Raw genomic sequence first — 57,671 nt, 5'->3', positions numbered from 1 at the left:
TCGGCAACCCGGCCGAAGTGCTGCAACTCGCCGAACGTCCCACGCCGAATCCGGGCGCGGGCCAGGTGCGGATCAAATCGACCTTGTCGCCGATCCACAATCACGACCTCTGGACCATTCGCGGTCAGTACGGCTACAAGCCGACCCTGCCGGCCGTGGGCGGCTCCGAAGTCGCCGGCGTGATCGACGCGGTGGGCGAAGGCGTCGCGCATGTGAAGGTGGGTCAGCGCGTGGTGGTGGCCGGCATTCACGAGGCGTGGGCCGATTACGTGCTGGCGCCGGCGGCCGCGGTGATTCCGCTGCCGGATGCGGTCAGCGACGAAGTGGGCTGCCAGTTGATCGCGATGCCGTTGAGCGCCGTGATGTTGCTCGAGTATCTGCATCTGGAAGCGGGCCAGTGGTTTATCCAGAACACGGCGAACGGCGCAGTCGGTAAGACGCTGGCGATGCTCGCTCATTCGCGCGGTATCCATGTCGTGAATCTGGTCCGGCGTGAAGCGGGCGTTGCGGAGTTGGCCGAGATCGGCATCGGCAATGCGGTGTCGACGGACGGCGACGGCTGGAAGAAGCGCGTACGCGAGTTGATCGGCGAGGCGCCGCTGGTCGCGGGCGTCGACTCGGTGGGCGGCGACGCGAGCGGCGACATCTTCGGTCTGCTCGGCGAAAACGGTACGCTGGTGTCGTTCGGTGCGATGTCGAACGAGCCGATGCGGCTCAGTTCCGGCGACGCGATCTTCAAGCAGGCAACGGTGAAAGGCTTCTGGGCCACCAAGATTTCCGAGCTCACCTCGGCTGCGGATAAAGCGCGCATGGTCGGCGAACTGATCGGGCTGGCGGCATCCGGCGAGTTGAAGCTGCCGGTGGACGCGGTATTCGATGTGGAGAACGCGGCGTTGGCAGCCGAGGCGAGCGGCAAGAGCGCACGCAAGGGCAAGGTGTTGTTGCGGTTTGCCTGAGCTTCAGCCTGGACCTAAGCCCGGGCTTGTGCTTTAGCCCTGGCAGTACGGCAGTTGCGAATCCTCGACGCGATTCGCAACTGCGCGCATGCTTCACTCTTCTTCCACTTTTCCACTCGACCCGCCCACACCATGATCGAAGTCCATCACCTCAACGAATCCCGTTCACGACGCATCACCTGGTTGCTGGAAGAACTCGGCCTCGACTACAAGCTCGTTCAATATCAGCGCAATCCCGACACCCGTCTCGCTCCCCCGGAACTGACGGCGATTCATCCGTTGGGAAAAGCTCCGGTGATTCGCGACGGCGACACGGTGATTTTCGAGTCCGGCGCGATCGTCGACTATCTGATTCGCCGCTATGGCAACGGCCGTTTGAGCCCGGCTTACGGCACGCACGAGTACGACCGCTACTCACAGTTTCTGCACTATGCGGAAGGCTCGGCGATGCTGCCGTTGATGCTGAAGGTCTACACCGCGCGCCTGGGCGAGGGCGCCGCGCCGCTGCAACCGCGGATCAGCAGCGAATTGCAGAACCATCTGGGCTTTTTGAATCAGGAACTCGCCGGCCGCGACTATCTGCTCGGTAGCGAATTGTCGGGTGCGGATATCCAGCTTTCTTTCGTCGCGCAGACCGCGCTGCGATTCTGCGGACGCGACGCGTTCCCGAATCTCACGGCGTTCGTCGACCGCTTCGAAGCTCGGCCCGCGTACCAGCGTGCGATGGAAAAGGGCGGGGCGTAACAGGCTTGAGGGTTAGCTATTCCGTTGCAGCGTCAGAACCGCGTCGAGTTCGCCTTCCGGCCTGTTCCAGCCAGTACGCGAACGTCGCGTTCACGATTGAAGGCTGCAGCAGAAAGTCATGCGCCGCCTGAGCGAGATCGGCGCGCACCGGTTTGATCGTGCCGGCCGCCATGGCCAGCAGCGCCAGTTCGGCGGCGTTTTCCATCGACACCGCCATGTACACGCTTTCCTCGACCGATGCGCACGCGCAGATGTAGCCGTGATTGACGAGCAGCGCGGAGCGGCGCGCCCCTAGCGCCGCGGTGATGATGCGGCCTTCTTCGTCGTCGATCGGCACGCCGGGCCAGTCTTCGAGGAAGCCGCAATCGTCGTGGAACATGCAGGCGTCCATATGTGCGACGGGCAGCGGTACGCCGAGCATCGACAGCGCGCTGATGTGGCGCGGATGCGTGTGGACGATCGCGTGCACGTCGGGGCGATGCCGATACACCCACGCGTGAAACCGGACCGCCGGATTCGGCCGGCCGGCGCCTTCCAGCACGTTGAGTTCATCGTCGACGAGCACCAGGGACGCCGTCGTCGCGTCCGCGAAGTTCGTGCCGAGCGCGGGTGTCCAGTAGCCGCGACGTGACGCGTCGCGCCAGGTGATCTGCCCGGCGAGACTCGCCATATGACCTTTCGCCGACAGGATGCGGCACGCGTCGGCGAGTGTGCCGAGCGGGTCGTCGGCATTGACCGCGCCGATGCCCGTGACGGTTGCGCGCTGTTTCATGAGTTCATTCTCCTTGCGAGTTAAGCGACGTCGGTGGCGGCGTTTGCGTTTGCACCGACGGCACGTTCTTCATCAGACGTGTGCACAGCGCGGCCAGCGCCGCGAGCGCGCCGACATAAAGCGCGATCGGCTGCAGACTGTGGAAGCGCGTCACGAGCGCGGTCGCCACGATCGGCGCCAGCCCGCCGCCGATGGCCGCGGCGAACTGAATGCCGATGGAAATGCCCGAAAAGCGCACCGCGACGGGAAACTGCGCGGCAAACAGCGCCGACTGCGGACCGAACAGCAGCGGATAGTTCAGGCCGAGCGCGATCGCCACGGCCACCTGCAACGCGACGAGACTGCCGCTATCGATCCACCGTAGCAGCGGCACGACGCACAACGCCATGACCACCGCGCCGCCGAGGTAAAACCGCCGCACGCCGACACGATCCGCCAGGTAGCCGATCAGCGGCAAGGTCACGATCTGAATCGCCGCGCCGAGCATGACCGCCTGCAACACGGCGTTGCGGCTGAACCCCAGCCGGGTCGATGCATAGGACACCAGAAACACCGTGAGCACGTAGTAAAGGGTGACTTCGGGCAGCTTCGCGCCGATCGCCAGCAGCAACGCTTTCTTGTGGCGCGCCAGCAGTTGCCAGAGCGGCACGTCGGCGGACTTCTGGACGCGTGCGGCTTTTTCGAACGCCGGCGTTTCGCCCACGCTGCGCCGGACGAACGCGCCGAGCAGCACCAGCACGACGCTGGCGAGAAACGGCACACGCCAGCCCCAGCTTTGAAAGGCCGGCTCGGGCAGCCGGGTCAACAAACTGAAGGCGAGTGTCGACAGCAGCAGGCCGATGGGTGGTCCGATTTGCGGCAGGCTGCCGAACAGCCCCGCGCGGCTCGCGGGCGCATGTTCGACCGCCATCAGCACGGCGCCGCCCATTTCGCCGCCGAGCGCCACGCCTTGCAGGATCCGCAACGCGACCAGCAGAACGGCGGACCACGCGCCGATCTGCGCATAGTTCGGGATCAGGCCGATCGCGATGGTGGAAAAGCCCATCAGGAATAGCGACAGCGTCAGCATCGACTTGCGGCCGAGCCGGTCGCCGAAGTGGCCGAACAGCACGGCGCCGAGCGGCCGCGCGAAAAGTCCCGTGGCGAACGCGCCGAACGACGCCAGCGTCGCGCTGGTGGGGTCGAGATTGGGAAAGAACTGCCGGTTGAACACCAGCGCCGCCGCGGTGCCGTACGCGATGAAGTCGAAGCCTTCGATAATCGAACCGGCGGTGGCCGACAGGACGGCCTTGTAACGGGGCGGCAGCGCGCGGCGCGGCGTCGCGGCGGCGAGGCCGTCGAGCGCGGAAAGAGGATCGTTCACGTTGGGTTCCATGCAAGAGGGGGACTGACTCCGGTGATCGGCGCGAGGCTGCCGGACTGAAGCCAGTATTGGTCCCTTGCAGGACGTGAGCTATGCGCCCAGAAATAACTCTGGATTAACCGGGAGTTATCGCGCTTTGGGTGCCGGCGCGCAAAGCGATCTCGAGCGCGCTGTCGAAGCTGCGCGATGCGCCGCGTGCGCGACGCGACAGCGCGACGATCCGGCGTGGCGGAACAGCGTTCAACGGCAAGCGGCGCAGGCCGCGATCTTCGACCATATCGCGCGGCAGGCTGTCGGGCAGCACGGTCACGCCGTCGCCGATCGACACGAGGCGCAGACACAATTCGAGCGAATCGCATTCGATATACGGCTGCACGCTATACCCCAGCGCCCGCTCGACCATGCGGCGCAGCGCGAACGGCCGCGGCGGCAGGATCAGCGGCAAGCCGCCGGGATTAGCCAGCGCGTCGGCGTCGGCCGTGTGGTCACCGCGGATATAAAGCGCCAGCCGCTCTTCGAATAGCGGTTCGGCGACCAGTTCGGGACCGTCCACGGCGGTCTCGTAGACAAAGCCGAGATCCGATTTGCCGCGCTCCACGCTTTCGACCACGTTGGCCGAGCTGTCGCAGTGAATCGTCAGCAGCAGGTCAGGGTAGAGCGCGAGCAATTGACGGCTCAACTCGGGGATGAACCAGGCCACCAGCGTTTGCACGGTCGCAATGCGCAACGTGCCGCGCTGTTCTCCCGGATGACCGGCGTGCGCGAAGGTGGCGTCGAGCGAGTTGAACAGCGGCTCGAGTTTCAGAAACAGCGCCTCGCCGGCCGGCGTCAACTGCATGCCGCGGCCGTGGCGCAGAAAGAGCGTCTCGTTCAGCGCGGCTTCGAGCGCGCGAATCTGTTTGCTCAGCGCGGGCTGCGTGAGGCCGAGAATCTCGGCGGCTTCGCGCAACGAATTCGCCTTCGCGACGGCGACGAACAGGCGCAGTTGATGGTCCCGGGTGGCGAGCGTATTCATGAGAGCGAGAGCATGGCAGCGGCGGCCGGTTTGAAAAGGGGCAGGAAAGACGATAGCGGTATGGTACGCAGCTTGCTGGCAGCAGATGTCTTTTTCGCAAGCGGTTAGCTATGTCCCGAACCCCATCGACCTGTCAAAGGTGGAGCGCCCGCGAGATCCGGGTCTTACACGAAATGCCGCGCGTACTGGTCGTCGACGACAACGCCGGCGCGGCCGAAGCGCTCGCCACCTATCTCTCCTACGAAGGCGTGGAAGCCCGCGCCGCCAACGGTTGCGCGGAAGCGCTGCGCTGTGTGAAGGACTGGGTGCCGGACGTCGTGGTGCTCGACATCATGATGCCGGAGCGCGACGGCTACGAGACCGCGAGCGCGCTGCGCAGCTATCTGCCGACCCATAGTCTGGGCATTGTCGCGTTCACGTCGCTCGATGAGGATCACGTGAAGGAAACCGGTAAGGCGCGCCACAATTTCGACGGTTATTGTCAAAAAGGCACGGCGCCGACCGCGTTGCTCGCGCTGATGCGCAAGCTCTGGCGCGAGTAGGTCCGCCGCACTGTTTCGCCGCGCTATTTCGCCTGAAAAGCCCGCCGATTTCCGGTCTGGCGGTCAGGCCGGCTCGCTGAGTTCACCGAGCGCGGCCTCGTTTTCCGCCATTTCCGCGACAAGCTGTCGCAGCACCGCGTCCATCAAACCGGGGAAACGCGCGTCCAGTTCCGCGCGCCGCAGCGAATTCTGATGCACGGTGCCCGCCACGCGCGTGCGCACGAGCCCCGACTCACGCAGGATCCGGAAATGATGGGACACGGTCGACTTCGGCCGGCCGCCGTCGAGATCCCCGCAGGTGGCCTCGTCGACCGACGCCAGCCGCCGCACGATCTCGAGCCGCACCGGATCGCTCAACGCATGGAATAGCCGCCCGAGCGTGAAGTCCTCGGCGGCAGGATGGTTATAAGTACGCATCCTGCAGATCATAAACGTTTCTGAGATACTTCGTTATTCGATGTTTATCGAACTACCGTACAAGCCTATCCCAGAAGGAGTTGAACCGAATGTCCGCATTGTTCCAGCCGTACAAGCTCAAGGACGTGTCCCTGCGCAACCGTATTGCCATTCCGCCGATGTGCCAGTACACCGCCGAAGACGGTCTGATCAACGACTGGCACCGCGTGCACCTTGCCGGTCTGGCGCGCGGCGGCGCGGGGCTGGTGATCGTCGAGGCGACGGCGGTGTCGCCGGAAGGCCGCATCACGCCGGGCTGCGCCGGCATCTGGAACGACGAGCAGGCGCAGGCGTTCGCGCCGGTGGTCGCGTCGATCAAGGCGTCCGGCGCGGTGCCGGGCATTCAGATCGCGCACGCCGGCCGCAAAGCCAGCGCCAACCGTCCGTGGGAAGGCGACGACCACATTGCCGAAAACGATCCGCGCGGCTGGCAGACCCTTGCGCCGTCGGCGATCGCGTTCGGCGGCGGTTTGCCGAAGGTGCCGAAAGCCATGACGCTCGACGATATCGCGCGGGTTCGCGAAGACTTCGTCGCCGCAGCGAAACGCGCGCTCGACGCGGGCTTCGAATGGCTCGAACTGCATTTCGCGCACGGCTATCTCGGCCAGAGCTTCTTCTCGACGCACTCCAACCAGCGCGACGACGCGTACGGCGGCAGCCTCGACAACCGCAGCCGCTTCATGCTCGAAACGCTCGCGGCGGTGCGCAAGGTGTGGCCGGAACATCTGCCGTTGACGGCGCGTTTCGGCGTGATCGAGTACGACGGACGCGACGAGGAAACGCTCGCGGAATCGATCGAACTGGCTAAAAACTTCAAGCGCGAAGGGCTGGACATGCTGAGCGTGAGCGTCGGTTTTTCGACGCCGACGGCTGCGATTCCGTGGGCGCCGGCTTTCCTCGCGCCGATCGCCGAACGGGTGCGGCGTGAAGCGGATATCCCTGTGTCGTCGGCATGGGGAATCGATACGCCGGAACTGGCGAACCGGTCGGTGGAGAACGGGCAGCTCGATTTGGTGATGATCGGCCGCGCGCATCTGGCCGATCCGCATTGGCCGTATCACGCGGCGAAGAAGCTGGGGATCGAGCGTCCGTCGTGGACGTTGCCGGCGCCGTACGCGCATTGGCTCGAGCGTTACAAGGTGGCGTAAGCGGGCCGTTGGCTCGTATTTAGCGAATGCATGGACTGTAAGCGTGCGCCGCTTGTTCGGGATGGATACATCCGGGCAAGCGGCGCATTTTTTTATTAAGTCCACGCGCCTCGCTCCCCCACGCTAAACCGACTGCAGCGCCCTCAGCATCTCATGCCCGAGCGCCCGCCCGCTCAACCACGCGCCTTCGACGCGTCCGCCGTTGAGCCAGTCGCCGCATAACCCCAGGCCATCCACCTCGCGCCACACATAGCCCGGCGTGGGATCGCCGTCGGGCGCCACGTCCGCGTGAGACCAGCGGTGCGCGGTCCATGCGACGGGTGTGCGTCCGCCGCATTGTTCGAACGCCGCCAGCATGGCCGCCGCGACCTGCTCCGGCGGCGTGTCGAGGTGCGCTTCGCTCCACTCCGCTTGCGCATGCAGCAGCCACGTTTCCGGACCGCCGCGGCCGGGCTTGCTGCTGTCGCGCGCCATCCAGCGCAACGGGCCGTGATTGACGAACGCGGCGTCGAAGGCCAGCGGCAGCGGCGCGTCGAAACGCAGCATCAGCGCCCAGCACGCGTGCATCACCGTACTGTTGGCCAACACGGCGAGTTCGGGCGCCGGCGCATGCAGCAGCGGCGCGACTTGCGGCGCCGGCATCGCCAGCACGACGGCGTCGAAACGGTCGTCGATCGCGCCGTGCTCGGCCGACCACAAGCGCCAGCCGCGCGGCTCGCACAACACTTTCTCGATGGTGCAATCGGTGGTGAGCGGCAGCGTTTCCGCCAGCAGTCGAGCCGGCGCGCTCATGCGCGGCGTGCCGACGAAGCGCTCGATCTGCGTGGTATGCGCGGTCGAGTTCGGCGCATCCAGCACGGCGAGGCGCGCGGGCCACGCTGCCGCCGCGCCGGCCTTTTGCCAGCGCGCGACTTCGGCGCGAAACGCGCGGTCGCGGGCGGTGAAGTACTGCGCGCCGTGGTCGCACTGCCAGTCGCCGTCGCGCCGCGCGCTCATGCGCCCGGCCGGACCGCGGCTGCGGTCGAACAGACGCAGCCGGCAGCCGGCGGCGCGCAGCGTCGTGGCGCATGACAAGCCGGCGATGCCGGCGCCGACAACCGCGATATGGGGGCGGGAATCAGAAATGTTCACGATGCGGCCTGCGTGGTTGAGTGGACGGTCCGGCGTCGGCGGACGGCGACGGGGCGAGCCCGGGCCCAGGAGCGGTGGGCGCGGCGCGGCGATTCGAGGCGGAGCATGGGATCGACGAAAAAAGCATAGCGCATCAAAAAAGGCGTTTCAAATGGAGGATTGAGTCAATAAGCCGTGTCGATGTAGCGCAAATTGGCCTATGCTTGAAACGAAGATGACACGTAAGGAGTTTCATGGTGACTACGTCTGACGAGCAATCTCCGATTCAACAGGGCTACAAGAGCGGTGAAGCGGCGCGTCTGGCCAAAATGCCGGTCACGACGCTGCGGATCTGGGAGCGCCGCTACGGCGTGATCGGTCCGGCCAAGACCGCGTCCGGACAGCGGCTCTACACCGAAGACGACGTTCGGCGCCTCACTTTGATCAAGATGCTGGTGAGTCGTGGCCACGCGATTGGGGCGATTGCGCGGCTCGATCGCGAGCAGTTGCAGTTTCTGGCCTCTCGTAACGCACGCGAAGGCGACGGCCCGCCGGACTTTGGCGTCGCCGACACCGTCGATATCAAGCTTGGGCTGGTGGGGGGCAATCTCGCGCAGCGCCTGCAAGGTTCTGGCGTGGATGTGCGGCGTTATGGCGTGAACGCACTGAGCACGTTTGCCGACCTGGCCGAGGCCTCTGACCAGAGCGCTGGGAAAAGCGAGTCGATCGACGCATTGCTCGTCAACGTTGACTCGCTTCAGGAAGACGTCGCGGCGCAGATCATCGCGCTGGGCGACGCGCACCAGGCGAAAGCGATGGCGGTGGTCTACGGTTTCGGCACCGGGCCGGCGGCCGAGTTATTGCGCGTGGCCGGCGTGCGCCTGTATCGCGAGGCCGACGGTAGAACGGAATTTCGCCAGATGCTGGGCGACCTCTGCGAGCGCGTGCGGATTCAGGAGCGCACCGGCGACGACGCCGTCTGGTCGCGCGTGCGGCGTCGCTACGACGATCGCGAGCTAGAGACGATCGCGGCGCGCTCGTCGACGATTGCCTGTGAATGCCCGCGTCATCTGGCGGAACTGGTCGTGAAGCTGGCGGCGTTCGAACGCTACAGCGACACCTGCTCGTCCCGCTCGGCGCAGGACGCCGCGTTGCACCGTTATCTCGGCGATGTTAGCAACCGGGCGTGCGCGATGATCGAGGCCGCGCTTGAGCGGGTGGCGCGGGAAGAGGGCTGGTTTGCCGCGCCGGCGTTGCAGTCGCCGTCGCAGCCGCAACCGCCGTTGCCGCAAGCCGCCGCAGAGTAACCGGCCCGCACCGTTCCGAAGGAGGGGGAATGCCACAGCATGCTTCGACTGACGTGAGCGTTTGCGCGCCCGCACTGGACGACCGGAGCGTGTATCTCGCGGCGCTCCTTAAACGCATCGCCAAGCGCGACGCGCTAGCGTTCGAGGCACTGTACCGGCTGTCGGCGTCGTCGCTGTTCGGGCTGGCGGTACGCGTGACGCGTACCAGCGAATCCGCGGAAGAAGTGGTGCAGGACGGCTTCATCAAGATCTGGCGCTTCGCCGGTTCGTACGATCCTGATAAGGCGTCGCCGTCTACGTGGATGTCGACCATCGTGAAGAACCAGGCGCTCGATTATCTGCGGCGCAATCCGTATGCGGGCGTGTACGTCGAGGAACTCGACGAACGCAATGCAAGCGGTGAAGGAGATTTATCGCAGCAGGTTGCGCTGGATGCTGAGCGGCTGTCGGTCTATCTCGGTCGCTTGACGCCCGGGCAGCGGCAGGCGATCGCGCTCGCTTATTTTCGTGGGCAGTCGCAATCGGAAATCGCTCATACGCTGGACGCGCCGATCGGCACCGTCAAAAGCTGGATCAGCCGTGGGCTCGAGTCGCTGCGGGGTATGGCCGATCCGCGTCATGCGCGGGCTCGGGGTGGGTTCTATTGATGTGTTGGCGGAGGGAGGGATGGCGATAAAGCAACTTTGAAGGTCCCAGATCGACCCGTTTCGGTCGGTCACGCCTCCCGAAAGCGGCCACTCACGAATTCATTTCGATTATGAGCATCCGCGCTTGCTGGGCCTCCAGACTTATGGCTTTGATCGGCGCATACCTCTCGGAATTGTAGAAGGCAACCTGTTGCGACCATCCAGCCGTGAGTCCTATTCAGGCTTCAGTCTTGAGAACCGGAAATTGCAATGGTTCGCACCACCTGCCAATGTTTGCGTCCTTTCTAGGTGGATGCCCCGCGTCGCATAGTCGTCGAAATCGAGCCCACAGATGCTGGGCAGGATTTCCTTGTCACCATGGTGAGCGGCGAACTTGCAGAAGCCGCAGGCGGTGTAGTTGATACCGAATTCGAAGTTGTCGCCTGGGCTCGGCTCGACAAACTCGTATGCAAAATCGTCCGGGAACGCTTTCCGGTGGTCTTCTGTCATGCTCATGACGGCCTGCTTGCCCAGCAGCGCTCGGTTCTCCGGCGACAAAAATTGGCGACCTGCAGCGAGGCGCTCCGCCTCGGGCACTGCGAGCCCTTGCGACTTCAAGGTTTCTCGCGCAATGTCGCCAATCATCGCCAGCGGCACCCCATGCCGTCGGAGCACCCGGCCGATGGCCAGGAAGCCAATGAGGCGCATGAAGAAGTTGCTCATGCGATTTTCCGAGCCGCCGACATAGGGCAACTGAGTGAGCACTAAATCGAATTCAGCCATCACCTCATGCTTGATACCCTCGATGTCGGAAAGGTGTGCGCGCTCGCGCAAGATCGTCTCGGCCAAATCGAGGCGATGGCGCATGCTGGACTCCATCGCGCTGCGATTCGACTCGTAAAAGCGATGAACACTTTCGGTCATGGGGCACATCTCCAAACACCCTGCCGGAAAAGCTAGCAGGATAGGTTGATTACCCGGCTCAATTTTCAGCCGGTGCGATCCCTACAGTGGCTCAATTTTCGATCGGCGTAAACAGCTCACGGAAATCATAACGAGGAAGAAAATCGTCGATCGGAGGCATTTATATTTTTCCACACGTTTTGACCTGAAATCCAATCCACGAAGAAAATTGCCATTCACACGTCGATTGTCAGCGATCCAGGCGTCCGTGTCGACCGACCGTTCCTGGCCGATTGTCGCCGGATGCGCGCAGCTAGCGTGGACCGTGTTGCGCTCGGCTGATGCATTCGAAGGGGAGACTTGCCGCGCTGCGGATTTACTACAGTAACGATAGAAACCCTCGTCTGACAGCCCTTGCACCTGTCATTCCACTCCCTGAATCGATGGCCCAACGCCGCGCATCCAGCGCGGCGTTTCGCGCGTAATCACAAGAGAGTCGCACAACGGCTCCCACGCGTGCCTTCTCGCAACGCCGCACGGCGGGACCATCACCCTCGACGGACCCATCGCATGCAATCGATGAAACATTCCCTCACCGGCCTCTTCGCGCGCCGCAGCAGCGGCACAACGGCCGGGCTTTACTTCGTGGTCTGCCAAGCCGGCTGGTTCGTCTGCGTGCTGAGCGCCGCGCGTGGCGCTGGCTGGCTCGGCATGCTGTTCGCGGGCTGCGCCGTCGTCTGGCATCTGACGCGCGTACCCGAGCCCCGGCGCGAAGCCCGCTTGCTCGCGGCAACAGTGTGCGTCGGCATGATCTGGGAGAGCGTGCTGGTCTACGCGGGCTTGCTGGTCTATCCGAGTGGCACGGTGATCGATGGTTGCGCGCCGTACTGGATGAGCGCGCTGTGGGCGCTGTTCGCGATCCAGTTCAATGTGGTGTTCGCGTGGTTGCGCGCGCGGCCGGTGTTGGCCGCTGTGCTGGGCGCGCTCGCCGGGCCGCTGTCGTTTCGCGCGGGCGCCGCGTTGGGCGCGGTGCATTTCAATCGGCCGCTCGCAGCATGGATCGCACTCGCGCTCGGCTGGGCCGTCTTGCTGCCCGCGCTGCTGCAGCTTGCGCAACGCTGGGACGGCGTGCACCGCGAAGCGCAAGCGAAAACGCATCCGCTGCACTCTAGCTAACGCGGCAAAAAACACGCCATCGCGGAACGCCCCTTGCTAAAGGTCTATCGATTGACTCGACCTTACACGGAGGCTTTGCGCATGAAACCTTATATCGTCGCTCACATGATGTCCTCGCTCGACGGCCGCAGTCTCACGGACGGCTGGCATCTCGACTTCGCGTCGGATCTCTATGAAGACACCGCGGCCACCTTCGAAGCCGACGGCTGGATCTGCGGCCGCGTGACCATGCAGGAGATTTCGCACGGCGACGATTATCCAAAGGGTCTTGCGAAAGGCACCGTACCGCGCACGGACCATATCGTCGAGCGCAATGCCGCTCAGTACGCGATCTCCATCGACCCGCAAGGACGTGTGGCGTGGAAGAGCAACACGGCATTGAAATCGCACGTGGTCGAAGTGCTGACCAGCCAGGTGAGCGACGACTATCTCGCGTACCTGCAATCGATCGGTGTGTCGTACGTATTCGGTGGCGAGCATGAGCTCGATCTCGGCAAAGTGGTGCAGACGCTCGCGCACGAACTCGGTGTGAAGAAGCTGATCGTGGAGGGCGGTTCGCATGTGAGCGGTGCGTTCGTGAACGCAGGGCTCGTGGACGAAGTCAGCGTGCTGATCCTGCCGTTGGTGGATGGCCGCAGCGAGCATCCGTCGTCATTCGAAGTGGCGATGGACAAGTGGCAAGCGCCCGCGTATCTGACGCTGACGTCGGTCGAAAAAACGCAGCATGACGCGGTATGGTTGCGCTACACGAAGTCGGTGAAGGTATAAAAAACGCGGCGCAGTGAGCGCTGTTTGCGCTCTGCGCCGCGCCGCGCCGCGCTTCGCCACGCGCTTCCAGACCGCTTAGCCCTTCGCCTGTTGCGTCGACAACCAGCCGCCGCTCACACCGATCTGCGCGATCTGTTTCGCGACCGCGTCGCCGAGGCGTTTCGCATCCGCCGACACACCGGTCTTCTTCGTTTCCGACACCGCGTGCAAGCCGCCGCCCACCGCCGCCGATGTCGCGATGCTGCCGGCCGCCGCGCCCACGCCGCCGGTTGCCACCATGCCAGGCGCCTTGCCGCTGTCGCCCGAGGCGCTGAAGCTTTGCACGAGGCGGGCTTCGCCGCCCGCCGGCTTGTACAGAATCTGCACCGAACTGCTCACCTGGCTCTTGCCCGCGCCGAGGCCGATCAGAATGCGGCGACGGCGATTGCCCGAGTCGATCGTATCGAAACTGCCTTGCACGAGCAGCACGTTCTGATCGGCGGGCGCGGGAATGTCCGAGCGAATCGCACGCAAGCCCATCGATTGCAGTTGATGCACGATTTCATCGGCCACCTGTTCACGGACGGCGAGCGCATCGGCCGCCTGTTTTTCCGCCGCCGACGAACCGTCCATCTGCGTCTTCAGCTTCTGCAGCATGCCGCCGTCGAGTTTCACCTGATCGGAATCGGTGTCGAACGTGTAGACATAAATGTTGTCCGGCCGCACGTGCGGTTGCGCGGTGGCCGCGCTTGCGTTGTCGATGTGGCCGCCGGCGCAACCGCTCAGCAGCGCGCTGCCGCAGACCATCGCGATGCAGGCCAGACGGGTGGTCTGGTTCTTGAGGAAATTCAGTGAAAGCAACATGGTTGTCCTGTCGTCGGCACGCGGGTGCCGCTATGTTCGGGCGTCTCGTTCGGCGATCGGGCAACCGTAGGATCGTTGATCACCGGCGAGACGCACTCGCACGTTAAGCACCTTGATCTCATGCGTCGTTTCTTACGCACCGGCAGCGAAACGAAGTATGGGCGAGGTGCTGTTGCAACTCCATTCGACAATTATTTCGCGCCATGTCATGGCGCGAAACGTAGGGAGTTCCGCGTGATTCAGACGTCAGTTCAACGCGAGTCTGACGATGCAGCAAAGAACGAAGACGAGTAGGGCGGCGGCAACGGCCATGTTGAGCGGGTAGCGCATTCTTCACCAGGCTCTAGCGTTTCGGAGCCTCCATCCTAATCACCTGACGGAAGATGAAAAGTGGGCAGTGACGCGGCAATGTGGGGCAGCTAACGCATCCCGTCGAACAGCTTCGCGTTGTGCGTTGGCGGTAACGCTTCCAGTGCGAGGTCACGGGAAAGTCGTTGCATGGTCATCTTTCCGGACCGGCCGGCGCCTTGCTCGCGGCGGCAAGATCTTCCGACAGACTGGTGCGCAAGGTAGCAATGGCCTGATCGGCGTTCGCCGGCTTCAACTGCTCGCGCGCCAGCGAGTCGTACACGTAGTGACGCAGCATCGGGTCCTGCGTCTTGCTCAGCACGTCGTGATACACCGAGACGATCTCGCCTTCGTGACCGTTCATCGCATAGAGACGGCGCAACTGTTCCAGATCGTTGATCACCGCGAAGCCCGCGCCGCGCGGTCCCATCGGACCATGCGGCGGCGGTCCGTCGCCGCGTTGCGGGCCGCCGCCATGGTCGGGCTCGTGCATCGATGCGGGCGGCGCTTCCTGCGTGAATGCGGCCGTCGCGGCCAGGCTCAGAATCGCGGCCAGCGCCGCGCCGATAAGACTTTTTTTCATGATGTCGCTCCCATTGAATGAGGGTCGGCGCAACCGTGCGCCGACCCATGAGCAACGATAGTCGACACGCCGTTTCGTAGGGTTACTGAAGCCGCGCTGTAACTTACCGAACCTTGCCGTCGCAACGAGATAAACCGTCGGCGCCCTGAAGCAGCCGGCACGCAATCCAGGGCTCGGCCCGCTGGCGCAATATGGCCGGATGGCGCATGATTGACCCGATGTGCCGTCCGACCCCAGAAGCCGCAAGGCTTTGCGGGACGCGCGGCGCACGCCACGCCGCTGGTGCATGCGTCATGGCACATAACACGGCGACGCACCGCCGGCGCGTACTCAACCGTTAAGGAGGATTTCGCATGGACCGACCTGACGCCGCCAATCCGTTTGGCGATTTCACCAAAATGCTGGAGCAGTTCAAGCTTCCCGGCTTCGACGTACCCGCCATCATGGAAGCGCGGCGCAAGGACATGGAAGCGCTCGTTCAGGCAAATCAGACGGCCTTCCAGGGCATGCAGTCGCTCGCGCAGAAACAGGCGGATATGTTGCGCACCACGTTGAGCGAAATGCAGTCGCTGACGGGACAGTTGTCGAGCGGCGGCGCCGCGCCTTCGTCGAAGGCCGCCGAGCTAATCCAGCAAAGCCTGCATAAGTCGCTCGCCGACATGCAGCAACTCGCGCAAGCCGCGTATCAGACGCAAGCCGAGTCGTATGCGGTAATCGCCAAACGCGTCGAAGAAAACGTGCAGGAGCTGAAATCGCTCCTTCAGCAGCAGAAGAAATAACCGGCGCCGGGATTTCGAATCCCGGCCGATGCCGCAAATGACCTCTGTGTCATTTGCGGTTTTTTTTTGCCTCGGCAACCTCCATTCGTGTGGGCTCGATCTCGTCACACGAAGGCGTTCGGGGCGACGCTTATCGTCAGAGGAAAACGGCTTTTCGAGGCGGTTTATTCAGCACGCGCTTACATCGCGCAGGCGATGCAACACGCATGGATGTTTTTTTACTACGTCCCCGTTATTTCATGCGCGTGTTCGCTTTAAACGCGCTATGACGCGAAAACTTACGCGTAAGCACCGTCCGTTGGGGACCCCTTTCCCTACGATCAAACAGGCCTAAACGGCCGTGCGCCGTGCACCGGTTTAAATCGCTGCGCAAACGATTGCAACGTCATGCCGTGCTCGCTAAAGTTTCGCGCCGCCATTCCGTTGACGCATTCACGCAAGCCAACCGGTGTGAATGCAGAACCGGCACCGCCGATCAGGAGTGCGCCCCTGGACTCCCGTTCCTGACTGACCCGGCCAAGGTCGTCATGAGCGTTTCACCTCGAAGGACATTCTCTTGAAACCGATGCTCTCTACCCGCATTGCTCGCGCAATGCTCGGGGCAAGCTGCGCGCTGTCGTTCGCGGCACACGCCACGCTAGGCCAGAACGTCAGCACGATCGACATCGATCAGGTGCGTCTGCATGCCGTCGCTCACACGGCCACTACGCAAAGCGCGTATTCGGTACACCTGATCACGATGCCGTCCGGCACCCAGGTGCGTGAATACGTGGCGTCCAACGGCGTTGTGTTCGGCGTCGCGTGGCAAGGTCCCACGCTGCCGGATCTGAAGTCGATGCTCGGCGCTTCGTTCGACACCTACGTCGCCGCGACCTCAACGCGTCGCGGCACGCCGCTGGCGGTGTCCAGCAGCGATCTGGTGGTCTACTCCGGCGGCCATCTGCGCGCGTTCGCCGGCCATGCCTATTTGCCGCAAGCGGTGCCCGCGGGCGTCGACGTCGGCGTCATTCAATAACGGAGCGAATCATGCGTCATCTGTCTTCGTTCTTTGCTTCACGTTTTTCTTCACATTCGTCGTCGCATTCCTCGACGGCGATCACCCTGTTGGGCGCGGCATTGCTCGCGCTGCTCGTCGCCGCGTGCGGCGGCGGTGGTGGCGGTGGCGGCGGTTCCAGCGCCTCGACCGGTTCGAGCAGTTCGACCACGGCGTTATCGGCGCCTCCGTCGCCGGCGGTGGCCGCGAACGCGGTGCGCGTGACGGTCGACTCCGGCGTGAGCAGCGTGCCGAACATGCCGTTCGTCAGCCTCACGATCTGCACGCCCGGCACCAGTCAATGCCAGACCATCGATCACGTGCTGGTCGACACCGGCTCGTGGGGCGTGCGCATCTTCGCGTCGCAATTGCCGGCTTCGGTGCCGCTGCCGCAGCAACAGGACAGCTCGGCTCACCAGGTCGCCGAATGCATGCAGTTCTTCGACGGCTACACGTGGGGCTCGGTGCGACTCGCCGATCTGCAGATCGCCGGCGAGAAGGCCGCGTCGCTGCCGATCCAGGTGATCGATCCGAACTACGCGTCGCTGCCGGCCGCTTGCGCGAACTTCGGCTCGTCGCGCAATACGCCGGCCACGCTGCAGGCCAACGGGATTCTCGGCATCGGCGTGTTCAAGCACGACTGCGGCGCGAACTGCGTGCAGCAGGCCGTGGACGGTACGTACTACGGGTGCAGCGGCGCATCGTGCACGTCGATTCCGCTGGCCGAGCAGTATCAGGTGGCCAACCCGATTCCGTACTTCGCCACCGACAACAACGGCTCGATGCTGAGCTTGCCGACGGTTTCCGGCGGCGCGGCATCGGTGACGGGGCAACTGGTGTTCGGCATCGGCACGCAGACCAACAATACGTTGGGCGGCGCGCAGGTGATCGGCGTCAGTCCGTCGAACGGCACGTTCACGACGGTGCAGGGCGGCAACACGTATTCGCAAAGTATTCTGGACAGCGGCTCGACCGGCCTGTTCTTCGCGAGCAGCGCGATGCCGGTGTGCGCGAGCCCGAACAGTTCGTATTACTGTCCGGCGTCGACGGAACAACTGAGCGCGATGATCGAAGGCGTGAACGGCGTGACGAGTTCGGTGAACTTCAGCGTCGCCAATGCGACGGCGATCGCGCAGACCTATAGCGGCAGTTTGGCGCTGCCGCTGCTGGCGGGTCCGGCGTTCGTCACGTCGACGATTTTCGATTGGGGTCTGCCGTTCTTCTACGGCCGCAATGTGTACGCGGCGGTCGAGCAACAGGCGACGCCCGGCGGTACGGGGCCTTACGTCGCGTATTGAGAATTGAGTTACCGGGGCTTGGCGGGTTGATTCGTCGGCGCGGGGGTGGTGGCAGCACTCGCAGGCTGTGATGGCGGCACGGGCTGCGGTGCTGCGGGTACGGGCGCAGGCGCAAGCTCGGGCGCGATCGCAGGCGCTATCGCCGCTGCAGCGCCAACCGCCCCTTGCCCCTGACCCGCCGCCGCCGCTTCCCTCGGCCGCGACTTATCGCCCGCCTCCGCGATCACGCGATGCACGAAGCGCAGCTTATCCACCACCGGCGCCGCGAGCGTGAACGGATAACCGTCCGCCATCCCCAGACTGCGGTTCAGGCTGTTCAGCGCGTAGGTGAGCGGAAACCAGCGCTTCATCAGATTCTCGAAACTTGCGTCCTCCACCGGCGTGCGGTCGGTCAGCGTCGGCTCGCTCGGATCGTCGGGCAGCAGTGCGACGCCGTATGACGTCGACGTATCCAGCACGTCGACGATCAGCATGTAATGCGCCCACGTCTCCGCCCAGTCTTCCCACGGATGCATCGTCGCGTACGCGCTGATATGCGACGCCTGCCAGTCGGCCGGCGCGCCGTCGCGATAGTAGGCCGTCAGCGCTTCGCCATAGTCGACGCTCTCGTCGCCGAACAGCTTGCGGAACGGTTCGAGCCAGCGCGGATTGTCCTGCACCAGCTGGCTGAAATAGTAATGACCGGTCTCATGGCGGAAGTGCCCGAGCAGGGTCCGGTACGGCTCGCCCATCGCGCTGCGCACTTTCTCGCGATACGCGTCGTCCGCTTCGGCGATGTTCAGCGTAATCAGCCCATTATCGTGGCCGGTCATGACCTGCTCGCCGTCGCCGCCGTCTTCGAGGAACTCGAACGCGAGGCCATGCTCCGGGTCCATCTGCCGCGACTTCACATCCAGACCGAGCGCCGCCAGCGTGTACAGCAGGCGCCGCTTGGCCATTTCCAGCCGGTACCAGTAGAGCCGGTTATCCGGCGCGCTCAGGTTCGGAATGGTCAGCGTCAACTGACACGCGCGGCACAGCGTGTCGGGCGAGTCGGCGGGGATCATCCAGTTGCAGACGTTTTCGAGCGCGTAGTTGTGGCACTGGCGGAACAGCGCGCCTTGCAGGTCCGAATGCAGACTGCGCCAGCGTCCTTCGCCGGCGTCTTCGAAGGCGCTGATTTCCGCGACTTCGGGCACATAGCCGAGCAACGACTCGCACCGTTCGCAACGCACGTTTTCATAAAAGACGAGATGCGAGCAGTGATTACAGTGGAACGTTTTCATCGATGGAGCCTGAGAAGTGGATAGCGGTCACGAGCGGGTCACGAGTGACGACTTGCCGCAATGTTTATGCCGCAATTGCCAGACGTCACTGGTTTAACGCACATTACGTGCATGATCGTGCATCGGCGTTGCGCCGCTTTGGTGCGCGGCGTTGCAGAAGGCGGTAGAAAGGCGCGCTATTCGAGCGACCGGACGCTCGACAGACGCGGCACACTTCGCAGCAGGCGGTGTTCCGGGGGGTACGGGCTATTTACGCGGATTTTCGCGCTTGTTCCATAAACGGCATGAAGCTTGCTTTTTGGCGGGCTGCCATCCTTCGTCCAGGAGTCCGGAGTGTCCATACGCGTCGCGTTGCATCATGTCACACATTACCGCTACGACAGGCTGGTTGCGCTGTCGCCCCAGGTCGTGCGTCTCAGGCCTGCGCCGCATTGCCGTACCCCGATCCTCGCGTATTCCATGCGGATCGAGCCGGCCGACCACTTCATCAACTGGCAGCAGGACGCGTTCGCCAACTATCAGGCGCGACTCGTCTTTCCGGAGAAGACCCGCGAGTTCAAGGTGACCGTGGATCTGATCGCCGAAATGGCCGTCTACAACCCGTTCGACTTCTTTCTCGAACCGTCGGCCGAGCAATTCCCGTTCGACTACGACCCCGGCCTCGCGCTGGAACTCGCGCCCTATCGCGTCAAACGGCCGATGACGCCGCGCTTCGCCGAGTTCGTCGCGAGTATCGACCGCACGCCGGCCGTTACCGCCGACTTCCTCGTCGCGCTGAATCAACGGCTGCAACACGAGATTCGCTACCTGATCCGGATGGAGCCCGGCGTGCAGACGCCCGAAGAGACGCTCACGAGCGCTGCCGGTTCGTGCCGCGATTCGGGCTGGCTGCTGGTCGAGACCTTGCGGCAACTGGGGCTGGCGGCGCGCTTCGTGTCCGGCTATCTGCTGCAACTCGCGCCGGACATCAAGTCGATCGACGGCCCGAGCGGCGCCGAGGTCGACTTCACCGACCTGCATGCGTGGTGCGAGGTGTACCTGCCCGGCGCGGGTTGGATCGGCCTCGACCCGACGTCTGGCCTGCTGGCCGGCGAAGGACACATTCCGGTCGCCTGCACGCCGGAACCGGGCAGCGCCGCGCCGATCTCGGGCGCGGTCGACGAGTCCGAGGTCGAGTTCGAGCACACCATGTCGATCGAGCGGGTGCTGGAAACGCCGCGCGTCACCAAGCCGTACAGCGAAGCGGTCTGGGCCGACGTGCTGACCATGGGCGCCGAGGTCGACCGTCAACTCGATGAGATGGACGTGCGCCTGACCATGGGCGGCGAGCCGACTTTCGTGTCGGTGCGCGACCGCGACGCCGACGAATGGAACACCGACGCGCTCGGACCCACCAAACGCGGCTACGCCGTCGCGCTGATGGAGAAGCTGCGCGCGCGTTACGGCGCGAACGGCTTCCTGCATATCGGCCAGGGCAAGTGGTATCCGGGCGAACAACTGCCGCGCTGGGCCATGTCGCTTTACTGGCGCGCCGACGGCGAGCCGTGCTGGCAGGATCCGTCGCTGTTCGGCGACGAACGCGAGCCCGGCAACTACACCGCCGCCGACGCGCAACGCTTCCTCGCGCATCTCGCGACCCGGCTCGACCTCGACACGGATTGCATCCAGCCCGGTTTCGAAGACGTCTGGTACTACCTGTGGCGCGAACGCCGTCTGCCGGTCAACGTCGATCCGCTCGATGCGCGCCTCGACGACGAACTCGAGCGCGTGCGCCTGCGCCGCGTGTTCGACGCGGGCCTGGGCGGCGCGACCGGCTTCGTATTGCCGCTCGGCCGCGAACGCGACGTGCCGCACGAAGCGCCGAAGTGGGTCAGCGGCCGCTGGTTCTTCCGCGACGAGCGCATGTTCCTGATTCCCGGCGATTCGCCGATGGGCTACCGCCTGCCGCTCGACGCCTTGCCGTGGGTGTCGAAGACCGACTACCCGTACCAGCACGCGCACGATCCGTTCGCGCCGCCCGTGCCGTTGCGCTCGGCCGCGCAGTTGCGGCTGCAATACGACGGCGAGCAGCGCACCCTGAGTCCGGCGGAAGCGCGGCGGGCGGCGGCGTTGTCGTCGTCGGCAGCGGATTTGCTGAGCGGCATGCCAGGCAGCGGCGTGCTGGCGTTCGCGCCGCAGACCGGTGGCGAACAGCCGCCGGCGCGCGGGGTGTCGTCGAAAGAGACGTTGCGCACGGCGATTTGCGTCGAAGCGCGTGACCCGAAACGGGCCGCGGGTCCGAAAGCCGAGACCGACGCGTTCGGCAGCGGCCGCACCTTGCTGCATGTGTTCATGCCGCCGCTCACCGAGCTCGACGATTACCTCGACCTGCTGGCCGCGATCGAAGCGACCGCCGCCGAGCTGCAAATGAAGGTCGTGCTCGAAGGCTATCCGCCGCCGCGCGACGCGCGTTTGAAGGTGCTGCAGGTCACGCCGGACCCCGGCGTGATCGAGGTGAACATTCATCCGGCGTCGAACTGGGATCAACTGGTCGACCACACCGAGTATCTGTATCAGTCCGCCGCGGAGAGCTATCTCAGCAGCGAGAAGTTCATGACCGACGGCCGCCACACCGGCACCGGCGGCGGCAACCACTTCGTGCTCGGCGGCGCCACGCCCGCCGACAGTCCGTTCCTGCGGCGTCCCGACCTGCTCGCGAGTCTGATTGCGTACTGGCACAACCATCCGTCGCTGTCGTATCTGTTTTCCGGGCTGTTCATCGGACCGACCAGCCAGGCGCCGCGGGTCGACGAAGCCCGCAACGATCAGGTCTATGAGCTCGAAGTCGCGTTCCGCGAATTGCAGCGGCAGATCGACCTGCTCGGCGGTCGCGAAAGCGCCAATCTGCCGGCGTGGATGATCGACCGTTCGCTGCGCAATATCCTGATCGACGTGACCGGCAATACGCACCGCGCCGAGTTCTGCATCGACAAGCTGTATTCGCCGGACGGCCCGACCGGCCGCCTCGGCCTGCTCGAATTGCGCGGTTTTGAAATGCCGCCGCACGCGCGCATGAGTCTGGTGCAGCAGTTGTTGCTGCGCGCGCTGGTGGCGCGTTTCTGGCACACGCCGTACACGCAGCGGCTCACACGCTGGGGCACCGAACTGCACGATCGTTTCCTGCTCGGCACCTTCGCGAAGATGGATTTCGACGACGTGATCGGCGAACTGAACCAGGCGGGCTTCGCGTTCGACAGCAGCTGGTTCGCGCCGCACTTCGAATTTCGCTTCCCGCTGGTCGGCGCGACCACGGTGAACGGCGTCTCGCTGACACTCCGTAACGCGCTCGAACCCTGGCACGTGATGGGCGAGGAGGGCTCGCCGGGCGGCACGGTGCGCTACGTGGATTCGTCGGTGGAGCGGCTCGAAGTGCGCGCGCTGGGGCTGAACGACAACCGTCATGTGCTGACCGTGAACGGCGTGCCGGTGCCGTTGCAGCCGACCGGCCGCGTCAGCGAGTATGTGGCCGGCGTGCGCTTTCGCGCGTGGTCGCAGCCGTCGGCGCTGCATCCCACCATCGGCGTGGATGCGCCGCTGACTTTCGATCTGGTCGACACATGGACCGGCCGTTCGGTGGGCGGTTGCCAGTATCATGTGGCCCATCCGGGCGGGCGCAGCTACGAGACCTTCCCGGTCAATGCTTACGAGGCGGAAAGCCGGCGGCGCGCGCGCTATTTAGCGTCGGGCCATACGCCGGGGCCGCTCACGGTCGATATGCCGCAGCGCAGCCTGGAGTTTCCGTTCACGCTGGACCTGCGCTACTGGTAACCACGCAACACACTCTTAAAACGATACGACCTTGGCCTTTCAATCGACTTTTCCCTTCGAAACGTCCGCGGCGCGCGCGGACGCTTCGTCCTTGTTGCGCCTGCTGCCGGCTTACGAGGGACATTGGGACGAGTTACGCGACGCCTCGGGCGCCCTGCGCGAACCGTGGCGGCTGTTCTTCGAGCGGCTCGGCGAAGACGGCATTGGGCGGCTGGACGATCATCGCGCGTCGATTGCGCAGCAGATCCGCGACAACGACATCAGCTACAACGTCTACGCGGATAACGGCGAGTCCCGGCCCTGGGCGCTCGACCTGCTGCCGTTCCTGATCAGCGAAGAAGAGTGGACGCATATCGAGCAGGGCGTGACGCAGCGCGCGCATCTGCTCAATGCGATCGTCGCGGATATTTATGGGCCGCAGACCTTGCTCGAGCGTGGGCAGCTGCCGCCCGCGCTGGTGTTCGGGCATCCGGGCTATCTGCGTTCGGTGAAGGGCTATACGCCGCCTGGCGGCCAATATCTGCAGGTGGTCGCGGTCGATCTGGCGCGCACGCCCGGCGGCGATTGGACCGTGATGGCGCATCGCACCGAGGCGCCGTCCGGCCTTGGCTATGCGCTCGAAAACCGGCTGATCGTGTCGACGCTGTTCGCCGACCCGTTCCGCACGATGCGGGTGAGCCGCCTCGCGCCGACCTATTCGCAACTCATCGCGACCCTCGTGCAGGCCGCGCAGGCGACCATGCTGCACGACAGCGAAGGCGCCGAAACCTCGGCGCATATCGCGTTGCTCACGCCGGGACCGTTCAGCGAAACCTATTTCGAGCACGTGTTTCTGGCGCGCTATCTGGGCGTCACGCTGGTCGAGGGGAAAGACCTGACCGTGCGCGACGACAAGCTGTATCTGAAAACCCTCGGCGGTCTCGAACGGGTGCACGTGGTGCTGCGCCGTCTCGACGACGCGTTCTGCGATCCGGTCGAACTGCGCGCCGATTCGAGCATCGGTGTGCCGGGTCTGTTGCAGGTGATGCGCGCGGGCAATGTGATCGTCTCGAACGTGCCGGGCTCGGGCTTTGTCGAGTCGCCGGCGCTGCACGGTTTTCTGCCGGGTATCGCCGAAGTTTTGCTCGACGAAGACCTGCTGCTGCCGAGCGTGCCGACCTGGTGGTGCGGCGAGAAGGCGGCGCGCGAGCACGCCTTCTCGCGGCTCGACGAGGCGTTTATCGTGCCGACGTGGCCGGTCGGCGCGCGCGATGCGCCGCCGGGCATCGAGCAGGGCAGGCAGAAACTGTCCTCGTGGCGCGCGCGCATCGAAGCGATGCCCGACACTTACACGATCCAGCAGGCGCAGCGGTTTTCCAGCACGCCGCGTTACGAGGACGGCACGATTGGCCGCCGTCCTTCGGTGCTGCGCGTCTATGCGATCGCCGACGTCAACGGCGGCTGGCATGTAATGCCGGGCGGCTTCACGCGCATGGCCGCCGAACGCCAGACGACCGTGTCGATGCAGTACGGCGGCAGTAGCGTCGATACCTGGGTGCTGTCGAGCCAGCCGACCTCGACGTTCACGCTGCTGCCTTCGCCGATGCAACCCGCCGATCTCGCGCGCAAGCATCGCACCGTGTCGAGCCGTGCGGCGGAGAATCTGTTCTGGGCCGGACGCTATGGCGAGCGGGTTGAAAACAACGTGCGGCTGTTGCGGCTGATTCTCGGCTCGCTGGAAGGCAACGACGCCGACGCGATGTTTCCGACCCTGGTCGAACTCGCGCTGCACTGTGGGCTCGTTCAGGCCGGCGACATGGCTTCGCCGCATTCGCCGCAGGCGTTCGAACGCGCGCTGGTCGCGAATCTGAGCGAGAGCACCGGAGTGGCGAGCGTCGGCCAGAATCTGGCTCGCCAGGCGCGCTCGAATGGCGAAGTGCGGGGGCGGCTGTCGAACGATCACTGGCGCACGATTCTCGCCGCGCGCAATGACTTCCGCGATGCGTTGCAGACGTTGATGCCGGGGCCGGCGCAGGCGCAGACCTCGATGCAGTCGCAGTCGCAGAGCGCGGGTGAATCGCAAACCCAGAGCAACGGCAGTCGCAACGGCGGCGCGATGAGCGCGAACGGCCGCGCCGATCGCCTCGATCGCTACGACCGCGTCACGTTGATGACCGCGCTCGAACGTCTGTCGGTACAGTTGTCGGCCATCAGCGGCGCACAAGGCGACCGCATGACGCGCGACGAAGCCTGGCGTTTGCTGTTCGTCGGCCGCCATATCGAGCGCGTTTCGGCGATGACCTCGTTCCTGCGCGTGGTCGCCGATAACGGCCAGCTCGCCACGCCCGCCGGCTTCGATCTGCTGCTGCAACTGTTCGACAGCACGCTGACGTATCGCTCGCTGTATCCCGGCCGTTTCGAAGTGCCGGCCTTGCTCGATCTGCTGGTCAGCGAGCCGACCAATCCGCGCGGCATCTACGGCGTCTACGCGCGTCTGCGTAAAAAGCTCGATGAGATCGCCGTCGCGGCGGGCAGCGTGCGGCATCGTCCATTCGCGGAATTGATGCCGCCCGCCGTGTCGTTGCCGTCGCTCGAAGCGCTGTGCGCCGTCGACGAAAACGGCGTGCATAGCGACCTCATTGCGGTGTGCGATCAGATCGGCGGCTTTGTCGGCGCCGCGGCCCATGAAATCAGCGCGCGTTACTTCAGTCACGCGAGCACCGTCGCCTCGCAGGTGTGGTCATGAAGAACGCACCGACCGTGCTGTCCGTCTCGCATCGCACCACGTACCACTATTCCACGTACGTGGAGACCGCCCAGCATCTCGCGACGATCCGGCCGATCGCGTGCGCGTGGCAGCGCGTGGTGTCGCACAGCGAAAAGATCGAACCGGAACCGTCGTATCTGAATAGCCGTCTCGACGCGTTCGGCAACGACGTGCTGTATTTCGCGCTCGACGCGCCGCACGAACGCCTGCAACTCGTCAGCGAAACCACGGTGGCGCTGACGCCGCGCTGGACCGATCTCGACCCGGACACCACGCCCGCCTGGGACGAGGTGGCGAATAGGCTGCGGTTTCGCGTCGGCGGCCAGTTCCGGCCTGAGGTGGAGTTCTGTTTCGCGTCGCCGAATATCGTGCCGCGGCCGTCGCTGCGAGCGTACGCATTGCCGAGCTTTCCGCCCGGCATGCCGATCGCCGAGGGCGCGATCGACCTGATGCATCGCATTCACGAAGACTTCGATTACAAGCCCTCGGCGACGATGTTCGATACGCCGGCCGAACGCGCGTTCGAATTGAAGAGCGGCGTGTGTCAGGACTTCGCGCAGGTGATGATCGGCTGTTTGCGTTCGCTCGGTTTGCCGGCGCGTTACGTGAGCGGCTATCTGCGCAACGACCCGCCGCCCGGGCAGCCGCGTTTGATCGGCGCGGATGCGTCGCATGCGTGGGTGTCGGTGCATTGCCCCGGCAGCGGCTGGATCGACCTCGATCCGACCAACGACGTGCTGGCCGATATGGATCACGTGACGCTCGCCATTGGCCGCGATTACAGCGACGTGTCGTTGCTGCGCGGGATGATTCTCGGCGGCGGCGCGCATCGCGTGGAAGTGGGTGTGACGGTGCTCGCGCTGTAGTGTGCCGCTGTAGTGCTTTCGCTTAAGCGCTTCCCGTTTTACCACTGCATTTAAGCCGTTTTCTGTCAGACGAATCGTCTCCACGTGCCGCGCATTTCGCCGCGGCACGCTCAATTTCGCCCACTCGGGGAAATCCCTTGCCCCTCATTCCCATTCAATGGGAATCCCATTTTTGAAATCCGAGAACGTTCTGGCATTCTGGTTCCGTGATTGATTGCGGGTGGTGTCGACGTGAACGCGGAACAGAATGTGACAGGTGCAGAACGGGTTTTGCTGGTGCTGGCGGCGCTCGCCAGTCATGGCAAAGCCATGTCGGTCAAAGATTTGCTGGCCGTAACCGGCCTCGCGCAAAGCACTTTGTACCGGCAGATCGCGCTGCTCAAGCGCTGGGGTTTCGTCGCGGAAAACGCGGGGCATTACGCGCCCGGTCCGATCAGCCTGCAACTCGCGCTCGGCTTCGACGTGAATTCGCTGCTCGTGGAAGCGAGCCGTAGCGAGATGCAGCAACTGGCGCGCGCGTCGCAGGAAAGCATTGGGCTGGTGGTTGCCGTCAAACATCAGGTGATGTGCCTCGAAATGGTCGACAGTCAGCATTCGCTGCGCTGCTCGTTCGAAAAAGGCCGCGCCGTGCCGCTCAAAGCGGGCGCGTCGGCGAAATCGCTGCTGGCCTTCATGGCCGACAAAGCGCGCAACGAAATACTCGATAGCGCGTTCGACAACGACCCCGCCGGCCGTGCCGCGATCGAAGCCGAACTCGAACAGATTCGCGCCCAGGGCTACGCGGTCAGCGACAGCGAAGTCGATCCCGGCGTGTGGGGCGTGAGCGCCCCGATCTTTCATCGCAGCGGACGCGGCGTGGGTAGCAGCGCGTCGATCACCTTGATGGCGCCGTCCACGCGCGCTACGGGTCGCGAAAGCCAATTCATCGACGGGACGCTACGTACGGCCCGCGCCATTTCCGAGCACATGCAAACCGATTGATCGCTTCATGCCGTTCGCGGCTGCATCTCGATCCGGATTCCGAACGAACTGAAGAACTTGATGGACCACAAGGAGCCTACCCCATGAAACTGCAACGACTGCTGTCCCTCGCCTGTGTCACGGTTGCCGTGACTTTTGCGGGCTTCTCCGGCGCCGCGTCGGCCCAATCGGCGGACGTGCTGAACGTTGCCACCGACGCCACCTTCCCGCCGATGGAATTCACCGAGAACGGTGCGCGCACCGGCTTCGACGTCGACGTCATGAACGCACTCGCCAAGGCCATGGGCAAGCGCGTGCAATGGACCGACATCGACTTTAAAGGGCTGATTCCCGGCCTGATCGCGCACCGCTTCGACGCGGCGATTTCCGGCATCTATATCACCGACGAACGCGCGAAAGTGGTCGACTTCACCGATTCGTACTACGCGGGCGGCCTCGTCGCGCTGGTGAAAAACGATTCGCCGGTTAAATCCGTGGCCGATCTGAACGGTAAGAAAGTGTCGGTCCAGGTGGGCACGAAGTCGGTGAACTTCCTGCGCGACAACTACCCGCAGATCAATCGCGTCGAAGTCGAAAAGAATCAGGAAATGTTCGACCTCGTGGGCATTGGCCGCGCCGACGCCGCCGTGACCGGCAAGCCGGCCGCGTATCAGTTCGCGAAGACGCGCGGCGGTTTCCGCGTGCTCGACAAGCAACTGACCACGGAAGCCTACGGCATTGCCGTGCGCAAGGACGAGCCGGAGCTGAAGACCGCGTTCAACACCGCGCTGGCGAAGATCAAGGCCGACGGCACCTATGCGGCGATCGTCAAGAAGTGGTTCGGCGCGAGCGCGCAATAAACGGCTGAGTAAATAAAATGGCACTCGATTTTTCGCCGGTGATTGCCGGCTGGCCAGACATCATGCATGGCGCGCTGGTCACGGTGGAAGTCACCGCCGCCGCGCTCGCGCTGAGCTGCGTGCTGGGTCTGTTGATCGGTATCGGCCGGCTCACGCCGCAGCGGCGCGTCGTGTACGGGTTTTGCACCGCGTATCTGACGTTCTTTCGCGGCACGCCGTTGCTCGTGCAACTGTTCCTGCTGTTCTTCGGCTTGCCGCAGTTCGGCATTCTGCTGCCGGCGTTTGTTTGCGGCATGCTCGGGCTCGGGTTGTATTCGGCGGCCTATGTGTCGGAGATCGTGCGCGGCGCGATTCAGTCGGTGGATCGCGGGCAGATGGAAGCCGCGCGCTCGATCGGCATGTCGTCGGGACAGGCCATGCGCGCGATCATTTTGCCGCAGGCTATCGTGCGGATGATTCCGCCGCTCGGCAACGAGTTCATCGCGCTGATCAAGAACTCGGCGCTGGTGTCGCTGTTGACGATCGACGATCTGATGCATGAAGGCCAGAAGATCATCAGCGTGTCGTACCGCTCGCTCGAGGTGTATCTGGCGATCGCGCTGGTTTATCTGGTGTTGACGCAGGCGACCAACTACGCGCTGCATCGCGTCGAGCGCCGTCTGCGCGCAGGAGGGATGGTGCAATGAATACCGTGAATACCGTGGCTCAGGAGACGGGTCCTATCGTCAGCATTCGTGGGCTGACCAAATCGTTCGGCTCGCATACGGTGCTCAACGGCATCGACTTCGATATTCAGCCGCAGCAGGTTGTCGTGGTGATCGGGCCGAGCGGTTCGGGCAAGAGCACCTTCTTGCGCTGCTGCAACGGCCTCGAACAGGCTGAAGGCGGCACGATCGATATCTGTGGGCATCGGCTGGTCGAGCAGGGCGCAATGCTCAAGGAGCGCTCGCTGAACGCGCTGCGCACTGAAGTCGGCATGGTGTTTCAGTCGTTCAATCTGTTTCCGCATCTGTCGGTGCTGCACAACATCACCGTGGGGCCGCGCATGTTGCGCGGCGCGAGCAAGGCCGAGGCCGAAGCGGCCGCCATGGCTTTGCTGGAGAAAGTCGGGCTCGCGCACAAGGCGAACGTGATGCCGGCGAGTCTGTCGGGCGGTCAGAAGCAACGGGTGGCGATTGCGCGTGCGCTGGCCATGCAGCCGCGTGTGATGCTGTTTGACGAGCCGACTTCGGCGCTCGATCCGGAGCTGGTCGGCGAAGTGCTGCAAGTGATGAAACTGCTCGCGAGCGAAGGCATGACGATGGTGGTCGTCACACATGAAATGGGTTTCGCCAAGGAAGTGGCCGACGTGGTGGTCGTGATGGACGGCGGCGTGATCGTCGAAGCGGGACCGCCCGCGGAGATTTTCTCGGCGCCTTCGCAGCCGCGTACGCGGGCTTTCCTGCAGGCGGTGTTGTCGCGCGCATGAGAGTTCCATTCGACGACAAGGTGTGGGCCGGCCGTTCCGACGACGGCGAGCCCGGCGACACGCGGCGCGTTTTCAACCAGGTGGTGCCGTTCGGCGACGCTCGGCAGGTTGATCGCGAGATGCCGGTGATCGTCGGCTTCGGTTCCGACGAAGGCGTGCACCGCAATCAAGGCCGCACGGGCGCGGCACACGCGCCGAAGGAATTGCGGCGCGCGCTGGCGGGTTTGCCGGCGAAGGTGGCGCTGGCATCGCTCGCCGATGCGGGTGACGTGGTGTGCGATGACGGCGACCTGGAAGGCGCGCAGCTTGAATTGGCGCAGGTGGTTAGCGATGTGCTGGCGCGTGGTGGCCGGCCGCTGGTGTTCGGCGGTGGACATGAAGTCGCGTGGGGTACGTATAGCGGATTGCGCTTGCATCAGGAGCGCGAGGCGGTCGAAGGCGCTACCTCTCATGCGTCGCGCAAGCTGCTGATCGTCAACTTCGACGCGCATTTCGATCTGCGCCAGAAGCGTCCGGCGAATTCCGGCACGCCGTTCGACCAGATCGCCGACGACTGCGCCGAACGTGGCGTTCCGTTTAACTACGCCTGCTTTGGCATAAGCGATCTGGGCAATACCGCGTCGCTGTTCGCGCATGCGGAGCAACTCGGCGTGCGCTACGTGCTCGACGTCGACATGCAGGACGTGCATCTGCCGCAGCGCCTGCAGGATCTTCAAACCTTGCTCGATGCTGCGGACGACGTCTATCTGACCATCGACCTCGACGTGCTGCCGGCGGGCACCGCGCCCGGCGTGTCGGCGCCTGCCGCGCTGGGTGTGCCGTTGTCGGTGGTCGAAGCGATGGTGCAGCGCGTGCGGGCGTCCGGAAAACTGCGCGCGGCGGATATCGCGGAGTACAACCCGTCGCTCGATCAGGACAAGCGGACGGCGAGGGTTGCCGCGCGATTGGCGTATCGCTTGCTCTAGTTGTGCTGGGGCGCGGCGCACAAAACAGAACGGCTCGCTGGAGTAATCCAGCGAGCCGTTTTTCACGTTTCCATCAACGCACGCTTATTCCACGAACGCTCCGATCGACAGAAACGGATTCACCTTGCCGATGTTGTGCGCGGGATCGTTGGTGGTGAACGTCGGGTTGATCCCGTTCATCAGCAGACCGTACACCGGCCCGACCTGGACCATCACGCCGGTGTCGCCCGCCTGGTAGAGCGCGGTGCTGCCGGACATCAACGGCTTGGTCGCGGTCACGTTGACGATACCCGGTTGCGTCTGCGTGAAATCGAGCGAGAAGTTGCTCGACGCCGCGGACGTGAACGGATTCAACAACGCCGCCGACGGACTCTGAAATAAGGTCGCGCCGTAATTCACGCCCGGGTTGAACGACGCGCTGCCGTCGGTGCAGGTGCCCGACGCGGCATAGACCGGCTGTCCGTTGACATAGATCGGGTTCGGGCTTTGACCGATGGTGGTCACCAGGCCGCACGCCGACGCGCTATTCGCGCCGATATAGCCGCCCTTCAGCGCCGTTTGGGCAATCTTCGTGGCGGGCGCCAGCAGCGAGATGCCGAGCTGATCGTCGAGCGCGTTGTTCAGAATGCCGGTCGCGGTGTTATCCGTATGGGCATAGCCGACGCGAATCATCACCGGCACGAGTTGGTTGTTCACCTTGCCGACGATCATGATGCCGTGCGCCAGACTCGGCGCGAACAGCAGTTGCAGCACGCCCACGCCGGCCGCCGGATACGCGAGGCCGTTGGCGCGGCTGACGAACACGTTATCCGCCGAGCCGTCGGCATTGGTGCGCACCGTCCATGGCGTGCCGGTCAACACGCAAGAATTCGGCGATGAATCGGGCGTGCAGGTGCCGTCCGCATTGAGCGTCTCGCTGGCCTGAACGGCTTGCGGCGCCCAGCCGGTCGTCGTCAGGCCGTCCGTGCCTTGCGCCGGGTTGCCCTCGGGGCTCATGCGGAACCCGACTTCGTTATAGGCGCCGGCCACCTGGGTGAAGTCGGTGACCGTCTGGCTGAAACCTAGGAACGGATACGAGTCGAAGGTGCGCTGCGGCACGACGCCGATCGGGAAACCGAGCGACGTGACGCCCGAAAACTGGATCGTCGCGCCAGGAATCCCACCGCCGATAATGCCCTCGCCGACGAACAGCATCGGCGGATCCTGCGGATTGATGGTGACGCTGTAGGTGCCGTCGGCGGTCGTGCCGTTCTTCAGCACGATCGCGCAGCGGTTCTGTTCGGCGGTTGGCAGGGCGAAGGAGCCGGTCGGATTGTCGTAGTCGCCGGTGATCGTCAGGCCCGCGCGCGTCACGTTGACCTGGCCGACGGAGATCGGCACGGCGGATTCGACGAAGGTCATCTGATACTTCTTCGTCGCCGAATTGAATTGCATCTTGATGTACTCGCCGCTGCCCGAGCCGCCGGTGTAGGTGGTCGAATAGTCGAGCGCATCGGGGCACAGCTTGGCCGCGACGACCGGCGTACCGGGCGGCTGGCCTTGCGCCCCGCACGACGCGCCCGAACATTGCGGCACGGCGACGGCGCCCGGCGCATCCGTTTTGCCGGAGCCGCCGCAAGCGGCCAGCAGCACGGACAGCGCAAACGCGCCCGTCAGTGCGCCGGTCGGTATTGAAGCAGATGAGCCTGCCCACAGTTTGAACGCCATTGTTTTGTCTCCTCGTCAATCGTCGTTCGTTATTAATACGCGCGATTAAATGAGTCGCGCGGATGCCGCTGGGTTTTTATCCGTCCACGAAATGAAATGCCATGACCGGTGATGGCTCCGGATGCGCTCGCTAAAATGGCCCCGAATGCGCGGCGGGATAGTCGCGGCAAATCGAGAGCATCGCACGAGCCTTATTCGCCATCCGCGCAGACCGCGTCGAATAACGCGGAAGGCATACGAGACAGGCGAATCCAGGCCATGCAGGGCAGATCGTCGTAGGCTAGGTAAAACAGGGGAATTTCAGTGCGACGCTAACGTATTTAATGCCGGATATCGAAGTGGCGCATGCAAGCCGCATAGTGGGAATCGCGCTGACTGGGTGGAATGGCATTAATGTCTCCGTGGCCTGTTATTAGATTTAATTGGTTGCGGCTGAACATTAAGCCGCTGCTACGGACTTGTATATAGTGGCATTAATCCAAACCCGTAAGATTCGCCGTCGCGCCGTGCGGTGGGGCCTTGCGGCGGCAATTCAAACAGACGTATGTATGGAGGTTTTGCCCATCGATGCGGATTGCCGACACCCATCGCCTCGCCTCAAAACAAAATTCGCCTTGACTCTGTGCGTATGCACACATACACTCCTCGACATGAACCGCCCTCTCTCTTACGACGAATGCAACTGCTTCGCGCTGCGCCAGGCGGCGCGGCACGTCACGCAAATCTATGAGCGCCATCTGGGCGGCGTAGGGTTGACGGCTGCGCAGTTCACGATCCTGGCCAAGCTTGCACGCAAGCCGAATCTGCCCATGGCGGATCTGGCGGATGCCATGGTGATGGAGCGCACCACGCTGGTTCGCGCCATGAAACCGTTGCAGCGCGATGGCCTGGTGGTGGCGGAGTCGGCAGAGCACGACGGCCGCACGTTTCTGTTCAGTCTCACGGCAAAGGGCGAAACGACCTTCGACCAGGCGTCGGTGGCGTGGCGCGCGGCGCAGGACGAGTTTGAAGAACGCTTTGGGCATGCGCGCGCAAGAGCGCTGCGCACCGAGCTGTTCAGCATCACCGGCTAACCAAATCCGATAGGCCGCATGAACTCGTTCCGGCGGGTTCGATGCGTCACTTAATGTGCATACGCACTCACGATTCAGGAAACGCAGCGATGGAAGGCCTCTTCGACGACGACTGCTTTGCGATCCGCCAGGCCGCCCGTTACGTTTCGCAGCTTTACGATCGGCATCTGGCGAACGTGGGGCTGACCATCACGCAGTTTTCGCTGATGGGCCGGTTAAAACGCGTCGGCCCGATGTCGATGAAGCAGCTCGCCGAAGCCATGCGGATGCAGCGCACCACGCTGGTTCGCACGATCCAGCCGCTGCGCCGTAACGGCCTGATTTCGAGCGACGTGCACGGCGCGGACGCGCGGGCGCTGTCGATTGCGCTCACACCCGTCGGCGAAGAGCGTCTGAAGGCAGGCCGCGAGCATTGGTACGCGGCGCAAGCCGAATTCGAACACCGTTTCGGCGAAGAACGGGCCGCCGCGTTGCGCGGCGAGTTGTTCGCCATCACGCAGGATCCGCTCTGAAGTCGGACAGGCAGTCACGCAAGGTCGGCGCAACGCTTAGCGCCGTTTTTTTTAACTCAAGGAGTGCATACGCACATATCGACATCATGTCCACAACCCCTTCCACTATCGCGCCACCCAGCGCGGCTCAATCCGCCACACCGGCGCGGCGTATTCCCTGGATGCTGCTCGCGGTGATCACGGTGCTTGTCGTGCTCGCGTTGGCGGCGTCGTACTGGTTCTTCGTCGGCCGCTTTGTCGAAACGACCGACGACGCCTACGTGGGCGGCGATGTCACCGTGATGGCGCCGAAAGTGAACGGTTTCGTCACGGATGTGCTGGTGCGCGACAACCAGTTCGTGCACGCGGACCAGGTGCTGATCCGGCTCGATGCACGCGACTACGACGCCCGCCTCGCGCAGGCCAGCGCGGAAGTGCAGAGCGCCCAGGCCGCGGTGACCGAGTTGCAGGCGAAGAAATCGTTGCAGCTCGCCACGATCAACGAGCAGGCAGCCGAGGTGCGCGCCTCCGGCGCCGAACTAACGCGCAGCGCCGCCGACCAGACGCGTTATCGCGAACTGGTGAAGGACGACGCGGTGTCGAGCCAGGTGGTCGAGCGGGCGGACGCCGATCTGAGCAAGGCGCATGCTGCCGTCGATCGCAGCGGCGCGGCCCTGATCGCGGCGCAGCGCCAGATCGCCGTGCTCGACGCGCAGATCGGCGACGCCGACGCGCGCATCGCCACCGCGCAAGCGGCCCAGCGCGTCGCGGCGCTGAACGTGGAGTACACGACGATTCGCTCGCCGATCGACGGTTATATCGGCAATCGCACCGCGCGAGTGGGACTGCTGGCGAACACGGGCGGTTCGTTGCTGACCGTGGTGCCCGCGAGCGGCCTGTGGATCGACGCCAACTTCAAGGAAGACCAGTTGAAGAAGATGCAGGTCGGCGACCGCGTCGACGTGAATCTCGACGCGTCGAGCCGGCAGATTCAAGGCGTGGTGGAAAGTCTGGCGCCTGCCACCGGCGCGACCTTCAGCGTGCTGCCCGCCGAAAACGCCACCGGCAACTTCACGAAGATCGTGCAGCGTGTGCCGGTGCGTGTGCGTCTCGAGGTGCCGAAGGATATGCAAGGCGTACTGCGCCCCGGCCTCTCGGCCACCGTGAAGGTTCACGTCGACACCGGCAACACCGGCGACACGCCGGCGCACGGCTAAGAGACCGATCATGACCCAAGTCCTCGCCAACCCCGCCGATCTGCCGACGCGCACCAAAGTCCTCGCGTTCACGCTGATGTGCATCGGCTTTTTCATGGCGACGCTCGATATCCAGATCGTGGCGTCGTCCCTCAAAGATATCGGCGGCGGTTTGTCCGCGAGCCAGGATGAACTCTCCTGGGTGCAGACCTCGTATCTGATCGCTGAAATCCTGGTGATTCCGATGTCCGGCTGGCTCACTCGCGTGTTTTCCACGCGCTGGGTGTTCGCCTTTTCCGCGCTCGGCTTCACGATCACCAGCATGCTGTGCGGTCTCGCATGGGACATCAACTCGATGATCCTGTTCCGCGGTTTGCAGGGCGCGCTCGGCGCCGCGATGATCCCGACCGTGTTCACCACCGCGTTCGTGCTGTTTCCCGGCAAGCAGCGCTTGATTGCGTCCACCACCATCAGCGCGCTTGCCACGCTCGCGCCGACTATCGGCCCGGTGATCGGCGGCTGGATTACGTCGCAATGGTCGTGGCACTGGCTGTTCTATCTGAACCTCGTGCCGGGTGTCCTTGTCACGGTGATGGTGCCGAAGTACGTGCATTTCGATAACGTCGATCTGTCATTGCTGAAGAAGGGCGATTACCTCGGCATTCTGTTGATGTCCGGCTTTCTCGGCTGCCTCGAATACGTGCTGGAAGAAGGCCCGCGCAAGAACTGGTTCGGCGACGACGTGATCGTGTTTTGTGCTTGGATCTCGGCGATCTGCGGCTTCCTGTTTCTCGTGCATGCGTTCACCGCGAAAGAGCCGATTGTCGACTTGCGCGCGTTGGCGGTTCGCAACTTCGGCATAGGCAGTTTGCTGTCGTTCATTACCGGGATCGGGATTTTCTGCGCGGTGTTTCTGACGCCGGTGTTCCTCTCGCGCGTGCGCGGTTTCGACTCGTTGCAGATCGGCGTGGCCTTGCTGTCGGTCGGCTGTTTTCAATTGATCGCGATGGTCGCGTATTCGATCCTCGCCCGCATTGTCGACATGCGAATCCTGCTGGTGGTGGGGCTCGTGCTGTTCGGGTTCGGCTGTTATCTGTATGTGCCGCTGACCAGTCAATGGGGCTGGCAGGAGTTGCTGATTCCGCAGGCGTTGCGCGGCATTGGTCAGCAGTTCTGTATTCCACCCATCGTGACGATGGCGCTGGGTTCGTTGCCGATGTCGAGGCTGCGGTCCGCGAGCGGCCTGTTCAACCTGATGCGCAATCTCGGCGGCGCAATCGGCATTGCCGTGAGCAGCACGATGCTCAACGACCGTTTGAACCTGCACTACGAGCGGCTCGACGAACATCTGAACGCCGGACGCCCGGTGCTCGAATCGCTCCTGCAGCAGCAGACCGCGCATTTCGCGGCGGTGGGCGGCGACGCGTTGAACGCCGCCAACGCGGGGCTCGGCGCATTGCATGGATTGCTGATGCGCGAAGCGCTGGTGCTCACTTTCTCCGACACGTTTTTCGCGTTGTCGCTGTGTTTCGTGGTCGGTCTGCTGAGCGTGCTGTTCTCGCGCCCGTTCGGCAACACCGCGCCGCCGCCCGATGCTCATTGAGGAACCCAACATGAAACCGATCGTACTCAAAGTTCTCGCGAGCGCCGCGTTGTTGACGCTCGCGGCCTGCGCGGTCCCACCGGCCGAACACGCGGATTTGCCGCAGACGGTCAAGACCGTGGCGCCGGCTGCGTGGAATGTCGACGCGCCGCAAGACAGCGTCAGCGCCGATACGTGGTGGGCGCAATTCGGCGACCCGGTGATGCATCAACTGGTCGAGTCGGTGTTGACCGGCAATCTCGACGTGCAAGCCGCGGTGGAACGCGTCAAGCAGGCACAGGATCTCGCGACGCAGGACCGCGCGGCGCTGCTTCCCGAGTTGAACGCGAACGCCGGTGCTTCCGACTCACGCCAGAACACGCCGCCGCCGCTCGGCTACGTGCGTCAGGCCGGTTTCGGTTTGTCGGCGAGCTGGACACCGGATGTGTTCGGCGGCGAGCGGCTCGCCGTGCTGGCGGCGCAGGCGCAAGTGTCGGGCCGCGAGGCGTCGTTGAACCAGCTGCGGCTCGCGCTCGCGGCCAACACGGCGGCGGCGTATATCGATCTGCGCTGGGCGCAATCGCAATTGCAGATTCTCAGCGACAACGAGCAGATTCGTGCGCGTGCGTTGAAGCTCACACAGGAGCGCTTGCATTTCGGACTCTCGACGCAACTCGACGTCGCGCGTGCACAGAATCAATTGCAGGATCTGCAGGCGCAGATTCCGCGCTTTCAATCGGCGGTGCAGCATCAATTGAGTCTGATCGCGGTGTATTCGGGGCGCACGCCGGAAAGTGTCGACGGTTTGCTGCTCGCCAATGCCCGCGAGATTCCGTTGCCCGCGCAAAGCGTGCCGCAGATGTTGCCGTCGGAAGCGTTGCTGAAGCGGCCCGACGTTCGCACCGCGTATGCGACGGTCGAACAGCGCGCGGCGGAAGTGGGCGTGTCGAGAGCGCAGCGTTATCCGCAGTTCAGGCTGAATCTCGCCGACGGTTTGCTGGCCTCGTCGTATCTTGGCTTGCCGACGCTGACCGACAACCTGTTCAGCGCGGCCTTGAACGCCACCAGTCCGATCTTCAACGCGGGCCGCATCACCGCCAATATCGACGCGAGCGAGAGTCGCATGCGCGAATCGCAGCTTGGTTTGCAGCAGACCATGCTGCAGGCGCTGAAGGAAATCGAGGACAACCGCAGCGATCTGGTGAGCGGATCGGTGCAGGTGCAACGACTTGGCGGCGCGCTGGATGCGTCGGGCCACGCGCTGCGTCTGTCGACCGAGTTGTACAAGAACGGCGCGTCGAGTTTCCTCGACGTGCTGGACGCGCAGGAAGCGTATCTGCGCGACGACGAATCGTTGAATCAGGCCAAACGTGAGCATGCGCTCGCAGCGGTCGCGTTGTACCGGTCGCTGGGTGGCGGCTGGGATTTGCCGGGCACCGTCACGGCGGTATCGGCGAATAACTGATGTAGGGCCACGGCAAATCAAACTGCAAACGTAAGCCAACTGGAGAGAAGCAATGACGAACCCACGAGAAGTCGTGATCTGCAATCCGGTCAGAACGCCGATCGGCGCTTTCGGCGGATCGCTGAAAGAGGTGCCCGCCACCGAACTCGGCGCGCTAGCCGTGCGCGAGACGCTGCGGCGCAGCGGTCTCGATGCGGCGACGTTGGCGTCGGTGGTGATGGGCAATGTGATTCAGGCGGGCAACAAGATGAATCCCGCGCGCCAGGCGTCGATTGGCGGCGGCGTGCCGGTGGCCGTGCCGGCGCTGACGGTGAATCGCGTGTGCGGGTCGGGTGCGCAGGCGATCGTGTCGGCGGCGCAGGAAATCTGGCTCGGTTTCGGCGATGCCGCCGTGGCGGGCGGCATGGAGAACATGGACCGCGCGCCGTATCTGCTCGACAGCGGCCGCTGGGGCAGCCGCATGGGCAACGCGCAGGTTCACGACAGTCTGCTGCGCGATGGCCTGAACGATGCGTTTTCCGGCGAGCATTCGGGCTGGCATACGGAAGACCTCGTCGCGCAATTCGACATGACGCGTGAAAGCCAGGACCGCTGGGCCGCACGTTCGCAGCAGCGATTCGTCGAGGCGCAAGAGAACGGCGACTTCGACGCCGAACTGATCGCCGTACAAGTGCCGGGCCGCAAGGGTCCGCAACCCTTCACACGCGACGAACAACCGCGCCCCGATACCACCTTGGAAACGCTGGCCAAACTACGGCCGGCTTTCCGTCCCGACGGCACGATCACGGCAGGCAACGCGCCTGGCCTGAACAGCGGCGCGGCCGCGATGCTGGTGGCCGAGCGCGGTTTCGCCGAAGCGCGCGGGATCGAACCGGCCGCGCGTCTGGTAGCGTTCGGCGTTGCGGCGGTGGAGCCGGGCCTGTTCGGTCTCGGTCCCGTGCCTGCCGTGCAGATGGCTTTGGCGCGCGCCGGTTGGCAACTGCATGACGTCGAGCGCTTTGAAATCAACGAAGCGTTTGCGGCCGTGCCGATCGCGGTCGCGCGCCGGCTTGGCATCGCGGATGAGCTGATCAACGTGCAGGGCGGCGCGATCGCGCACGGCCATCCGATCGGCGCGACCGGCGCGGTACTGACGACACGACTGATCCATTCGATGCGACGCGACGGTCTGAAGCGCGGGATCGTGACGCTGTGCATCGGCGGCGGGCAGGGGATCGCGTTGGCGTTGGAAATGCTCTGAGCGGTGGGTTAGTCAGAGCTGTAGCACCTGAAAATCGCTGCAGCGCGTTAACGTCAATCGCACATTAACGCGCTGCAGCAACCCCATACTTCCACACAAAAAATGCACCACGCATGCCCTGCGCTGAATCCTTCAGCACCCGAACGCCACCCCTAACCGAATCTTTTTCCTCCAGCGTCAGTTTCGTTTAGCATCTGTGCCACTTTCACAAGAACGTCACGAGACATGGCCCTGATCGTCCGAAACCTCCTCGGTATTGCCGTCCTGTTGTTGATCGCCTATATCTTCTCCGCCAACCGGCGCGCCATTCGCTTACGTACTGTCGTCGCCGCACTGCTCACGCAAATCGGTATCGGCGCTTTCATTCTGTTCGTGCCATTCGGCAAATCGATCCTCGACGCAGCCGCAACCGGTGTCAATCACGTGCTGGCCTACGGCAACGCGGGCATCGAGTTCCTGTTCGGCGGCCTCGTGCAGCCCAAGATGTTCCAGGTCTTCGGCGACGGCGGTTTCGTGTTCGCCGTGCGCGTGCTGCCGGCCATCATCTTCGTCACCGCGTTGATCTCCGTGCTGTACTACCTCGGCGTGATGCGCTGGATCGTGATCGTGCTCGGCACGGTGTTTCAGAAACTGCTGGGCGTGTCGAAGCTCGAATCGTTTTCGGCTGTCACCACGATCTTTCTCGGTCAAAGCGAAATGCCCGCCGTCGTCAAACCGTTCGCGCGCGACATGACCGGCGCCGAACTGTTCGCTGTGATGTCGAGCGGCATGGCGGCCGTGGCGGGCTCGGTGCTGGCGGGCTACGCGGGGCTCGGCGTACGGGTCGACTACCTGCTCGCGGCGTCGTTCATGGCGGTGCCCGGCGGGCTGCTGTTCGCGAAGATCATTTGCCCGAGCACCGAGCCGAGCCGCGTGCAATTGCAGCATCTCAACTTCGACGAAAAGCGGCCCACCAATGTGATCGAAGCCGTCAGTTCCGGCGCGACCGTGGGCCTGAAAATCGCGGTGATGGTCGGCGCCATGCTGATCGCGTTCGTCAGTCTGATCGCGTTGCTCAACGGGATCGTGGGTGGCATTGGCGGCTGGTTCGGCCATCCGGACCTGTCGATGCAATCGGTGCTCGGCATGCTGTTCGCGCCGCTCGCGTATCTGATCGGCGTGCCGTGGAGCGAGGCGACGATCGCCGGTAATTTCCTCGGCCAGAAGGTGATTCTCAACGAGTTCGTCGCTTACGCGTCGCTGTCGCCGTATCTGAAAGACGCCGCCAGCGTGAGCGCGGCTGGCCTGCAGGCGCTCGATCCGCGTACCATTGCAATCCTGTCGTTTGCGTTGTGCGGCTTCGCGAATTTTTCATCGATCGCGGTACTGACGGGCGGCTTTAGCGCCGTCGCGCCGGAACGCCGCGCCGAAGTCGCGCGCTACGGCTTGCGTGTCGTGCTGGCCGGGACGCTCTCGAATCTGCTGAGCGCCACGATTGCCGGCATGTTCATTACGCTGCATTGAATCGAGGATCGCTGTATGAAGATGGAACAACTGCTGGAACGCGCGGGCGTCGCGCGAGAAAAGGCCTATGCGCCGTATTCGAAATTCAAGGTCGGCGCTGCGCTGCTGACTCAAGACGGCCAGGTATTCGACGGCTGCAACGTCGAGAACGCGTCGTACGGTTTGTGTAATTGCGCGGAACGCACGGCGTTTTTCAGCGCGATTGCCGCGGGTTATCAGCGCGACCAGTTCGCCGCGCTCGCCGTGATCGGCGACACCGAAGGCCCGATCGCGCCGTGCGGCGCGTGCCGCCAGGTGATCATCGAACTCGGCGGGCCGGACCTGCCGATTCGCCTCGGCAATCTGCACGGCGCGACCCGCGACACCACCGCGCGTGAACAACTGCCGGACGCGTTTTACCTATGAGCCAGCACAAGGTCATCTACGACACTGACCCCGGTGTGGACGACGCAATGGCGCTGGTGTTTCAGGCGCGGCATCCGGAGATCGAACTGCTCGGTCTGACGAGCGTGTTCGGCAACGCGACGATTCAGACGACCACGCGCAATGCGCGTTTCCTCGCCGGTCGCTTCGCGCCTGGCGTACCGGTCGCGCAGGGTGCGGCCGCGCCGCTCAAACGCATCGCGCCGGACCCGCTGGCGTGGATTCATGGCGACAACGGTCTCGGCAACATCGCGCTCGACATGAGCGACGCCGCGACGCTCGACGAGCGTCCGGCACACCGCTTCATCATCGACACGGTGCGTGCGCATCCCGGTGAAGTCACCCTGGTCGCCGTGGGTCCGCTCACGAATCTCGCGCTGGCGCTCGCCGACGATCCGCAAATCGCCACGCTCGTCAAACAGGTGGTGATCATGGGCGGCGCGTTCGGCACGGACGGCGTGCTCGGCAACGTGACGCCCGCGGCGGAGGCCAACATTCTCGGCGATCCGGATGCGGCCGATCTCGTGTTCGGCGCGGCGTGGCCGGTGGCGATCGTCGGTCTCGACGTTACGCAGCGCACCATCATGAGCCGCGACTATCTGGCGTCGTTGCGCGAACGCGGCGGCGCGGCGGGGCAATTCGTGTGGGACGTGTCGCGGCATTACGAGGCGTTTCACGAAGAGAGCGCGCAGCTCGCGGGCATTTACGTGCATGACTCGTCGGCGGTGGCTTATGTGCTGGCGCCGCATCTTTATACGACCCGCAGCGGTCCGGTGCGCGTGCTGACCGAAGGCATCGCGGTCGGTCAGACGATCCAGAAGCCGGTGACGATGCCGGTGCCCGCGCCGGACTGGGATAGCCGCCCGGCGTGCAAAGTGTGCGTCGACGTGGACGTCGGCGGCATGCTGGCGCTCTACGAGAAGACGATTCTCGGCACGCTCTGAGCGTGATGGTGCGACGGGCCGGAGGCACCGATTGATCTGACCTGAACAATCGGTGCATTGCAGCACGCCACGCCGGCAATCGTGGCCGATGCCGACGGTCAATCTTTGCTACATTCTCCCCACGCACTGCGTCAGCGGCTCCCTGGTGTCTCAGGTCTATCACCCGGAAGCCCAACGCCGCGCGACCGAAATCTATCAAGAGGCCAAAGATGCGAATTCTAGTAGTAGGGGCGGGCGCGGTGGGCGGTTACTTCGGCGGGCGTCTCGCGGCGGCGGGCCAGGACGTGACCTTCCTCGTTCGTGCGGGCCGCGCGGAAAAGCTTCAGCGCGACGGGCTCGTGATCAGCAGCGCGCGCGGCGATCTCACGCTGCCCGACATCAAGACGATCCTCGCCGGTGTCGGCGCCGAACCGTTCGATCTGGTGCTGCTCAGTTGCAAGGCCTACAGCCTCGACGACGCGATCGACTCGTTCGCGCCGTTCGTCGGCGAATCGACGCTTATTCTGCCGATGCTCAACGGCATGCGCCATATCGACGTGCTGACCGAAAAGTTCGGCGCGGAGCGCGTATTGGGCGGCCAGTGCGTGATCGCCGCGACGTTGAACGCCGAGCAGCACATCGTGCATCTGAACGAAATGCACGCGATCACGTTCGGCGAACTGGCGGGCGGCAAGTCGGAGCGGGTCCAGGCTATCGCGGATGCGATGGCCGGCGCGAATTTCGACGTCACCGTCAGCGACAACATTCTGCTGCGCATGTGGGAGAAGTGGGTGTTCCTGGCCACATTGGCGGCCAGTACGTGCTTGATGCGCGGTTCCGTCGGCGATATTCTGGCTGCGCCGGACGGCAAACGCGTGATCGAGAATCTGCTCGGCGAGTGCCGGGCGGTGGCCGAGAACAAGGGCTTCACGATGGGCCCGGACTTCGACACCCGCGCCACGCAGACGCTGTTCACGCCGTCGCCGCTCACCGCGTCGATGCTCCGCGACGTGGAAAACCACTCGCATACCGAGGCGGATCATATTCTCGGCGACCTGATCTCGCGCGGCGGCGACGCGCAGAAGGGCGAGCACGGCTTGTCGTTGCTGCGGATCGCCTATAGTCATCTGAAGACGTATGAAGCGAGGCAGGCCCGCACGTCCTGATGGATCGCACTAGCTAGCAGGACACCAGCTAGCAGGACACCAGCTAGCAGGACACCAGCTAGCAGGACACCAGCTAGCAGGACACCAGCTAGCAGGACACCAGCTAGCAGGAACCAGCTAGCAGGAACCAGCTAGCGGGAAGCAGCTAGCGGGAAGCAGGACAGGCAAGGCATGCCGTAACAGCCAACGATCGGAGGTGAAGCATGCCGAGTCCAACCGGATCCGTGGCCGCGCTCAGTAGCGCGTCGGCCACGATCTTTTCGATCGGCATTGTCTTTCTCGGCTACTGGGGCATGTACGAGCCGACCAAATGGCATTTCGGCGACGTGATGGTCGTCGTGATCGCGCTGATCGGTTTCGGCTGCCTCGGGCTCGTGCCGTGGTTGGCAACGAACCCGGCCCAATCGGAAACCAACGACACCCACATGCGCATCGCCCGGCATCTGTTTCTTGCCGGCGTCGGCTCGATCTGGCTGGCCGTGGCGGTGTCGCTGATTTTCTGAGTGGGCTTTTGCCTGGGCTTCTGCCGGGGCAACAGTACAAAGCCCTTTCTTTACGTCTGAGCCAGATAAACGGCGTATCGCTGAGCCCGCTGATACGCCAATTTCCATAAAGCGAAACGACTAGAGTTTGCGTTTTTTCAGCGTATAAGCGAACAGCGCATATTGCGTATTGGTCTCGGGGTCGAAGTAGTCTCCCTGAGCGGCTCCCTCGTCTAACTGCTTCCAAGCCTGCCCAGAATCGCTGCTGATAAAGGTGAGATCACGTGGTGCGCCATCGCCCGATGCATCTGTGACATAGACAAGCAGAACGCCTTGCTTGCCGACGCTAAGGCCATCGAGCATCAACTTGTCGTCGAAAGTATGTAATTGCTGAACCTCCGGTCTCGGAGCGTTCTTCCAGGTTGAAACAGCGCCGATGCGATGCCCTTTGTCCGCAGGATCGTCCCAGTTACGCGGAGCACCAAGACGCGATAGTGCGTAGAGCGAATAGCTGCCGGCCGAATCCGGTGATGATTGCAGATCGACGACGGTTTGCTGGGGCAACACGGCCTCGGGCTCGAAATCCTGCTGGTTCCAGGCCAGCCGATAGACAAGACTTGAAGTCTGGATTTCACCGAGCTTGTCCACGTAGTAGGCAACGTGTAGCAAGCCGTCCGGCCCAAGGTTCACCGCGTCAAACGTTTTGCGGGGCTTGCCGATGTTTGCGAGAGGCGGCACCTTAATTTCTTGCCACGACTGCCCGCCATCGGCCGTGCGCCATACGTGAGGTCCCCATCCGATTGCGTAACCGCGCTGCGGGTCAAGGAACAGCAACTGTCCGATGTTGTGGTCTTCCTGCCAGTTCAATTGCACCCAGTTCTGGCCGCCATCGCTTGAACGCCAGAGTTTGGAAATTTGCGGTGTTAGTCCGTCCGATGAATTGGGCGATTTGTAGTCCATCCATCCTGTACTGACATATACCGTGCGCCAGTCTTTCGAATACCACCAGGCGGCATCCTGACCTAGTTGCTGGAATGTACGTTTTACCCCGGCGTCGATAGTCCCCTGCAAGAAGTTCACGGTCGACCGGTTTATGCGCTCACCGGAGTCGTTCATCCATGCTTCGGTTGGCTCCGCTACATCAGGATCTTTCGATTCACTCGCCGGCTTAAACGTAATTTGTGGGTCAGCAAGCTTTAGACTGATCACCTGACTCCCACGAATACGGAACTCCCCACCACCGTAGGGCCTATCGCCTTTCGCAAAAGATGTCGCAATCGTTTCCCAACCGCTCGTCATGCTCTGGTATCCGTAGGTTAAAGCTGCCATCAAGGCGAGGCCGCCTAATAGCATCTTCCAGCGTTTCGATTTTTGCATATCATTTTGCCAATAGACGGCCGAGAGCTTTTCCGACGGGGTCGTCCATGTCTGATTGATCATGTTCGGCAGAACCACTTTGCCGCTGTCAACTGCCTGTTCTCAAGTCCATCCGTCACCTAACTCCTGAATATTTGGCTGGGCTAAAGCTTTGTCAAGGCAGGCTGTAAAGTGTAGACGGCGCAAATTGCAAGCCAATAGACCGCTGGCCTGATAGGTTCTTGCATTGCATTGGACGCGTCGGACGCTCACGGGTATGTGCGTAGGAAGCGTTGACTTATACGTGCCCAATCGTCTGTCCTCAGTGCCTGAAGTGGTCGGAATCTTTGTGAAATGAGGCTTAAGTCTGCCGAGTCCAAGGTAACCGCTTGCCTTAGATCGCGGAAGATCCTGTTCAGGGTAATCTTCGGTTACCGGACGATTGAAATATTAACGGTGGTCGATGGTCCCGACTGCGCGATCACATCAATCGCCGTCCTGATATTCGAAAACGGCTCGATCGCAGCGATGAATCGCTCGGCGGCTCGGATGTCTGTAGCGAGGTCTAGGGCCGCCCATGCAATAGCAAGGAAGAACGCGGTCGACAAGGCAAGCGCGAAAACTACGGTCCACGGTACCGGAGGCTGCTCGGCGAAATACCATGGGCCCAAAGCGGCATATACCGACATGGCATATGCGAAGAAACCCCCCCATCTCCTGCGAGACCTTTGTTGAGAGGTTGCAAAGGACTGCGTGAACTTGAATTTACGACTTGATTGATCAAATTCCACCAAGTGGCGCACGGTTCGCATTAACGTCAAAGCTTTCAGCGGTGATCGTCCATCCAGTATGCAAAGTATCTCGCTATACTCGTAGAGTGCGCCGAATGTGGTTCGAAATTGTTGCTCAACAATCAGTCGATCACGCTTTACCACGTCAAAGGCCAAGAATGCACTCAATTGATCAAGGCGGCCCTGCTCCACGTTCCTCGACTTCGTCCGTTCTTTGAGGCGACTTTGAAGCGCTCCAAGTATTGCGGGTGCGATTAAGGTCGCGATAAATGAAAAAATATGCTGAACGGTTTCTGGAATGATCATGGTCTCGTCGACGGTTGTCCCTAGCTATCGTATTAACGGCAGACACACCGGTTTCTTCAATCGGCGCCACAGAACGCCTGCGCATTCGGTACTTTGAACAACAGGCGAAGATCGGGGTTTTAGGTGCTACATGAAAATCCGAAGCGTTACTGAAGTTATCAGGTAGATGCGGGCCACCGATCCGCTTCGTGATTATTTTGTCTGGTTGGACCGGGTGGTCGATGCCGATGTTAGAGCTCTTAGAAGCGCTGTTGACAGCGCAACCCGCAGAGAAGACATCCGGCAATTCCTTCAGCACGACCCGCGCCACTTGATACGCCATCTAAGTGGCGGGCGCGGGCGGTAGGTGCCTCCCAAGCAGAAGCTCGGATCAGAGCATGTGACTGACTTTGTCGTTGGAGAACGATACATGCCCGGATTTCATTGGCAGGCAGTTGAGCCGGAAAGTCCGCTCAAACCAATGTTCAAAAAGAACCTAAACCGAAAGAATATGCTGAGAGTTGCTTGGCAGAATTTGTAGATATGCCGTCTGCATTGATTGGCCAACAAATCCATAACGCATCACACTTACTGACATTGAATAGCTAGTCGATTCATCTGAACTTTCGTAAAATCGCACGCGACGCGGTTGCTCAGTCAATCGAAACAGAATAGAGGCGGTATGGGAGCGCAAGACATAATCGGGGCACTCACCGGCGGGCTCGTGCAAAGCGACCGCCTGCTTAAACTGGATAGCCCTTTGGGTAGTAATGTCCTGCTACCCCGGCGAATCGTTGGTCATTCACGAATTGGCCGCCATTTTGAATTCACGGCCGATGTCGTGCCCACCTCCGACACGATTGAACTCAAAAAGCTGATCGCCCAGCCCGTGACGCTTTGGGTTCAACAGACGGACAGGTCCTATCTTCCTCATCACGGTTACGTACATACCGCACGGCGTCTTGGATCGGACAGCGGGCTGACGAGTTATCAGATCGGCTATGCGTCATGGATGCACTTCCTGCGCTTTCGCAAAGATGCGCGAATCTGGCAGGACAAGCCGGCCGACGAAATCCTCACCGATGTCTTCAACATGCATCCGCAAGCCCAAGGCGCATTTCGCTTTGCGTTGAGTAAGCCGTTGCCCTCGCGGTCGTTCTGCATGCAATACGAGGACGACTGGAATTTCGTCCACCGTTTGATGGAAAACGAGGGGCTATTCGGCTACTTCGAGCAGGCGAGCGATGGCAAATCGCATACGCTCATCGTTACGGACAGCCTCGACACGTTCCAGCCTCTTTCACCGCAGACAGTTCAGTTTTATCGCGCCGGCACGAACAGCGAAACCGATGCGCTGGTTCAGTGGTCGGGCACGCGAACACTGCAAAGCACGACACTCACGACCCGCACCTTCGATTACAAGGCACCCGCTTCTCCCACCTTTGCCAAGGGCACAAGCATTCCAACGCTTCCTACGCAGGGGAATCTGCCTGAGCAGGCTGAGGTGTATGAATACACCGGAGCCTACACCTATGGGACGCAGGACCGGGGCGACGCACTGTCAAAAATCCGCGTGGAAGAATGGGAATCGCGGGCAAAACGGTTCTATGGCTCGGGTGGTGTGCGGGGTGCGGATGCGGGATACTGGTTTCAGCTTGACGATCATCCCGGCCATGCGCCAGATAGCCAGCAAAACCGCCAGTTTGCGATTATCGAAACCGCCTGGTTCATCGAGAACAACCTGCCAGTGTCCAGTCAGGCGACCGATTTCCCGCACAGCCTTAAGAGCGAGCTCGCTGCTGCGAAAGCTAACCATCACGGCCTGAAGGTCGCGCATGCGGATGGCAGCGAAGGATTCTTTCTCGTTGAGATCGAAGCTCAGCGCAAGATTGTTCCGTTTCGCAGCCCATTTACCCATCACAAACCGAAGATGCATTTGCAGACCGCGATTGTCGTCGGCCCTGCAAATGCGGAGGTCTATACCGATCCGCTGAATCGCATCAAGGTGCGTTTTCACTGGGATCGCCTCAACGAGGGTGACGAAAAAGCGTCGTGCTGGGTTCGTGTCGCCATGTCTGATACCGGTGGTGAGTATGGCGGTGTACATGTCCCGAGAATCGGCGAAGAAGTGCTGATCAACTGGGTAGACGGCGATTGCGATAGACCTCTTGTAACGGGCCGGGTTTACAACGGCGCAACGCAACCTCACTGGCATTCCAACGGTCTGCTATCCGGCTACAAGTCCAAGGAATATCAGGGCAGCGGCTACAACCAGATGGTGATGGACGACTCGACGGGCCAGAACCGTGTTCAGCTTTTTTCAACGAGCACGAACGCACATCTGCATCTGGGTTACCTGATTGATCAGGCCGGGAACAACCGAGGCAGCTATCTGGGGAGTGGCTTTGACCTGAAGTCCGACGCTTACGGTGCAGTGCGTGCGGGCCAGGGCTTGTATGTCACCACCTATCCGACGACCAGCCAGCCGCTGGATGCACGGCAAGCGACCTCGCAGTTAGTGAATTCGGAAAGCGTGCTGGAAGCGATGTCGAACGCCAGCACGACGCATCAGGCAGAAAGTCTCAAGGATGGCTATGACTCGCTGAAGTCATACACGGACGCGACACAGAACAGCGTGTCTGGCTCATCGTCAGGGGGTAACACGGCGGGCGGCGGGACCGGGAACGCGAATGGGTTCAAGGAACCCGTCATGCTGTTCGGTAGCCCCTCCGGTATCGCCATGTCCACGCAGCAGTCCGTGCACATCGCCAGCGACGCACAGACCAACCTCGTGAGCGGACAGAGCACCCACATCGCAACGGGCAAATCGTTGATTACGAGCGTCACGCAGAAGCTAAGCCTCTTCGTCCAGAATGCTGGAATGAAACTGTTCGCAGCCAAAGGAAAGGTGGAGATCCAGGCGCACAACGATAACATCGAGCTCACCGCACAAAAGAGCGTCAAACTCGTCTCAGCGACGCAAAGTGTCAACGTAATGGCACAGCAAGACGTGCTGCTGACATCGGGGGGCGCGTACATCCGTATCAGCGGCGGCAACATCGAGATTCATGCACCCGGAAAGATTGATATTCGCGGCGCACAACATTCGTTCGACGGGCCGACTTCGCAATCATGGCCCATGCCGCAGCTTCCTAAGGGCGACACAACGTTACCAGGGAAGTTCGTTTTCTCCCAGTGAACGCTATGCCTGATTGGCCCGTCCAGACCTGCCAGAAAAATGATCATAAGTTATCCAATTCAATCAATGAACGCCGACGTAGGCGATGCAGCTCGCGATGCCAAATATGCGGACACTTGGTTCCCTGACCCAGCGTATGGTTCCGGCGCATATCCGCTGAGCGCGCATCTCCGATGGCATGGGGGCGTGCACCTAAGCTACGGTGCGGAGCCTATTCGCGCGATAGCGGACGGAACTGTGGTCTTCGTGCGCGCGGCGACGAAAAAGAATACCGACCCGCACGATCCGCTTAACTACGGCGGCGGCCACGCCTGGACCGACAACGGCTGTGTTGTGATCAAGCACGTGGCTGAAACAGGTAAAGATACCAAAGTCATCTTCTGGTCCGTGTCCATGCACCTGAAGGAAGTCAAGGTTCACAACGGGATGCAACTTTCCCGTAAGGAAATTCTGGGGGCGGGAGGCGAAATTAGTGGTGTGCCCGCGATACATTTTGAGATTTTTACGGATCTCACTGGTATCAATGCGTTGATCAAACGTCAGGATCAACCATACAAAATCTTCCGTGCGGCCGATAATTCGGGTGATGCCGACCTATGGGGCGACATGCACTTCGTATTGCCGACCGGCACCACGATAGTTGACCGCACACCTGAGCAAGCTTACGAAGCTCATAATGCATGGGCGCAGCGCAAGAAAAAGCACGAACAAGCCGAGCACAAGCGCATTCAAGGGGTCCTTGCGCAAGCACACCGTGCGCACAAGCATGCAGATCCGGCCGCGACCACAGCGCAACCGTTTGGTGAAAGTGAACCATCTCTGACGCCCTCCCGCATCGGAAATACTGACCGTACACTGAACGTACGCATTGCCTTCGTTAAAGGCGGTTATTGCGCTTCGAGCTTCGGGGACGACGGAAGCGTAATAGACAACGTCAATTCACCCGACCCACACTACGAATTCACAATGAGTGCATTGAGCACGCAGATCGCACCGAACTCTGAAAGCGCCGCCTACGAACTATTGCGCTTCGGCAGAGTTGTCGGACCAGATACGCTTGACCCATCGGATATAGGGAACTACAAGTACATCGCGTGGGACAACGGAAAAAACGGCTACGTCAACTTAAATAATGTAGCAATAGTCAAACTTTCTGACGCAGATTTCCCGTCGTTCCTCGGCTGGCAACGGGTCGCACATGGTGCACAAGGAAACAATTCGACTGAAGACGGCCGGTGTGATGCAAAAACCATCCTCGATCTAATTCGCTCGGGCAGCACAACCGACGTGACCGACGATGAGGCCCGTTCAAGGCTCAGCGATCCAGCTATACGCACCAAGCTGCGGCGTCTTGTGTGTGAATTTCCGACGGAATGGGAAAGTGGTCCTTTTGACGAGCGCTACGGCTTCCTTCTCCAAGATGGAACCTGGGGGGACAGCACAGCGCGTCCGGCCATGACGCAAGAACAATACGCACAGTTCAAAGCTCACGCATCTGCGTTGCAGTGGTGGGATGCTGCCGCCCTCGGTTTGCCTTCTACGCTTTGGCATTTCCATCCGATTGAATTCATTACCTGGATGCGCAAATGCGGGTGGGTCGACAAGAGCACGCTCGCGCGCATATATCCGTCGACAGCCGAGGATTTGCGAGAACGCTATCGGACGCCACTCAATCAGATCATGCAAAAGTTTGTCTTCACCACGCCGCTTCGGCAAGCACACTTCTTCGGGCAGGGCGCGGTGGAATCCGGCAGTTTGACCGCCATGCAAGAAGCGAGCATGCTGAACGGGGCGAAGAACCCGGAATCGGAAGTGCCAGAAGCTCAGCGAGGACACTGGTACGGTCGCGAGCCCGGTGAATTTGACAGCTACTTTAGCACTGACAAGGTCAATAGCCTTGGCTTTACTTTCGCGCACTCTTATAGCTGGATGCTCGGCAACGTAGGTGACGTAGATGCACAGAAGTTTCGAGGTCGTGGCTTCAAACAGTTGACTGGTCGAGAAAACTATGCCGACTACTACGTCTATCGTGGCTGGCTAAAACGCTCGGATTTCGATGCGAACTGGTGGTCGGATTCCGCTTATAAAAACCACCATCCTTCCCAAATGACGAAGCGGCCAGCGCCAATCGACGACCCCGATCGCATCATTGCAAATCCGTACAATTGCATCGACAGTGGTGGCTTCTTCGTCACCTATGCAAAACCGGTCATCAAAGAGACGATCGACCATGGGTCACCACGGATTCCCGTTACAAATGCAGAAACGGAGGAATTGAGAAAGTACTCCCTTCTGGTTACACAGGCGATCAACGGCAGGGCTGCCCTTGGTCATGCCGAACGCTTCGATGCAACACTTGTCGCCTTAAAGGTCCTGAATTGAAAATCTATAAACTGGGGGCCGCCGCTCTGGTCGCCGTCACCGTCCAGGCCCAGGCTCAGACACTGGATTCCGTACGGTATGTTCGGACGACTGGGATGCTCGTTCTCACCAGCGCGGATCACACTGAAAAGCAATGTCGCGTCGATACAGAGGTCAGGGATGTGACGCCCGTTTTCAATTGGAACAAGACGATCGTAACTCTCGGCAATGTCGAGTATGTGAGCGTCGCATCCGTGATCAACTGCACTGGTGGTGTTGCGCCTATTGAGCGCATTCCTGAAAAAGCTGGCACCGTCAGAGATGTGAATATCGCGAAAGGGCTGTATCTCTCGGTTGCCGTCGTGAGCTCCAGCCCACTCACCTACACTGCACTGGTTGCGAAGCTCGGAAGCCGGCAGCCCATCGCCGATCTTCCCGGAATGTATAGCGCGACGAAGAGCATGTCGCGCGTGCTCAAGGAGTCATTCACTTACCTTGATTCGAGACCTGGTCGAATTTCTGCCGACGGGCGCTACGTGAGCGCTGACGGCAGCATGCGATGCACGCCGGAAGCATATCCGGGCGTATGGGATCTGAAGCGTAAGCAAAAGGTCGTGCGAGAGGACGGCTGCGAATCGCTTTTCACATCATCTTAATGTACCCGACGACTTGGGCTAACTTACGAAGTTGCGGATCTGTAGCCGCAATTTGATCTGACATGACATGACATGACATGACATCAGCAGCGGACCGTTTTACGAAAGTTCGAGCGTATCTGGCAGCCGACGTATTTTCCCTGCTGGAGCGATTCTGGATTGGCGCGTGGTTTCAGAACGACGCGGCGAGCGATTCTAGATGCAGGACATCCCCGCAGAAGACACGCCAACATACGAGATGATTTCCCGGGCGGATACGGTAGGCGTATTCCAGATCGAATCGCGCACGCAGATGTCGATGCTGCCGCGACTGAAGCCCTGTACTTTCTACGACCTCGTCATTGAAGTCGTCGTCGTTTGGCAGGGATCCATTCAGGGTGGTGCCGTTCACCCGTATTCATAGTATGACCGTGTGCTGCTCCAGTAGATGTTCATGTTGATGGAAGCGGTTGTTGTCGTCGATCCACGTATCAAGGCCGATGACAGATCGATGGCAAGCTCTACATGCGAAAAAAATGCCGCTCTTACCGCGACATTGATACTCCGACCCAGCCGGAGTACCGGTATGGATCGAAGCCAGGCCACTCTGGCGACGCCATTCGGTCGTCATGTCGTTGCTGACCGGAGCGTCTTCCCCATGCTACCGTGGAAGTTCTTTGCTTCGCGTCCGGGAAATAACAGAGGCAGCTATCTGGGCAGTGGTTTTGACCTGAAGTCGGATGCTTACGGCGCGGTGCGTGCAGGCCAGGGCTTGTATGTCGCCACCTATCCGGCGACCAGCCAGCCACTGGATGCACGGCAAGCGACCTCGCAGCTGGTGAATTCGGAAAGCGTGCTGGAAGCGATGTCGACTGCCAGCACGACACATTAGAAAATGCGGATGGTTGAGCGAAGACGAGTTGACTTACATGATGCCTGCGCACAACGCACTCACGCAATCCGGCCCATTGCGAACTCCAGTTGGCGCGGCAGTGAGCGCTGAGCAAGCGCGCGGCCGCCTCAGCCCTCGAAAGAATGCGCCAAACCGCGCACTGAGAAAATATTCTCTCAACGCAACGTCGCAGCGGTTAGGACTCTTCTTTGCTCAAACTGTTATCGAAACGGACCGTTGGAAGACGTTTCGCGAGTATGGGCAAGGTGCGGCAAATCCAAATATCCCTATGGCGCAATACTACGCCGCGTTCTACGGGCGAGGTGAACCGCCCCGGATTTGGTGGAGGCTCCAACTCTTGAGAGAATGGAGCCATGAACAAGTCGAACAAATTTTCTGCTGAAGTCCGGGAACGTGCAGTGCGCATGGTGCAAGAGCATCGGGGCGAGTATCCGTCACAGTGGGCAGCGATCGAATCCATCGCCCCGAAGATCGGCTGCACGAGCCAGACATTGCTGGGGTGGGTCAAACGAGATGAAGTCGATAGTGGCGAGCGCGAGGGCGTGAGCACGTCGGAACGCGAACGTCTTAAAGCACTGGAGCGCGAGGTCAAGGAACTGCGCCGCGCCAACGAGATTCTGAAACTGGCGAGCGCGTTTTTCGCCCAGGCGGAGCTCGACCGCCGCCTGAAGTCCTGAAGGCCTTCATCGATCAGCATCGCGACACCTTCGGGGTCGAGCCGATCTGCAAGGTCTTGCGGATTGCCCCGTCGGGCTACCGGCGCCATGCTGCGCAGCTTCGCGATCCGTCGCGCCGCTGCGCTCGCGCTATACGCGATGAACGCCTGCGGCCCGAGATCCAGCGTGTCTGGCAAGCCAACCTGCGTGTCTACGGAGCGGATAAAGTCTGGAAGCAGATGAACCGGGAGCATATCGCGGTGGCTCGCTGCACGGTCGAACGGCTGATGAAGCAACTGGGTTTGCGTGGCGTAATGCGAGGCAAACGTGCTCGCACGACGATTGCCGATGCGGCGGCCGCTCGCCCGCTGGATCGGGTCAACCGGCAGTTCAGGGCGGACCGGCCAAACGAGCTCTGGGTTTCTGATTTCACCTATGTATCGACGTGGCAGGGCTGGCTCTACGTGGCCTTCGTGATCGACGTGTTCGCCCGACGGATCGTCGGTTGGCGCGTCAGTTCGTCGATGACTACAGACTTCGTTCTGGATGCACTTGAACAGGCACTTTGTGCGCGGCGCCCAGGCGGCGATGGAACGTTGATACATCACTCCGACAGAGGCTCGCAATACGTTAGCATTCGCTATAGCGAGCGACTGGCCGAAGCAGAAATCGAGCCCTCGGTTGGTAGCCGTGGCGACAGTTACGACAATGCACTGGCCGAGACAATCAACGGTTTGTACAAGGCCGAACTGATTCATCGCCGCAACTGGAAAACACGGGAGTCCGTCGAGTTGGCAACGCTGGAATGGGTGGCCTGGAACCTGTCCGCATTTTTGTGTGCGAGGCGGTTTAAAGATTTCTAGCCACGTGCGAGCGTGAAGCGCTCGCCAAACAGGATAGCAAACTGGTTCATCGCCGCTTTCCAGTCGAATGCCGCTCTCACGGACTTTGCCAGCACGTTGCGTAGCGCCAGCCACAGCAGCTTGATGGCGGCCTCGTCGTTGGGGAAGTGTCCGCGGGTCTTGATGATCTTGCGCAGTTGCATGTTCAGACTCTCTATGGCGTTTGTTGTGTAAACGACCCGGCGTATCTCCGGGGGAAACACGAAGAACGGCGTGACGTGTTCCCAGGCACGCTGCCAGGATTGCACGATGGTCGGATACTTCGTTCCCCAGGGTCCTTCAGTGAAGTCCTGCAAGGCCTGCTGTGCAGCCTGTTCGCTCGCGGCTGCATAGATCGGTCGCAGCGCCGTGGCGACCGCCTTGCGGTCCTTGTGGCTGGCGTACTCCAGACTGTTTCGGATCAGATGCACGATGCAGGTCTGCACCGCTGTGCGGGGGTACGCCGTCCCGATCGCCTCGGCCAGTCCTTTCAGACCGTCCACCACCGCGATCAGGATGTCCTGGCAACCGCGGGTCTTGAGGTCATTGAACACCTTGAGCCAGAACTTCGCGCCCTCGGTCTGTTCAATCCACAGGCCGAGTACGTCGCGCTGGCCGTCGGCCTGGATACCCAGCGCCAGATAGACGGCCTTGTTGCTCACCACGCCGTCGCCACGGATCTTCACGCGTAGCGCGTCGAAGAACACCACCGGGTACATCGGCTCGAGCGGGCGGTTTTGCCAGGCCAGCGTTTCAGCCATCACTTCGTCAGTGACTGAGCTGATGAAGTCGGGTGAGACCTCGGTGCCATAGCTTTCAGCCAGAAACGCCTGAATCTCGCGCACGCTCATGCCGCGGGCGTACATGGCGATGATGCGCTCATCGAAGCCCGTGAAACGGCGCTCGTGTTTGGGAATCAGGATCGGCGCGAAACTGCCCTCACGATCGCGCGGCAGATCGAGCCTGACGGGGCCGCGCTCGGTGATGATCGTCTTGCCGCTGGCGCCGTTGCGTTCGTTGGCCTGGCCGTCGGGCTTGGGCTGGCCCGGCGGGTAGCCCAGATGCATGTTCATCTCGGCGCCCATCGCGCGCTCGATGATGGCCTTGTTGAACGCCAGCATCAGGTCCTGGACCTGGACAGGCGTCATCGGACCCTTCACCAGTTCATCAAGCAGACCTTCAGGCAGCTCAGGCAGCGGCCCTCGGGCCGCTGCCTGGGAGGCGACGGTACGTTTCTTTTTCATGATCGGCATATCCATGATTTTCATCCTTCATGATATGCCTCGCCCACAAAATCACGGATAGGTCCGTGGCCTGGTTCAATCATCATCGATTGATGGCACCCCTCGGCTACATCCCGCCTGCTGAAGCTGAGGCAAACTACTATCGGCAACTTGAAACACCGGTCGCCGAACCCGCATTAACTTAAACCAACCAGCCTCCACGATTCCCGGGGCGGTTCAAGGCGCACTGCAACTGACATGGGCGGATGCATATGAAAAATATGGCCAGTTTCGTAGATTCAGCGATACGACCGGCGCCTATGCTGATCCTCGGATAACGCATACGAGCACGCCCTACTGGAGCGATCCCACGACACGCGATGCACAAGGCCACATTACAGGTGTGATCGGTATCCCTAAGCGGTGGGCTCCGCACTTTGATCCAGACGTCGTCGCTTCTGATGTAGTGAATGCTTGCGATAGCGCCAGTTTTTTCTGGGTGTGGAAGCATCACTCGGGGACGAGGAATATCAATCGAGTTGCTGACAGGCAATTTTCAGCGTCAGTTATCGATCGCGTAAACAAGCTAGTAAATGGCGGTGGATTTGGCTACTTTGAACGGGTCGCCTACTCGTACTACACTCGTCACATCTTGAGCGATTGGGTTTATACGACAAATATGCTGACGGTGGATACAGAAAACCCCCACATTCGGGTTCAGGTTGACCTGTCGCGGCCCACATAAAACGAATAATTTTCTATGAAATCTCTGATATTGGCCGTGCTTCTTATTTCCATTTCATCGGTCTGTTTTGGGCAGGTGCCGAAAAAACCGAACATCCCGGAAGAGTTTTCGAATTGCCTGAAGCGAACCGAGCACGATCGCCTATCGTGTCAATCCGGCTGCGGCATGATTCTTCAACAATGCTACGACGAGGCAAACGATGCCCTCACCGCGAAGACCGATGCGCTTGTCAAAAAACAGCGGTCAGTATCCTGCGCCGCTCTTGTCAAGAAATACGCTGATAGTTCTGCCCGGTTGGACGATGGTGTTGCAGATGACGCTAGCTCGCAGCCAGGGTGGCTCGGCGCGGATCTAAAAATGAAGTTACTACAACAGCGATACGAAACAACGAAACTGATCGATGGAGAATGCAAATAGATAAGCGCGGCAGGCGTCCAGAGATGCGAATCCCGTAGCTGAGACCAGGTGTCTGCTAGGGAGGGTCTGCGAACTCCGGGTAGTACGCTCAAGGCCTACGGCTACGTGGGCGGGCGCTAATGCGGATTGCCCGATACATGCAAACGCGGCGGTAACGCTGGTGCTGGGTGTGTTGCTCGCCCGGTACGTTGCTAACCTGCCGGTCGAATGGCCGTGGTTGACCGGTTCAATCCGGTTCGTGCTGCACGCGC

At 62.0% G+C, this 57,671-nt stretch carries 48 protein-coding genes, 2 pseudogenes and 1 other annotated feature (1 of these 51 cut by a window edge); of the genes and pseudogenes, 37 read left to right on the top strand and 13 right to left on the bottom strand.

Going from position 1 to position 57,671, the window contains the following annotated elements:
* Together GGD40_RS25420 and GGD40_RS25415 are read left to right on the top strand one after the other, a co-directional pair.
* Positions 1 to 956, top strand: partial view of a zinc-binding dehydrogenase gene (locus tag GGD40_RS25420; RefSeq protein WP_179712005.1) — the 3' portion only. It extends 25 nt beyond the left edge of the window; only the last 956 of its 981 coding nucleotides appear in the window; the start codon falls outside the window, past its left edge; its stop codon occupies positions 954 to 956.
* 132 nt (positions 957 to 1,088) lie between these two features.
* Entirely contained in the window at positions 1,089 to 1,700 is a 612-nt protein-coding gene (locus tag GGD40_RS25415; RefSeq protein WP_179712007.1) for a glutathione S-transferase family protein, read from the top strand.
* 16 nt (positions 1,701 to 1,716) lie between these two features.
* On the opposite strand, the gene GGD40_RS25410 is transcribed toward GGD40_RS25415, so the two are convergent.
* From GGD40_RS25410 to GGD40_RS25400, 3 genes are all read right to left on the bottom strand, one after another.
* Positions 1,717 to 2,472 carry an aldolase gene (locus tag GGD40_RS25410; RefSeq protein WP_179745499.1) on the bottom strand — a complete coding sequence of 252 codons (756 nt, stop codon included), beginning with the start codon at positions 2,470 to 2,472 and terminating at the stop codon, positions 1,717 to 1,719.
* Positions 2,473 to 2,476: 4 nt separating this feature from the next.
* Positions 2,477 to 3,835 carry an MFS transporter gene (locus tag GGD40_RS25405; protein WP_373565359.1) on the bottom strand — a complete coding sequence of 453 codons (1,359 nt, stop codon included), beginning with the start codon at positions 3,833 to 3,835 and terminating at the stop codon, positions 2,477 to 2,479.
* 115 nt (positions 3,836 to 3,950) lie between these two features.
* A complete protein-coding gene (locus tag GGD40_RS25400; protein ID WP_179745497.1) occupies positions 3,951 to 4,850 on the bottom strand; it encodes a LysR family transcriptional regulator in 900 nt (299 codons plus the stop codon).
* 110 nt (positions 4,851 to 4,960) lie between these two features.
* Here GGD40_RS25400 and GGD40_RS25395 point away from each other — a divergent pair, with 110 nt between their 5' ends.
* Entirely contained in the window at positions 4,961 to 5,392 is a 432-nt protein-coding gene (locus GGD40_RS25395) for a response regulator (protein ID WP_179712016.1), read from the top strand.
* A gap of 63 nt (positions 5,393 to 5,455) precedes the next feature.
* Here the strand turns inward: GGD40_RS25395 and GGD40_RS25390 are convergent, their stop codons facing one another.
* Entirely contained in the window at positions 5,456 to 5,809 is a 354-nt protein-coding gene (locus GGD40_RS25390) for an ArsR/SmtB family transcription factor (RefSeq protein WP_179712018.1), read from the bottom strand.
* Positions 5,810 to 5,898: 89 nt separating this feature from the next.
* On the opposite strand from GGD40_RS25390, the gene GGD40_RS25385 reads away from it, so the two are divergent.
* Entirely contained in the window at positions 5,899 to 6,996 is a 1,098-nt protein-coding gene (locus GGD40_RS25385) for an NADH:flavin oxidoreductase/NADH oxidase (RefSeq protein ID WP_179712020.1), read from the top strand.
* Positions 6,997 to 7,119: 123 nt separating this feature from the next.
* On the opposite strand, the gene GGD40_RS25380 is transcribed toward GGD40_RS25385, so the two are convergent.
* A complete protein-coding gene (locus GGD40_RS25380) occupies positions 7,120 to 8,127 on the bottom strand; it encodes an NAD(P)/FAD-dependent oxidoreductase (protein WP_373565358.1) in 1,008 nt (335 codons plus the stop codon).
* A 233-nt stretch (positions 8,128 to 8,360) separates the two neighbouring features.
* Here GGD40_RS25380 and GGD40_RS25375 point away from each other — a divergent pair, with 233 nt between their 5' ends.
* Complete coding sequence (locus GGD40_RS25375; RefSeq protein ID WP_179745496.1) at positions 8,361 to 9,413, top strand: MerR family transcriptional regulator; 1,053 nt, start codon at positions 8,361 to 8,363, stop codon at positions 9,411 to 9,413.
* 29 nt (positions 9,414 to 9,442) lie between these two features.
* Positions 9,443 to 10,060 (top strand): RNA polymerase sigma factor, encoded by a 618-nt coding sequence (locus tag GGD40_RS25370; protein ID WP_179745495.1) that lies wholly within the window; start codon positions 9,443 to 9,445, stop codon positions 10,058 to 10,060.
* 213 nt (positions 10,061 to 10,273) lie between these two features.
* On the opposite strand, the gene GGD40_RS25365 is transcribed toward GGD40_RS25370, so the two are convergent.
* Positions 10,274 to 10,963, bottom strand: a complete 690-nt coding sequence (locus GGD40_RS25365; protein ID WP_179745494.1) for an L-2-amino-thiazoline-4-carboxylic acid hydrolase — start codon at positions 10,961 to 10,963, stop codon at positions 10,274 to 10,276.
* Between the two features lie 549 nt (positions 10,964 to 11,512).
* Here GGD40_RS25365 and GGD40_RS25360 point away from each other — a divergent pair.
* Positions 11,513 to 12,118, top strand: coding sequence for a DUF2878 domain-containing protein (locus tag GGD40_RS25360; RefSeq protein WP_257030575.1), 606 nt, complete (start codon positions 11,513 to 11,515; stop codon positions 12,116 to 12,118).
* A gap of 81 nt (positions 12,119 to 12,199) precedes the next feature.
* Complete coding sequence (locus GGD40_RS25355) at positions 12,200 to 12,886, top strand: dihydrofolate reductase family protein (RefSeq protein WP_134964159.1); 687 nt, start codon at positions 12,200 to 12,202, stop codon at positions 12,884 to 12,886.
* Between the two features lie 75 nt (positions 12,887 to 12,961).
* On the opposite strand, the gene GGD40_RS25350 is transcribed toward GGD40_RS25355, so the two are convergent.
* Positions 12,962 to 13,729, bottom strand: coding sequence for a DUF4410 domain-containing protein (locus GGD40_RS25350; RefSeq protein WP_179712030.1), 768 nt, complete (start codon positions 13,727 to 13,729; stop codon positions 12,962 to 12,964).
* A gap of 502 nt (positions 13,730 to 14,231) precedes the next feature.
* Entirely contained in the window at positions 14,232 to 14,660 is a 429-nt protein-coding gene (locus GGD40_RS25345; protein ID WP_179745493.1) for a hypothetical protein, read from the bottom strand.
* Positions 14,661 to 15,013: 353 nt separating this feature from the next.
* Here GGD40_RS25345 and GGD40_RS25340 point away from each other — a divergent pair, with 353 nt between their 5' ends.
* From GGD40_RS25340 to GGD40_RS25330, 3 genes are all read left to right on the top strand, one after another.
* Complete coding sequence (locus GGD40_RS25340; protein WP_035559298.1) at positions 15,014 to 15,439, top strand: phasin family protein; 426 nt, start codon at positions 15,014 to 15,016, stop codon at positions 15,437 to 15,439.
* A 565-nt stretch (positions 15,440 to 16,004) separates the two neighbouring features.
* Complete coding sequence (locus tag GGD40_RS25335; RefSeq protein ID WP_179747045.1) at positions 16,005 to 16,454, top strand: DUF2844 domain-containing protein; 450 nt, start codon at positions 16,005 to 16,007, stop codon at positions 16,452 to 16,454.
* An 11-nt stretch (positions 16,455 to 16,465) separates the two neighbouring features.
* Positions 16,466 to 17,770 (top strand): DUF3443 domain-containing protein, encoded by a 1,305-nt coding sequence (locus GGD40_RS25330; RefSeq protein ID WP_179745492.1) that lies wholly within the window; start codon positions 16,466 to 16,468, stop codon positions 17,768 to 17,770.
* Positions 17,771 to 17,778: 8 nt separating this feature from the next.
* Here the strand turns inward: GGD40_RS25330 and GGD40_RS25325 are convergent, their stop codons facing one another.
* On the bottom strand, positions 17,779 to 19,035 hold the full coding sequence (locus tag GGD40_RS25325) for a zinc-binding metallopeptidase family protein (protein WP_179745491.1): 1,257 nt from the start codon (positions 19,033 to 19,035) through the stop codon (positions 17,779 to 17,781).
* A 333-nt stretch (positions 19,036 to 19,368) separates the two neighbouring features.
* Here GGD40_RS25325 and GGD40_RS25320 point away from each other — a divergent pair, with 333 nt between their 5' ends.
* The 8 genes from GGD40_RS25320 (at position 19,369) to hutG (ending at position 30,707) form a co-directional block, all read left to right on the top strand.
* Positions 19,369 to 22,842, top strand: coding sequence for a transglutaminase family protein (locus GGD40_RS25320; RefSeq protein WP_179745490.1), 3,474 nt, complete (start codon positions 19,369 to 19,371; stop codon positions 22,840 to 22,842).
* A gap of 31 nt (positions 22,843 to 22,873) precedes the next feature.
* Complete coding sequence (locus GGD40_RS25315; protein ID WP_179745489.1) at positions 22,874 to 25,567, top strand: circularly permuted type 2 ATP-grasp protein; 2,694 nt, start codon at positions 22,874 to 22,876, stop codon at positions 25,565 to 25,567.
* Positions 25,564 to 26,454, top strand: coding sequence for a transglutaminase family protein (locus tag GGD40_RS25310; protein WP_179745488.1), 891 nt, complete (start codon positions 25,564 to 25,566; stop codon positions 26,452 to 26,454). The genes GGD40_RS25315 and GGD40_RS25310 overlap by 4 nt, the downstream gene beginning before the upstream one ends.
* A gap of 231 nt (positions 26,455 to 26,685) precedes the next feature.
* Positions 26,686 to 27,435 (top strand): IclR family transcriptional regulator, encoded by a 750-nt coding sequence (locus GGD40_RS25305; RefSeq protein ID WP_035563721.1) that lies wholly within the window; start codon positions 26,686 to 26,688, stop codon positions 27,433 to 27,435.
* Between the two features lie 83 nt (positions 27,436 to 27,518).
* Positions 27,519 to 28,274 (top strand): transporter substrate-binding domain-containing protein, encoded by a 756-nt coding sequence (locus GGD40_RS25300; RefSeq protein ID WP_179745487.1) that lies wholly within the window; start codon positions 27,519 to 27,521, stop codon positions 28,272 to 28,274.
* A 17-nt stretch (positions 28,275 to 28,291) separates the two neighbouring features.
* Positions 28,292 to 28,960, top strand: a complete 669-nt coding sequence (locus GGD40_RS25295) for an amino acid ABC transporter permease (RefSeq protein WP_179745486.1) — start codon at positions 28,292 to 28,294, stop codon at positions 28,958 to 28,960.
* On the top strand, positions 28,957 to 29,742 hold the full coding sequence (locus GGD40_RS25290) for an amino acid ABC transporter ATP-binding protein (RefSeq protein ID WP_218901298.1): 786 nt from the start codon (positions 28,957 to 28,959) through the stop codon (positions 29,740 to 29,742). The genes GGD40_RS25295 and GGD40_RS25290 overlap by 4 nt, the downstream gene beginning before the upstream one ends.
* Complete coding sequence (gene hutG, locus GGD40_RS25285; RefSeq protein ID WP_179745485.1) at positions 29,739 to 30,707, top strand: formimidoylglutamase; 969 nt, start codon at positions 29,739 to 29,741, stop codon at positions 30,705 to 30,707. Before GGD40_RS25290 ends, hutG begins: the two co-directional genes overlap by 4 nt.
* A gap of 84 nt (positions 30,708 to 30,791) precedes the next feature.
* Here the strand turns inward: hutG and GGD40_RS25280 are convergent, their stop codons facing one another.
* On the bottom strand, positions 30,792 to 32,414 hold the full coding sequence (locus tag GGD40_RS25280) for a DUF2957 domain-containing protein (RefSeq protein WP_179745484.1): 1,623 nt from the start codon (positions 32,412 to 32,414) through the stop codon (positions 30,792 to 30,794).
* A 650-nt stretch (positions 32,415 to 33,064) separates the two neighbouring features.
* Here GGD40_RS25280 and GGD40_RS25275 point away from each other — a divergent pair.
* From GGD40_RS25275 to GGD40_RS25225, 11 genes are all read left to right on the top strand, one after another.
* A complete protein-coding gene (locus tag GGD40_RS25275; protein ID WP_179745483.1) occupies positions 33,065 to 33,487 on the top strand; it encodes a MarR family winged helix-turn-helix transcriptional regulator in 423 nt (140 codons plus the stop codon).
* A gap of 89 nt (positions 33,488 to 33,576) precedes the next feature.
* A complete protein-coding gene (locus tag GGD40_RS25270; protein ID WP_179712052.1) occupies positions 33,577 to 33,999 on the top strand; it encodes a MarR family winged helix-turn-helix transcriptional regulator in 423 nt (140 codons plus the stop codon).
* Positions 34,000 to 34,085: 86 nt separating this feature from the next.
* Entirely contained in the window at positions 34,086 to 35,195 is a 1,110-nt protein-coding gene (locus tag GGD40_RS25265) for an HlyD family secretion protein (protein WP_179745482.1), read from the top strand.
* 10 nt (positions 35,196 to 35,205) lie between these two features.
* Entirely contained in the window at positions 35,206 to 36,777 is a 1,572-nt protein-coding gene (locus tag GGD40_RS25260; protein ID WP_179712056.1) for a DHA2 family efflux MFS transporter permease subunit, read from the top strand.
* Between the two features lie 10 nt (positions 36,778 to 36,787).
* Positions 36,788 to 38,221, top strand: a complete 1,434-nt coding sequence (locus tag GGD40_RS25255) for an efflux transporter outer membrane subunit (RefSeq protein ID WP_179745481.1) — start codon at positions 36,788 to 36,790, stop codon at positions 38,219 to 38,221.
* 52 nt (positions 38,222 to 38,273) lie between these two features.
* Positions 38,274 to 39,461, top strand: a complete 1,188-nt coding sequence (locus tag GGD40_RS25250; protein WP_179712061.1) for a thiolase family protein — start codon at positions 38,274 to 38,276, stop codon at positions 39,459 to 39,461.
* Between the two features lie 225 nt (positions 39,462 to 39,686).
* Positions 39,687 to 40,964, top strand: a complete 1,278-nt coding sequence (locus GGD40_RS25245) for a NupC/NupG family nucleoside CNT transporter (RefSeq protein WP_035559252.1) — start codon at positions 39,687 to 39,689, stop codon at positions 40,962 to 40,964.
* A 15-nt stretch (positions 40,965 to 40,979) separates the two neighbouring features.
* Positions 40,980 to 41,369, top strand: a complete 390-nt coding sequence (locus GGD40_RS25240; protein WP_179745480.1) for a cytidine deaminase — start codon at positions 40,980 to 40,982, stop codon at positions 41,367 to 41,369.
* Positions 41,366 to 42,331 carry a nucleoside hydrolase gene (locus tag GGD40_RS25235; protein WP_179745479.1) on the top strand — a complete coding sequence of 322 codons (966 nt, stop codon included), beginning with the start codon at positions 41,366 to 41,368 and terminating at the stop codon, positions 42,329 to 42,331. The genes GGD40_RS25240 and GGD40_RS25235 overlap by 4 nt, the downstream gene beginning before the upstream one ends.
* A gap of 209 nt (positions 42,332 to 42,540) precedes the next feature.
* Positions 42,541 to 43,476 (top strand): 2-dehydropantoate 2-reductase, encoded by a 936-nt coding sequence (panE, locus tag GGD40_RS25230; RefSeq protein ID WP_179745478.1) that lies wholly within the window; start codon positions 42,541 to 42,543, stop codon positions 43,474 to 43,476.
* Positions 43,477 to 43,679: 203 nt separating this feature from the next.
* Positions 43,680 to 43,979, top strand: a complete 300-nt coding sequence (locus GGD40_RS25225) for a hypothetical protein (RefSeq protein WP_179745477.1) — start codon at positions 43,680 to 43,682, stop codon at positions 43,977 to 43,979.
* A gap of 120 nt (positions 43,980 to 44,099) precedes the next feature.
* Here the strand turns inward: GGD40_RS25225 and GGD40_RS25220 are convergent, their stop codons facing one another.
* Positions 44,100 to 45,257, bottom strand: coding sequence for a glycosyl hydrolase (locus GGD40_RS25220; RefSeq protein WP_179747043.1), 1,158 nt, complete (start codon positions 45,255 to 45,257; stop codon positions 44,100 to 44,102).
* A 488-nt stretch (positions 45,258 to 45,745) separates the two neighbouring features.
* Positions 45,746 to 46,411, bottom strand: a complete 666-nt coding sequence (locus GGD40_RS25215; protein WP_179745476.1) for a hypothetical protein — start codon at positions 46,409 to 46,411, stop codon at positions 45,746 to 45,748.
* Positions 46,412 to 47,072: 661 nt separating this feature from the next.
* Here GGD40_RS25215 and GGD40_RS25210 point away from each other — a divergent pair.
* The 6 genes and pseudogenes from GGD40_RS25210 (at position 47,073) to GGD40_RS25185 (ending at position 55,017) form a co-directional block, all read left to right on the top strand.
* A complete protein-coding gene (locus tag GGD40_RS25210; RefSeq protein ID WP_179745475.1) occupies positions 47,073 to 49,589 on the top strand; it encodes a type VI secretion system Vgr family protein in 2,517 nt (838 codons plus the stop codon).
* A gap of 66 nt (positions 49,590 to 49,655) precedes the next feature.
* Positions 49,656 to 51,971 (top strand): M23 family metallopeptidase, encoded by a 2,316-nt coding sequence (locus tag GGD40_RS25205; RefSeq protein WP_179745474.1) that lies wholly within the window; start codon positions 49,656 to 49,658, stop codon positions 51,969 to 51,971.
* Positions 51,968 to 52,606, top strand: a complete 639-nt coding sequence (locus GGD40_RS25200; RefSeq protein WP_179745473.1) for a hypothetical protein — start codon at positions 51,968 to 51,970, stop codon at positions 52,604 to 52,606. Before GGD40_RS25205 ends, GGD40_RS25200 begins: the two co-directional genes overlap by 4 nt.
* 208 nt (positions 52,607 to 52,814) lie before the next feature.
* Positions 52,815 to 53,003 (top strand): annotated as a pseudogene (locus GGD40_RS25195) (hypothetical protein); the annotation flags it as partial.
* A 273-nt stretch (positions 53,004 to 53,276) separates the two neighbouring features.
* A pseudogene (locus tag GGD40_RS37030) lies at positions 53,277 to 53,474 on the top strand (type VI secretion system Vgr family protein); the annotation flags it as partial.
* A gap of 377 nt (positions 53,475 to 53,851) precedes the next feature.
* A protein-coding gene (locus tag GGD40_RS25185) for an IS3 family transposase (protein WP_179745471.1) occupies positions 53,852 to 55,017 on the top strand; the annotation gives its coding sequence in 2 pieces (ribosomal slippage) (positions 53,852 to 54,140 and positions 54,140 to 55,017; 1,167 coding nt in all).
* Positions 54,130 to 54,246, top strand: a sequence feature (AL1L pseudoknot). It overlaps the preceding gene by 117 nt.
* On the opposite strand, the gene GGD40_RS25180 is transcribed toward GGD40_RS25185, so the two are convergent.
* Positions 55,014 to 56,288, bottom strand: coding sequence for an IS256 family transposase (locus GGD40_RS25180; RefSeq protein ID WP_373565319.1), 1,275 nt, complete (start codon positions 56,286 to 56,288; stop codon positions 55,014 to 55,016). The genes GGD40_RS25185 and GGD40_RS25180 overlap by 4 nt on opposite strands.
* Before the next feature lie 730 nt (positions 56,289 to 57,018).
* Here GGD40_RS25180 and GGD40_RS25175 point away from each other — a divergent pair.
* Positions 57,019 to 57,420 (top strand): hypothetical protein, encoded by a 402-nt coding sequence (locus tag GGD40_RS25175; protein ID WP_179745470.1) that lies wholly within the window; start codon positions 57,019 to 57,021, stop codon positions 57,418 to 57,420.
* The last annotated feature ends 251 nt before the right edge of the window (positions 57,421 to 57,671 follow it).

This window comes from Paraburkholderia bryophila (assembly GCF_013409255.1).
GTDB lineage: Bacteria > Pseudomonadota > Gammaproteobacteria > Burkholderiales > Burkholderiaceae > Paraburkholderia.
The sequence above is the reverse complement of the archived record's forward strand: the minus strand, read 5'-3'. Positions and strand labels throughout refer to the sequence as shown.

What these genes read in the sequence shown, in the direction of transcription:
- GGD40_RS25415 (WP_179712007.1), top strand. Translation starts at nt 1,089, where the DNA reads ATGATCGAAGTCCATCACCTCAACGAATCCCGTTCACGACGCATCACC.
- GGD40_RS25410 (WP_179745499.1), bottom strand. Translation starts at nt 2,472, where the DNA reads ATGAAACAGCGCGCAACCGTCACGGGCATCGGCGCGGTCAATGCCGAC.
- GGD40_RS25400 (WP_179745497.1), bottom strand. Translation starts at nt 4,850, where the DNA reads ATGAATACGCTCGCCACCCGGGACCATCAACTGCGCCTGTTCGTCGCC.
- GGD40_RS25395 (WP_179712016.1), top strand. Translation starts at nt 4,961, where the DNA reads ATGTCCCGAACCCCATCGACCTGTCAAAGGTGGAGCGCCCGCGAGATC.
- GGD40_RS25390 (WP_179712018.1), bottom strand. Translation starts at nt 5,809, where the DNA reads ATGCGTACTTATAACCATCCTGCCGCCGAGGACTTCACGCTCGGGCGG.
- GGD40_RS25385 (WP_179712020.1), top strand. Translation starts at nt 5,899, where the DNA reads ATGTCCGCATTGTTCCAGCCGTACAAGCTCAAGGACGTGTCCCTGCGC.
- GGD40_RS25375 (WP_179745496.1), top strand. Translation starts at nt 8,361, where the DNA reads ATGGTGACTACGTCTGACGAGCAATCTCCGATTCAACAGGGCTACAAG.
- GGD40_RS25370 (WP_179745495.1), top strand. Translation starts at nt 9,443, where the DNA reads ATGCCACAGCATGCTTCGACTGACGTGAGCGTTTGCGCGCCCGCACTG.
- GGD40_RS25365 (WP_179745494.1), bottom strand. Translation starts at nt 10,963, where the DNA reads ATGACCGAAAGTGTTCATCGCTTTTACGAGTCGAATCGCAGCGCGATG.
- GGD40_RS25360 (WP_257030575.1), top strand. Translation starts at nt 11,513, where the DNA reads ATGCAATCGATGAAACATTCCCTCACCGGCCTCTTCGCGCGCCGCAGC.
- GGD40_RS25355 (WP_134964159.1), top strand. Translation starts at nt 12,200, where the DNA reads ATGAAACCTTATATCGTCGCTCACATGATGTCCTCGCTCGACGGCCGC.
- GGD40_RS25350 (WP_179712030.1), bottom strand. Translation starts at nt 13,729, where the DNA reads ATGTTGCTTTCACTGAATTTCCTCAAGAACCAGACCACCCGTCTGGCC.
- GGD40_RS25345 (WP_179745493.1), bottom strand. Translation starts at nt 14,660, where the DNA reads ATGAAAAAAAGTCTTATCGGCGCGGCGCTGGCCGCGATTCTGAGCCTG.
- GGD40_RS25340 (WP_035559298.1), top strand. Translation starts at nt 15,014, where the DNA reads ATGGACCGACCTGACGCCGCCAATCCGTTTGGCGATTTCACCAAAATG.
- GGD40_RS25335 (WP_179747045.1), top strand. Translation starts at nt 16,005, where the DNA reads ATGCTCTCTACCCGCATTGCTCGCGCAATGCTCGGGGCAAGCTGCGCG.
- GGD40_RS25330 (WP_179745492.1), top strand. Translation starts at nt 16,466, where the DNA reads ATGCGTCATCTGTCTTCGTTCTTTGCTTCACGTTTTTCTTCACATTCG.
- GGD40_RS25325 (WP_179745491.1), bottom strand. Translation starts at nt 19,035, where the DNA reads ATGAAAACGTTCCACTGTAATCACTGCTCGCATCTCGTCTTTTATGAA.
- GGD40_RS25310 (WP_179745488.1), top strand. Translation starts at nt 25,564, where the DNA reads ATGAAGAACGCACCGACCGTGCTGTCCGTCTCGCATCGCACCACGTAC.
- GGD40_RS25300 (WP_179745487.1), top strand. Translation starts at nt 27,519, where the DNA reads ATGAAACTGCAACGACTGCTGTCCCTCGCCTGTGTCACGGTTGCCGTG.
- GGD40_RS25295 (WP_179745486.1), top strand. Translation starts at nt 28,292, where the DNA reads ATGGCACTCGATTTTTCGCCGGTGATTGCCGGCTGGCCAGACATCATG.
- GGD40_RS25290 (WP_218901298.1), top strand. Translation starts at nt 28,957, where the DNA reads ATGAATACCGTGAATACCGTGGCTCAGGAGACGGGTCCTATCGTCAGC.
- hutG (WP_179745485.1), top strand. Translation starts at nt 29,739, where the DNA reads ATGAGAGTTCCATTCGACGACAAGGTGTGGGCCGGCCGTTCCGACGAC.
- GGD40_RS25280 (WP_179745484.1), bottom strand. Translation starts at nt 32,414, where the DNA reads ATGGCGTTCAAACTGTGGGCAGGCTCATCTGCTTCAATACCGACCGGC.
- GGD40_RS25275 (WP_179745483.1), top strand. Translation starts at nt 33,065, where the DNA reads ATGAACCGCCCTCTCTCTTACGACGAATGCAACTGCTTCGCGCTGCGC.
- GGD40_RS25270 (WP_179712052.1), top strand. Translation starts at nt 33,577, where the DNA reads ATGGAAGGCCTCTTCGACGACGACTGCTTTGCGATCCGCCAGGCCGCC.
- GGD40_RS25265 (WP_179745482.1), top strand. Translation starts at nt 34,086, where the DNA reads ATGTCCACAACCCCTTCCACTATCGCGCCACCCAGCGCGGCTCAATCC.
- GGD40_RS25260 (WP_179712056.1), top strand. Translation starts at nt 35,206, where the DNA reads ATGACCCAAGTCCTCGCCAACCCCGCCGATCTGCCGACGCGCACCAAA.
- GGD40_RS25255 (WP_179745481.1), top strand. Translation starts at nt 36,788, where the DNA reads ATGAAACCGATCGTACTCAAAGTTCTCGCGAGCGCCGCGTTGTTGACG.
- GGD40_RS25250 (WP_179712061.1), top strand. Translation starts at nt 38,274, where the DNA reads ATGACGAACCCACGAGAAGTCGTGATCTGCAATCCGGTCAGAACGCCG.
- GGD40_RS25245 (WP_035559252.1), top strand. Translation starts at nt 39,687, where the DNA reads ATGGCCCTGATCGTCCGAAACCTCCTCGGTATTGCCGTCCTGTTGTTG.
- GGD40_RS25240 (WP_179745480.1), top strand. Translation starts at nt 40,980, where the DNA reads ATGAAGATGGAACAACTGCTGGAACGCGCGGGCGTCGCGCGAGAAAAG.
- GGD40_RS25235 (WP_179745479.1), top strand. Translation starts at nt 41,366, where the DNA reads ATGAGCCAGCACAAGGTCATCTACGACACTGACCCCGGTGTGGACGAC.
- panE (WP_179745478.1), top strand. Translation starts at nt 42,541, where the DNA reads ATGCGAATTCTAGTAGTAGGGGCGGGCGCGGTGGGCGGTTACTTCGGC.
- GGD40_RS25225 (WP_179745477.1), top strand. Translation starts at nt 43,680, where the DNA reads ATGCCGAGTCCAACCGGATCCGTGGCCGCGCTCAGTAGCGCGTCGGCC.
- GGD40_RS25220 (WP_179747043.1), bottom strand. Translation starts at nt 45,257, where the DNA reads ATGACGAGCGGTTGGGAAACGATTGCGACATCTTTTGCGAAAGGCGAT.
- GGD40_RS25215 (WP_179745476.1), bottom strand. Translation starts at nt 46,411, where the DNA reads ATGATCATTCCAGAAACCGTTCAGCATATTTTTTCATTTATCGCGACC.
- GGD40_RS25210 (WP_179745475.1), top strand. Translation starts at nt 47,073, where the DNA reads ATGGGAGCGCAAGACATAATCGGGGCACTCACCGGCGGGCTCGTGCAA.
- GGD40_RS25205 (WP_179745474.1), top strand. Translation starts at nt 49,656, where the DNA reads ATGAACGCCGACGTAGGCGATGCAGCTCGCGATGCCAAATATGCGGAC.
- GGD40_RS25180 (WP_373565319.1), bottom strand. Translation starts at nt 56,288, where the DNA reads ATGCCGATCATGAAAAAGAAACGTACCGTCGCCTCCCAGGCAGCGGCC.
- GGD40_RS25175 (WP_179745470.1), top strand. Translation starts at nt 57,019, where the DNA reads ATGAAATCTCTGATATTGGCCGTGCTTCTTATTTCCATTTCATCGGTC.